This is a genomic window from Tindallia californiensis, assembly GCF_900107405.1.
Taxonomy (GTDB): Bacteria; Bacillota; Clostridia; order Peptostreptococcales; family Tindalliaceae; genus Tindallia; species Tindallia californiensis.
Map to the genome: position 1 here is coordinate 284,157 of NZ_FNPV01000004.1, position 50,423 is coordinate 334,579.

The 50,423-nt window shown below is 39.8% G+C and carries 42 protein-coding genes, 2 tRNA genes and 1 other annotated feature (1 of these 45 only partly in view); of the genes, 33 read left to right on the forward strand and 11 right to left on the reverse strand.

Going from position 1 to position 50,423, the window contains the following annotated elements:
- Nucleotides 1-682 carry the end of a glycoside hydrolase family 13 protein gene (locus tag BLV55_RS07270; RefSeq protein ID WP_093312859.1) on the forward strand. Its footprint begins 1,232 nt before the window's first position, so the window shows 682 of its 1,914 coding nt (coding positions 1,233-1,914); its start codon lies off the left edge, out of view; it ends in the stop codon at nucleotides 680-682.
- Between the two features lie 30 nt (nucleotides 683-712).
- Entirely contained in the window at nucleotides 713-1,003 is a 291-nt protein-coding gene (locus BLV55_RS07275) for a YerC/YecD family TrpR-related protein (protein WP_093312861.1), read from the forward strand.
- Between the two features lie 2 nt (nucleotides 1,004-1,005).
- Here BLV55_RS07275 and dapG read toward each other — a convergent pair whose 3' ends face one another.
- Nucleotides 1,006-2,235 carry an aspartate kinase gene (dapG, locus tag BLV55_RS07280; protein ID WP_093312863.1) on the reverse strand — a complete coding sequence of 410 codons (1,230 nt, stop codon included), beginning with the start codon at nucleotides 2,233-2,235 and terminating at the stop codon, nucleotides 1,006-1,008.
- A 162-nt stretch (nucleotides 2,236-2,397) separates the two neighbouring features.
- On the opposite strand from dapG, the gene BLV55_RS07285 reads away from it, so the two are divergent.
- From BLV55_RS07285 to aroB, 7 genes are all read left to right on the forward strand, one after another.
- Nucleotides 2,398-3,117 carry a phosphatase gene (locus BLV55_RS07285; protein ID WP_093312865.1) on the forward strand — a complete coding sequence of 240 codons (720 nt, stop codon included), beginning with the start codon at nucleotides 2,398-2,400 and terminating at the stop codon, nucleotides 3,115-3,117.
- Nucleotides 3,118-3,520: 403 nt separating this feature from the next.
- Nucleotides 3,521-4,522: a 3-deoxy-7-phosphoheptulonate synthase gene (aroF, locus tag BLV55_RS07290; RefSeq protein ID WP_093312867.1), complete on the forward strand. Its 1,002-nt coding sequence runs from the start codon at nucleotides 3,521-3,523 to the stop codon at nucleotides 4,520-4,522.
- A 15-nt stretch (nucleotides 4,523-4,537) separates the two neighbouring features.
- Entirely contained in the window at nucleotides 4,538-5,662 is a 1,125-nt protein-coding gene (locus BLV55_RS07295; RefSeq protein ID WP_093312869.1) for a prephenate dehydrogenase, read from the forward strand.
- Nucleotides 5,646-6,926 (forward strand): 3-phosphoshikimate 1-carboxyvinyltransferase, encoded by a 1,281-nt coding sequence (gene aroA, locus BLV55_RS07300; protein ID WP_093312871.1) that lies wholly within the window; start codon nucleotides 5,646-5,648, stop codon nucleotides 6,924-6,926. The genes BLV55_RS07295 and aroA overlap by 17 nt, the downstream gene beginning before the upstream one ends.
- A gap of 36 nt (nucleotides 6,927-6,962) precedes the next feature.
- The gene (pheA, locus tag BLV55_RS07305) at nucleotides 6,963-7,787 is read left to right on the forward strand and encodes a prephenate dehydratase (protein WP_093312873.1); all 825 of its coding nucleotides are present in this window, start codon (nucleotides 6,963-6,965) and stop codon (nucleotides 7,785-7,787) included.
- 15 nt (nucleotides 7,788-7,802) lie between these two features.
- Nucleotides 7,803-8,933: a chorismate synthase gene (gene aroC, locus BLV55_RS07310; protein ID WP_093312875.1), complete on the forward strand. Its 1,131-nt coding sequence runs from the start codon at nucleotides 7,803-7,805 to the stop codon at nucleotides 8,931-8,933.
- A complete protein-coding gene (gene aroB / locus BLV55_RS07315; RefSeq protein ID WP_093312877.1) occupies nucleotides 8,921-9,982 on the forward strand; it encodes a 3-dehydroquinate synthase in 1,062 nt (353 codons plus the stop codon). The genes aroC and aroB overlap by 13 nt, the downstream gene beginning before the upstream one ends.
- Nucleotides 9,983-10,050: 68 nt before the next feature.
- Here the strand turns inward: aroB and BLV55_RS07320 are convergent, their stop codons facing one another.
- Genes BLV55_RS07320 through nuoE form a run of 3 tightly spaced genes read right to left on the reverse strand, consistent with a single transcriptional unit; the run spans nucleotide 10,051 to nucleotide 15,952 of the window.
- Nucleotides 10,051-13,638, reverse strand: coding sequence for a molybdopterin-dependent oxidoreductase (locus tag BLV55_RS07320; RefSeq protein WP_093312879.1), 3,588 nt, complete (start codon nucleotides 13,636-13,638; stop codon nucleotides 10,051-10,053).
- Nucleotides 13,639-13,658: 20 nt separating this feature from the next.
- Entirely contained in the window at nucleotides 13,659-15,410 is a 1,752-nt protein-coding gene (locus tag BLV55_RS07325) for an NADH-quinone oxidoreductase subunit NuoF (RefSeq protein WP_093312881.1), read from the reverse strand.
- Between the two features lie 2 nt (nucleotides 15,411-15,412).
- The gene (gene nuoE / locus BLV55_RS07330; protein ID WP_093312883.1) at nucleotides 15,413-15,952 is read right to left on the reverse strand and encodes an NADH-quinone oxidoreductase subunit NuoE; all 540 of its coding nucleotides are present in this window, start codon (nucleotides 15,950-15,952) and stop codon (nucleotides 15,413-15,415) included.
- A 431-nt stretch (nucleotides 15,953-16,383) separates the two neighbouring features.
- Here nuoE and BLV55_RS07335 point away from each other — a divergent pair, with 431 nt between their 5' ends.
- Nucleotides 16,384-17,046: a class D sortase gene (locus BLV55_RS07335; RefSeq protein WP_176968318.1), complete on the forward strand. Its 663-nt coding sequence runs from the start codon at nucleotides 16,384-16,386 to the stop codon at nucleotides 17,044-17,046.
- A 15-nt stretch (nucleotides 17,047-17,061) separates the two neighbouring features.
- On the opposite strand, the gene BLV55_RS07340 is transcribed toward BLV55_RS07335, so the two are convergent.
- Nucleotides 17,062-18,324 carry an AfsR/SARP family transcriptional regulator gene (locus tag BLV55_RS07340; RefSeq protein WP_093312887.1) on the reverse strand — a complete coding sequence of 421 codons (1,263 nt, stop codon included), beginning with the start codon at nucleotides 18,322-18,324 and terminating at the stop codon, nucleotides 17,062-17,064.
- A 337-nt stretch (nucleotides 18,325-18,661) separates the two neighbouring features.
- On the opposite strand from BLV55_RS07340, the gene BLV55_RS07345 reads away from it, so the two are divergent.
- On the forward strand, nucleotides 18,662-19,333 hold the full coding sequence (locus BLV55_RS07345) for a cache domain-containing protein (protein ID WP_207646045.1): 672 nt from the start codon (nucleotides 18,662-18,664) through the stop codon (nucleotides 19,331-19,333).
- 5 nt (nucleotides 19,334-19,338) lie between these two features.
- On the opposite strand, the gene BLV55_RS07350 is transcribed toward BLV55_RS07345, so the two are convergent.
- Nucleotides 19,339-20,931 carry an ABC1 kinase family protein gene (locus BLV55_RS07350; RefSeq protein WP_093312891.1) on the reverse strand — a complete coding sequence of 531 codons (1,593 nt, stop codon included), beginning with the start codon at nucleotides 20,929-20,931 and terminating at the stop codon, nucleotides 19,339-19,341.
- A gap of 40 nt (nucleotides 20,932-20,971) precedes the next feature.
- Nucleotides 20,972-21,319 carry a phasin family protein gene (locus BLV55_RS07355; RefSeq protein WP_093312893.1) on the reverse strand — a complete coding sequence of 116 codons (348 nt, stop codon included), beginning with the start codon at nucleotides 21,317-21,319 and terminating at the stop codon, nucleotides 20,972-20,974.
- A gap of 190 nt (nucleotides 21,320-21,509) precedes the next feature.
- On the opposite strand from BLV55_RS07355, the gene BLV55_RS07360 reads away from it, so the two are divergent.
- The 3 genes from BLV55_RS07360 to BLV55_RS07370 are packed head-to-tail and all read left to right on the forward strand — an operon-like array spanning nucleotide 21,510 to nucleotide 23,945.
- Nucleotides 21,510-22,250 (forward strand): NAD-dependent protein deacylase, encoded by a 741-nt coding sequence (locus BLV55_RS07360; protein WP_207646046.1) that lies wholly within the window; start codon nucleotides 21,510-21,512, stop codon nucleotides 22,248-22,250.
- Nucleotides 22,251-22,292: 42 nt separating this feature from the next.
- Nucleotides 22,293-22,967 (forward strand): TetR/AcrR family transcriptional regulator, encoded by a 675-nt coding sequence (locus BLV55_RS07365; RefSeq protein WP_093312895.1) that lies wholly within the window; start codon nucleotides 22,293-22,295, stop codon nucleotides 22,965-22,967.
- Between the two features lie 33 nt (nucleotides 22,968-23,000).
- Nucleotides 23,001-23,945, forward strand: a complete 945-nt coding sequence (locus BLV55_RS07370) for a cation diffusion facilitator family transporter (protein WP_093312897.1) — start codon at nucleotides 23,001-23,003, stop codon at nucleotides 23,943-23,945.
- Between the two features lie 46 nt (nucleotides 23,946-23,991).
- Here BLV55_RS07370 and BLV55_RS07375 read toward each other — a convergent pair whose 3' ends face one another.
- The 3 genes from BLV55_RS07375 to BLV55_RS07385 form a co-directional block, all read right to left on the reverse strand.
- A complete protein-coding gene (locus BLV55_RS07375) occupies nucleotides 23,992-24,960 on the reverse strand; it encodes a polysaccharide deacetylase family protein (RefSeq protein WP_093312899.1) in 969 nt (322 codons plus the stop codon).
- A 159-nt stretch (nucleotides 24,961-25,119) separates the two neighbouring features.
- Entirely contained in the window at nucleotides 25,120-25,551 is a 432-nt protein-coding gene (locus BLV55_RS07380) for a hypothetical protein (protein WP_143033177.1), read from the reverse strand.
- A gap of 118 nt (nucleotides 25,552-25,669) precedes the next feature.
- Entirely contained in the window at nucleotides 25,670-26,824 is a 1,155-nt protein-coding gene (locus tag BLV55_RS07385) for a baeRF7 domain-containing protein (protein ID WP_093312903.1), read from the reverse strand.
- A gap of 270 nt (nucleotides 26,825-27,094) precedes the next feature.
- Between BLV55_RS07385 and BLV55_RS07390 the strand changes: the two genes are divergently transcribed.
- From BLV55_RS07390 to BLV55_RS07400, 3 genes are all read left to right on the forward strand, one after another.
- Nucleotides 27,095-28,663 carry a diguanylate cyclase gene (locus tag BLV55_RS07390; protein WP_093312905.1) on the forward strand — a complete coding sequence of 523 codons (1,569 nt, stop codon included), beginning with the start codon at nucleotides 27,095-27,097 and terminating at the stop codon, nucleotides 28,661-28,663.
- A 72-nt stretch (nucleotides 28,664-28,735) separates the two neighbouring features.
- Complete coding sequence (locus tag BLV55_RS07395; RefSeq protein ID WP_093312907.1) at nucleotides 28,736-29,308, forward strand: nitroreductase family protein; 573 nt, start codon at nucleotides 28,736-28,738, stop codon at nucleotides 29,306-29,308.
- 29 nt (nucleotides 29,309-29,337) lie between these two features.
- Entirely contained in the window at nucleotides 29,338-30,456 is a 1,119-nt protein-coding gene (locus BLV55_RS07400; protein WP_093312909.1) for an HD-GYP domain-containing protein, read from the forward strand.
- Nucleotides 30,457-30,497: 41 nt separating this feature from the next.
- On the opposite strand, the gene BLV55_RS07405 is transcribed toward BLV55_RS07400, so the two are convergent.
- Nucleotides 30,498-31,727 carry an AI-2E family transporter gene (locus tag BLV55_RS07405; protein ID WP_093312911.1) on the reverse strand — a complete coding sequence of 410 codons (1,230 nt, stop codon included), beginning with the start codon at nucleotides 31,725-31,727 and terminating at the stop codon, nucleotides 30,498-30,500.
- A gap of 396 nt (nucleotides 31,728-32,123) precedes the next feature.
- Here BLV55_RS07405 and BLV55_RS07410 point away from each other — a divergent pair, with 396 nt between their 5' ends.
- The 16 genes from BLV55_RS07410 to BLV55_RS07485 all read left to right on the forward strand — a co-directional run bounded on the left by BLV55_RS07410 (nucleotide 32,124) and on the right by BLV55_RS07485 (nucleotide 50,109).
- Nucleotides 32,124-33,824: a glycosyl hydrolase family 18 protein gene (locus tag BLV55_RS07410; protein WP_242870068.1), complete on the forward strand. Its 1,701-nt coding sequence runs from the start codon at nucleotides 32,124-32,126 to the stop codon at nucleotides 33,822-33,824.
- 32 nt (nucleotides 33,825-33,856) lie between these two features.
- A complete protein-coding gene (ggt, locus tag BLV55_RS07415; protein WP_093312915.1) occupies nucleotides 33,857-35,464 on the forward strand; it encodes a gamma-glutamyltransferase in 1,608 nt (535 codons plus the stop codon).
- 30 nt (nucleotides 35,465-35,494) lie between these two features.
- Nucleotides 35,495-36,157 (forward strand): hypothetical protein, encoded by a 663-nt coding sequence (locus tag BLV55_RS07420; protein WP_093312917.1) that lies wholly within the window; start codon nucleotides 35,495-35,497, stop codon nucleotides 36,155-36,157.
- Nucleotides 36,158-36,250: 93 nt separating this feature from the next.
- On the forward strand, nucleotides 36,251-37,945 hold the full coding sequence (locus BLV55_RS07425; RefSeq protein ID WP_093312919.1) for a glutamine--tRNA ligase/YqeY domain fusion protein: 1,695 nt from the start codon (nucleotides 36,251-36,253) through the stop codon (nucleotides 37,943-37,945).
- 22 nt (nucleotides 37,946-37,967) lie between these two features.
- Nucleotides 37,968-38,447, forward strand: a complete 480-nt coding sequence (locus BLV55_RS07430) for a response regulator (protein WP_207646047.1) — start codon at nucleotides 37,968-37,970, stop codon at nucleotides 38,445-38,447.
- Nucleotides 38,444-38,953, forward strand: a complete 510-nt coding sequence (locus tag BLV55_RS07435) for an NUDIX domain-containing protein (protein WP_093312923.1) — start codon at nucleotides 38,444-38,446, stop codon at nucleotides 38,951-38,953. Before BLV55_RS07430 ends, BLV55_RS07435 begins: the two co-directional genes overlap by 4 nt.
- 109 nt (nucleotides 38,954-39,062) lie before the next feature.
- Complete coding sequence (locus tag BLV55_RS07440; protein WP_093312925.1) at nucleotides 39,063-40,607, forward strand: CYTH and CHAD domain-containing protein; 1,545 nt, start codon at nucleotides 39,063-39,065, stop codon at nucleotides 40,605-40,607.
- A gap of 75 nt (nucleotides 40,608-40,682) precedes the next feature.
- Nucleotides 40,683-41,420, forward strand: a complete 738-nt coding sequence (nfsA, locus tag BLV55_RS07445; protein WP_093312927.1) for an oxygen-insensitive NADPH nitroreductase — start codon at nucleotides 40,683-40,685, stop codon at nucleotides 41,418-41,420.
- A gap of 36 nt (nucleotides 41,421-41,456) precedes the next feature.
- On the forward strand, nucleotides 41,457-43,454 hold the full coding sequence (locus tag BLV55_RS07450; protein ID WP_093312929.1) for a methyl-accepting chemotaxis protein: 1,998 nt from the start codon (nucleotides 41,457-41,459) through the stop codon (nucleotides 43,452-43,454).
- 133 nt (nucleotides 43,455-43,587) lie between these two features.
- Nucleotides 43,588-44,346 (forward strand): ATP-binding protein, encoded by a 759-nt coding sequence (locus tag BLV55_RS07455; RefSeq protein ID WP_093312931.1) that lies wholly within the window; start codon nucleotides 43,588-43,590, stop codon nucleotides 44,344-44,346.
- Nucleotides 44,347-44,410: 64 nt separating this feature from the next.
- Nucleotides 44,411-44,641, forward strand: a binding site (T-box leader).
- Between the two features lie 57 nt (nucleotides 44,642-44,698).
- Nucleotides 44,699-46,279, forward strand: a complete 1,581-nt coding sequence (serA, locus tag BLV55_RS07460) for a phosphoglycerate dehydrogenase (protein WP_093312977.1) — start codon at nucleotides 44,699-44,701, stop codon at nucleotides 46,277-46,279.
- Between the two features lie 22 nt (nucleotides 46,280-46,301).
- A complete protein-coding gene (locus tag BLV55_RS07465) occupies nucleotides 46,302-47,894 on the forward strand; it encodes an FAD-binding oxidoreductase (protein WP_093312933.1) in 1,593 nt (530 codons plus the stop codon).
- Nucleotides 47,891-48,691, forward strand: a complete 801-nt coding sequence (locus tag BLV55_RS07470) for an electron transfer flavoprotein subunit beta/FixA family protein (RefSeq protein WP_093312935.1) — start codon at nucleotides 47,891-47,893, stop codon at nucleotides 48,689-48,691. Before BLV55_RS07465 ends, BLV55_RS07470 begins: the two co-directional genes overlap by 4 nt.
- Nucleotides 48,672-49,862: an electron transfer flavoprotein subunit alpha gene (locus tag BLV55_RS07475; protein ID WP_093312937.1), complete on the forward strand. Its 1,191-nt coding sequence runs from the start codon at nucleotides 48,672-48,674 to the stop codon at nucleotides 49,860-49,862. The genes BLV55_RS07470 and BLV55_RS07475 overlap by 20 nt, the downstream gene beginning before the upstream one ends.
- Before the next feature lie 90 nt (nucleotides 49,863-49,952).
- Nucleotides 49,953-50,029, forward strand: a tRNA-Pro gene (locus BLV55_RS07480).
- A gap of 3 nt (nucleotides 50,030-50,032) precedes the next feature.
- A tRNA-Ile gene (locus BLV55_RS07485) sits at nucleotides 50,033-50,109 on the forward strand.
- The last annotated feature ends 314 nt before the right edge of the window (nucleotides 50,110-50,423 follow it).

Here is a 50,423-nt window from a genome sequence, read left to right on the forward strand (position 1 = left end):
CATTGTTTTAGGCTTTCTCCTAGGAACTCTTACGGGTTATGAAGTTGATGCTCAGCTTATGAGTTTATATGAAAACTATCCACCAAATCATTTTTATAGTTGTATGAACTTGATAGGTAGCCATGATCGAACAAGAGTCCTAACACGGTTAGGGGAAGCTCCGGATCCAAGCACCTTAACAGAAACCCAAAAAATGCAGTATAAGCTTTCTGAAAAGCAGCGAAGGCTAGCGGTAGACAGATATAAATTAGCGAGCTTATTACAAATGACCTTTCCAGGAGTCCCTTCGATTTATTACGGAGATGAAGCTGGAATGGAAGGTTTCTCGGATCCATTGAATAGAAGGACTTACCCCTGGGGAAAAGAAGATGAAGAAATGATACAATGGACAAAGAAAGTCATTGAAACAAGGCGTCAGTTTATGGCATTGCAAGAAGGAGAATGGAGTAAATGGCTGGTGGGAGAAAGACATTATACGTTCCTTAGGAAATATGCTGATGAGGTAATCCTGGTAGCGATTAATGCTGGTAATGAGGATATTGAGCTTATCGGAAAAATGCCGGAGGTAGATAAAGGACAGATGAGAGATCTGTTAGATGACCATCATACGGAAATTCAGGGAAATGAAATAAGGATTCGTTTGCCGGCATTGTCAGGAAAAACTTATTTGCTGCAGGCTTAAAACCATGTTCGTGATAAGGGAGGGGTATTATTGTATGAATCTAAGATAAAAGATTCCTTTGTGGATGATTTGTTTCGGGCAATACTGGCCTTGGAAACAGAAGAGGATTGCTATCGTTTTTTTGAAGACATTTGCACGATTAAGGAAATACAGTCCATTTCCCAAAGACTGGCAGTTGCGAAACTTCTTAAGGAAAAAAAGACATATACTGAAATAGAAAAACAGACAGGAGCAAGCACAGCTACGATAAGCCGTGTTAACCGCTGTCTGATTTATGGAGCTGATGGATATCAGCGTATTCTGAAGCGTCTGGAAGAATAGGCCTACTTTTTATTAGAAAGATTAAAAGCTTTATGCAAACTTTGAACCGCTAAAGCAGCTTCTTTTGTGTGAACGAGGCAAGAAATGGTTGCGTGAGAATCTGCTGTCTGCAAAACCTGTATATTATCTTCTGTTAACGCTTTTAGTACAGTGGCCATGACTCCTGGTATCCCTGTCATACGATTGCCCACAATGGTAACTTTGCTTAAATTGGTGGTTGTTTGGAAAGATACTGGATATGCTTTCATTACTTCATGAAGTGCTGTGCTCTGATCTTCATTGATAATAAACATTTTTTTTTCTGGTGTAAAATTAATCATATCAATACTAATTCCATGAGCAGCTAAAGCGGTAAAAAGATTGCTTTCGATCAGTGGGTTAGGTTCTGCCTGTGAAATAACAACTTGGGAAAAGCGATCCTTTTGCGTTACGGCTGTTAGCAAATGTTGTGGCTTTTTAGTTGAATATTGAAGATCAAAATGTTGCCGCTTTGAGCATATTAAGGTACCAGGGTGATTTGTATGTGTATTTTTAATCTTAAGAGCAAGATTGTTTTGACGAGCGATTTCTACAGCCCGGGGATGGATGACTTTTGCTCCCAAGTCGGCCATTTGAAACACTTCGTCATAATGAATTTCCTTAAGAATGCATGCATCTTCAACCACTCTTGGATCAGCAGTCATAATGCCATCAACATCTGTATAGATTTCTACACAGTCTGCTTTTAATGCAGCTCCGATAGCGGCTGCCGTTGTGTCGGAACCACCTCTTCCTAAGGTAGTAACCTTTTGATTAGTCGTGATTCCCTGAAACCCAGTAACAACAGGAATAACACCTTGGTCGAGGTACGTACATAAGCGCTCTTTTTCGATCGATAGGATATCGGCACTACCAAACTCATCATTAGTAACAATACCTGCCTGCCAGCCAGTTAATGCTTCTGATTCGTAACCAGATTTTTTTAACTTATCCGATAAAAGGACAGAAGAAATGATTTCACCACAGCTTAATAGTAAATCCATATGACGAGAGTCAGGGGAAGTACCTTCGATAAATAAAAGGTTTTTTAATGTATCCGTAGCATAAGGCGATCCATTTCTTCCCATTGCCGATACGACGACAACGGGGGAATAACCATTTTTTGTAGCGGTAATGATTTTATCTATTGCTTTCTTTTGATCCTCAGCGGTTGCAAGAGAAGTACCGCCAAATTTTTGTATAATGATTTTCATCGAATCCCTCTTTCTGCCATCATGTTTCATGATTATTTTATTAAAAGCTATTCTTCTGATATAATCCTACTACAAGATGAGATTTTTTTAAAGATTCTATGTCATGAATGGAATTAAAAAACCTGATGGAATCTAAGAATCCTGTTTATTGGAGGAAGAAAAATGAACCTTATTGCAGATACGCATTGTCACACAATTGCCAGTGGTCATGCTTACAGCACCATTCAAGAAATGGCGTTACAGGCGTCAGAAAAGAAAATTAGCCTGATCGCCATGACTGATCATGGTCCGGCAATGCCTCATGCGGCATCAAAACTACATTTCAGAAACCTAAAAGTACTTCCGTCCCATATGTATGGAGTAGAGGTGCTGAAGGGAGCTGAGGTGAATATTGTTGACCATAACGGACAATTAGACTTATCGGATAGCATCCTACAACCGCTAGAGCTTGTTATTGCCAGTTTTCATTTGCCTTGCATCAAGCCAGGAAGTGAAAAAGAGAATACAGACACATTGATTAAAGTGATGAGAAATCCGCATGTAGATATATTAGGCCATACAGGAAATCCGGCATTTCCTGTTCAAATAGAAAAAATGGTTGAAGCGGCAGGGAAATATGGTAAATTAATTGAGGTGAATAATAGTTCCTTGACACCATATAGCTTTCGAAAAGGAAGCTGGGAAAGATGCATGAAAATCCTGGAAACCTGCCGAGATTATAAAGTGCCTGTAGTTGTCGGTAGCGATGCTCATATATCCTGGGATATAGGTAAATTTGAAAAAGCCAGAGAAATGATAAAGCAACTTAATGTGCCAGAATCCTTGGTGTACAGCACGGATATTCAGAGATTGAAAAAGCATTTGGGAATTGCAGAAAGGTGATTTGGCTTCTGTTGTAATGAAAAAAGAATGAAATAAGAGAAAAAAGTGTTGACAGTGGGGAAGATGCTCGTTATAATAGTTCGTAATTACTGAAAATTTTAATAATCTTAAGGAAAGCTGTGTGAGAAAAATGCTGAACCAAACAGAAAAGAACTTAAAAAACATCTTTGATACTTATGTATTTAGCTATTTCTGGGGCTATTTTTATTTTAGCGCTGGCGCTTTTGCATGGTTAAAATTTCAAAGAAAAAAGTTCTTTCTAAGGAACAGCGAAGCTGAATTATTGCTATAGCCTAAGGCTTATTATTAGTATCAGTGCAATAGTGGTATCGTGTACACAAAAGGTGTCTCTTAGAAAGAGGCACCTTTTTTATTTTGTATAAAAATTTAAGGAGGAAAAGAGATGGTAATTGTTATGAAGCCCAATACGGAAAGAGAAAAAGTGGAAAAAATTAAGAACAAAATGCTTAGTTTAGGTTGTGAAGTCCACGAGTCAAAAGGAACTAACCGAGTGCTGTTAGGCCTAGTAGGAGATACCCGACGAATTAATCCCGGTCAGATTGAAGCAAATGAAAATGTGGAGCAACTGATTCGTGTTATGAATCCATTTAAGCTGGCTTCAAGAGATTTTCATCCGGAAGACACCGTAGTGAAGGTTAATGGAACGAAAATTGGAAACGGTAGTATGGTAGTTATTGCTGGACCTTGCGCGGTTGAAAGTGAAGAGCAACTGATGGAAATAGCGGTTAATGTAAAAGCCAATGGAGCTAATATGATTCGTGGAGGAGCTTTTAAGCCAAGAACTTCACCTTATAGCTTCCAGGGACTTGGAGAAGAAGGGTTAAAATTATTGAGAAAAGCAAAAGAAATAACAGGTCTTTCTATTGTTACAGAAGTAATGGATCAGGAAAATCTGGATATGGTAGCCGAATATGCCGATGTGTTACAGATAGGTGCCCGAAACATGCAAAACTATGCTTTATTAAAACAAGCCGGAATGAGTAGCAAGCCGATCATGTTGAAAAGAGGACTTAGTGCTACTATTGAAGAATGGCTTATGTCAGCGGAATACATCTTATCGAAAGGAAATCCTAATGTTATTCTTTGCGAAAGAGGTATCCGAACCTTTGAGAAATACACCCGAAATACATTAGATTTAAGTGCTGTGCCAGTAGTAAAAGAACTTAGTCATTTGCCAGTAGTGATTGATCCCAGTCATGGAACAGGAAAGTGGAATCTGGTCGAACCAATGGCTAAAGCAGCTGTAGCAGCTGGTGCTGATGGATTAATGGTAGAAGTTCACAATCAACCGGAAGAAGCGGTATCGGATGGCGGACAATCGTTGAAATACGATAACTTCAAAAGCATGATGAATACAGTTCAAAAGATATATGCCGTTCGATAAGCTGGAGGTATAGAAATGCATGATTTTAATAAAATAGCGCTAATAGGCGTAGGTCTGATGGGAGGTTCCTTTGCGCTGGCGCTTAAAGAGAAAGGAATTTCCTGTCAGATTACTGGTTTTGATACTCAAAAAAAGGCATTGGAAAATGCAATTCAGTTGTCCGCTATTGATTTTACAAGTAAGAAAATAAGCGATGCCGTCATAGAGGCTGACCTGGTAGTCCTGGGTACTCCCGTTGGTCATTATGATGAAATAATAAGAGAAATGCTACCAGCACTAAAAAAGGGAGCTATTGTGACAGATCTGGGGAGTGTCAAAGAAGCGGCTGTAAAATCAGCTCAAAATCTTCCATCACATATTCAGTTTATTGGCGGTCATCCCTTAGCAGGGTCGGAAAAGGGAGGGATAGAAGCGGCTAGTCCGTATCTTTTTGAGAACGCCTATTACTTTTTAACGCCAGCGATCCATACCGAATCAAGGGCTGTTGATAAAATGAAATCATTGGTATCTCGGATTGGTGGTTTTCCCATTATCATGACGCCGGAAGAACATGATAGTATTGTAGCGAAAACTAGTCACTTACCTCATTTAATGGCTTCTGTCCTTACGTGTATGATGGAAAATGAAAAAGATGAATCATTAAAAAATTTTGCAGGAAGTGGTTTTCGGGATACGACCAGGATAGCTTCAGGAAATCCGGTGATGTGGGAAGAAATATTTTATTACAATGAAAAAGAACTGCTAAAAAGCTTGGGCCAACTGGATTGTATGCTTAAAAGATTTCAACATGCGATGATTTCTTCAAACAGAGATGAAATCCGAAGGTTATTGGAAATTGGAAAAAATTATCGAGATCAATTGCCACAGACAGGAAAAGATTACATTCCCAAAAGATATGAACTTTTTGTAGATATCAAAGATGAACCGGGTGCCTTGGCACAAATAACAAGCACCATTGGAAGTGCAGGGGTTAATATAAAAGAGATAGAAATCGTACATTCTCGTGAAGGAGAAAAAGGTGCTGTGAGATTAGCGTTTGCCAAAAAAGAAGAAGAGGCTCGTGCAATGCAAGCCTTAGGAAAAAAAGGCGTATCCTTTAGTCGCCAAAAAGGAGAGATTAATGATGTTAACGGTACATAAAGCAAATAAGCTAAAGGGTAAGTGCGTTGTTCCGGGAGATAAATCGATCAGTCATCGGGCTGTTATGCTATCAGGCATTAGCAAAGGTACCACAAAAATAGGAGGATTTTTGAAAGGGGAAGATTGCCTTGCGACGCTCCGATGCTTTCAGCAAATGGGTGTGAAGGTTAGGGAAGAGAAAAACCAATTGTTTATTACAGGAAAGGGACTTCATGGCCTTGAAGAACCGGAAGATGTTTTGGATGCCGGAAATTCGGGAACTACCATGAGGCTTATGGCAGGGATATTGAGCGGGCAAGATTTTTATTCTGTTATCACAGGGGATGCATCTCTTCGAAAAAGACCGATGAAACGAATTGCTTTTCCATTAAGAAAAATGGGTGCCGGGATAGATGGAAGAAAGATGGGTACGCAGGCACCATTGACGATTCGAGGTGGAGGACTTAAAGGAATAGAATATCAACTTCCGGTAGCTAGTGCGCAAATAAAGTCAGCTGTCTTGCTAGCCGGTTTGTTTGCCGATGGTGTTACAAGTGTTATTGAACCGAGAGTTAGCAGAGATCATACAGAAAGAATGCTTCAGTCTTTTGGAGTGACTGTCCGACAAGATGGGCTGAAGTGTACGGTGAAATCAGAAGAGCTACAAGCAACTCACATTGAAGTTCCCGGAGATATTTCTTCAGCGGCATTTATTTTAGTTGCAGCGGCATGCATAAAAGGGTCAGACGTGACTTTGGAAAATATTGGAATCAATCCAACGAGAGCTGGGATTATTGATGCACTTTGTCAAATGGGTGCGGAAATAGGCATTAAGAACAAACGAGAAATAGGTGGCGAACCAATAGCCGATGTGAGAGTAAAAGGTTCAGATTTGAAAGCCGTGGAAATAGGAGAAGAGCAAATTCCCAGCCTAATTGATGAGATACCGGTATTGGCCATAGCGGCTGTGTGTGCTAAAGGTACTACCCGTATAACAGGTGCAGCAGAACTAAGGGTTAAAGAAACGGATCGTATCAGTGCGATGGAAGAAGAGTTAAAAAAAATAGGGGTTGAAATAACAGCTTTAGAGGATGGCATGATGATTGATGGACCACAAATAATTACCGGAGGTTCTACGGATAGTCATGGTGATCATCGTATTGCAATGGCAATGGCTGTTGCAGGTCTGCTTTCAGAGGAACCTATAACAATTGACAATCATCATTGCATGGCAGTTTCCTTTCCAGGCTTTATAGAGACAATTGAAAATTTGCGTGAAGGCTAAGCGATAAAAGATTATATTACCAGAGGAGAGGTCGCAATGAAATGTGGATACTTGGGGCCGGAAGGGTCGTATAGTTATCTGGCTCTAAAGGAGGCATATCCAGAGCTGAAACCAGTGCCAACGACATCCTTTATTGAAATACTGGAAAAACTTGAAAGTGGAGAAGTTGATTTTGGGTTTCTGCCGGTGGAGAATTCTACAGAAGGAGCCGTAACAGTAGTGATGGACAGCCTTTTGGACTTAAAGGATATTGTCATACAGGGAGAAGTGGTTTACAGCATAAAACATCATTTATTTAATACGACAGGAAAGATGGAAGAAGTGAAAATTATTTCATCTCATCCTCAGGCGCTGGAACAGTGCCGTGGATTTTTTAGAAGAAAATATCCTCATGTAAACCTGATATATGCAGAAAGCACATCAGCGGCATGTTGTCAGGCGAAAGAAAAGGGGAGCGAGTACGCAGCTGTAGCTAGTATGTGGGCAGGAGAAAAAAATGGTCTAAAAGTAGCTTGTCAGGATATTCAAGATAACCGATTTAATCAGACACGGTTTGTGAAATTAGGAAAAATACGGAAAAAGCCAACAGGTAAGGATAAAACATCCATTGCTTTTTCTTTTCCATATGATGAACCAGGCAGCTTGCATAAAATATTAAAAGTTTTTTCAGATAACCATATAAATCTGTCACGAATAGAGTCCAGACCAGCCAAACAGGAGTTAGGCCAGTATATCTTTTTTATCGATTTCAATGGACACAAAGAAGAGCCATTGATTGAAGAGATCTTAAAAGAGTTAGAGCGCTACACAAGGAAACTATACTTATTTGGATCTTATCCAAGATCAGAAAAAACCTTATAAGGTAGGAGGCTTAAAATGCTAAGATTACTAACCGCCGGAGAATCCCACGGGCAGGCAGTAACCGGTATTTTGGAAGGAATGCCGGCTGGAGTGCGTTTGTCAAAAGAAAAGATTAATAGCTACTTGTCAAAAAGACAGTCAGGGTATGGTAGAGGTGGCCGGATGAAAATTGAAAAAGATTGTATTCAAATCTTATCCGGAGTGAGAGGCGGTATCACCTTAGGAAGTCCTATCAGTTTTATGGTTGTTAATAAAGATTACGAAAACTGGGTAGAAGGAATGGATCCCTTTGAAGGAAACCTTAATTATAAACAGGTGCACCATCCAAGGCCTGGACATGCCGACTTAGCAGGTGCACTTAAATACGGATTTGATGATATGCGGCATGTGTTAGAACGAAGCAGTGCAAGAGAAACGACGGCCAGAGTTGCAGCTGGAAGTATTGCGGGACATATTTTATCAAATTTCAATATAGAATGGGCCAGTCATGTCAGGCAGATTGGAAGCGTATCCATAAGAGAAAAAGAAGTAGCATTTGATGCGTTGAAAAAGGCGGAACATTCGTCGGTACGTTGTATATGCAAGCAAACGGAAGAGGAAATGATAAAAGAAATTGATACAGCAAAAGCCAAGGGAGATACATTAGGTGGAATTATTGAAGTTCAAATTAGTGGGTTGCCAGTGGGATTGGGAAGCTATACTCACTGGGACCGCAAATTAGATGGGAAATTGGCTAGTAGCCTAATGAGTATTCAAGGGATAAAAGCTGTCGAAATTGGCGATGGATTTGAGGGTGTAGTGCAATCGGGCTCCTTGATTCATGATGAAATATTTTATGAAGAAAAGAAAGGCTTTTATCATAAAACAAATCATGCTGGCGGCATCGAAGGCGGAATGAGCAATGGGGAAGTATTGATTGTAAGATGTGGCATGAAGCCTATTCCTACCTTGATGAAGCCCTTGAAAACTGTAGACTTTCATCAAAAAACGCCACATGATGCAGCGGTAGAACGAAGTGACACCTGTGCGGTACCTGCAGCAGCCATTGTGGCAGAAGCGGCCGCCATCTTTGTTTTAGCGGATGCATTCATGGAAACTTTTGGAGCAGACTCCATGAAGGAGATGAAAGAGAGATGGAAAAAATAATTGCAGAATTTCATCAAAGATCGTATCCTATTATGATTGAACCGGATTTATTATCGCACTTTTCAATACAAGAAAGGTTGGATGGAACCGGGGATCAAAAGTGGGTACTCATTACAGACAATAAAGTATCTCTTGCTCAACAGGAACTGGTCCAAAACTTAAAAGCACAGGCGTACCTTTCGATAGAAATAGAAAACGGAGAGTGGAGTAAATCCTTTCAGCAAATGGAAGAGATATTAGATAAAATGGCGGAAGCCGAAGTGAATCGTTACGATGGATTAATTGCATTAGGTGGTGGGGTAGTAGGCGATCTAACAGGATTTTGTGCTTCGGTTTATATGAGAGGAATTGAGTGGGTGCAAATTCCGACTACCCTACTTTCGCAGGTAGATAGTAGTGTTGGTGGAAAAACAGGTGTAAACTTGAAGGCGGGCAAAAATATGGCAGGTAGTTTTTACCAGCCGTCATCTGTTTGGATCGATCCCTGTATCCTGAGAACATTATCTGAAGAGCAATACTGGGCAGGAATGGCGGAAGTTATCAAGTATGCTGTGATAGAGAAAAATGGTATTGATCAATGGCTTGAAAATCACTGGGAATCCATAGTCCTCAGAGAACCGAAAATCCTGAGCCAATTAATCGGAAAATGTGTTGAATGTAAAAACAGGATTGTCATGAAAGATGAAAGGGAAAAGGGCCTTAGGAAAATTCTTAACTTTGGACATACAGCAGGCCATGCAATGGAAAAACTTTCTGACTTTCAACTGATTCACGGTGAAGCTGTTAGAAGGGGAATGCTGTTTGAACTTGAACTGGCCCATAAATTAGGTAGAATCAATCTTGAACAGTATCAGAGATATAAAAAGTTGGTAGAAAAAATACCTGTAACAAGGAAAGAAGAAAGTTATCAGATGTCTGAGCTAATAAAGAGCATGAGCAGTGATAAGAAAAATCGTGATCAGTTAATTTCTTTTGTGTTGCCTGATCATAACCAGGTAATGGAAGAAATGTTTCTGTCTCCTGAAGAAGTGAATGAAATGATGAAATAAAAAGCAAAACCCTGATAGTGGGTTTTGCTTTTTATGTTGATAGGGTTGAGAGATAAGCGATTATTCTTTTAGTGACGGTCCAACCCTTCGGCTTCCAGTTTTTTCATAAATAGGTTAGTAATATAATGAGTGGATAACTGTTTTTCAAAGATAGATGCGTCAGAAGGAATTTGAAGCCGAGCTTTTCCATCTTCAAACCCAAAGCCTTCTGTATAAAGAACCGGTGATTCATTCAAGGGCCAAAAGGTAGGTTCTTCAGTCAGTGATTGAAGTCCTTGATAACCGGGAGTATTGACTGCTAAGTCGGCTGTAATAGCAGCTGTTGTCCCATAGTCAAAGGGCTTACGAAGAATAGCGGCTATTTTAGTAAGAACTTCCCAGTTTTTCATTGTCTGAGCAGGTTCTAGAACATTGGTCAATGGCTGTAGGCGTCGTTCAAAACTAGTATAGGTGCCTTCTGTTTCTGCATGAATAGCAGCTGGTAGAAACACATCAGCCATTTTAGCTGTTTCTGTTAAATGGGAATCCATTACCATCAAGAAATCAAGGCTCTTTAGTTCTTGTGCAGGTAAATCTTCTCCCAAAAGAAGTAATCCTTTTAGGTGACCGGCTCTGATTGAATCTAAGATAGCCGCCGCATCTTTGTGAATGCCCAGGAGTGGGAGAGCTTGACTATTATTTTGAGGCTGTAATTTAAGCAATCCTTTTCTAGGTGCACCAATCTGACCTGCAAGAACAGCTATGTTCGCTAACATGACCTCTGCTTCGGAAGTAAGGGTTTTGCTGTCGAAAACAATCATAGCCGATTTAGCATCACTATAAATAGCAGCTATTTTAGCAGCTTCCGTACTTGGCTTTACATCCTTCAGATTTTCTTTTAAGGCTTCGAATCCTTCAACAGCTGCTGGGTTACAACCTTTTTCGATCAGAGATGCAGCTATTTCTTTTAAGAAAGACAATTGATTTTCGGGAGTTACGTTGATGGTTGCCCATTCGTCAGCTTTTGTCTTTTCAGGATTAACAGTGATTAATTGAGCACCATTTTCCTGGACAGCTTTTCGGACCTTAACGCCTGCCATTGCGTGATCTCGCATAATCTGAGAGCCAATCAAAAGAATAACCTGAGTCCGGAGAACTTCTTCTAAAGTGTTAGGAGAAGCATCAATTCCTAATACATCCTGAAGGCCTCCATTCTTTCGATTAAGAGAACCTAACCAAGGAGTATGAAGCACTTCATGCGCAAGTCGCTTGGCCGTATATATTTCTTCATTTGTCCAATGGTCAGACACGGTAAGTGCTATGGAATCAGCCCCATTTTGGAACCCAATCCCTTGAGCTTTTTTAGCTACAAGAAGCAAGGCTTCGTCCCAGCTAGCCTCTACCAGTTCTCCGTCTTTCCTGATCATGGGAGTAGTGATTCGCTGATTTTTCTGAGCCATATCAAAACCAAAACGTCCTTTAACACAAAGTAATCCGCCGGAAGAAGGGCTGTCTAGCTTTGGGAGTGATCGAACTAACATATTTCCACAAACTTCTAAGGTTTGCTCACATCCAACACTGCAATATCCACATACGGTATCTACCTGATGGGCTTCAACAGGTACTGACTTTTCAATCAGAAGGCGCTCCTGCAATGCACCTGTGGGGCATACGTCAACACATTGACCGCAGGAAATACAGTCTGTATCTTTGAGAGGACGATCCATGGCCGGTTTCACGATTGTATCGAAACCTCTGTCAACAAGACCAAGAGCTGTAATATCCATCACTTCCTGGCAAACACGGACACAAAGACCGCAAAGAATACATTTATCTGGGTTGCGATCAATGAAAGGATGCGAATTTTCTGCTTGACGTTGATGCATTTCACCCGCTAGGCGGTCTGGTTCTACATGATAGTCATTAGCGTATTCTAGAAGTTTGCATTCAAAGTAATCATGACAACCGCATTCCAAGCAGCGTTTTGCATCTTCGACAGCTTGCTCCGGTGTGAAACCAAGACCAACCTCCTCGAAATTTTGTCTCCGGAATTCAGGCGACAAATGTGCCATCGGCGGCCGATTGGCTGTTTCTCGATGAGCAAATTCTTCTACCTTGATATCTTCTGCTTTACGTGTTACTAAATAAGGCTTTTCATAGCGAACCTGCACTCCGTTGACATACTCATGGATAACTTTGGAAGCGATTTTGCCGTCACCGATAGCTTGGATAGCAATTTTCAAGTTGTCATTAATGGCATCTCCGCCGGCAAAAATTCCGGGAATGCTGGTAGAAAAAGTTTTTTCATCAGAAATAATGGTATCCCATTTGGTTCTTTCTAAAGCTTCGAATCCTTCCACATTGACATATTGGCCAATAGCAACGATAACAGAGTCAAGTTCAAGGATTTCTTCTTCACCTTCAATAGGTACAGGGCGTCGTCTTCCGCTAGCATCCGGCTCTCCTAATTCCATTTTCTGTAGACGGATTTTTTGGACACGACCATTTTCGCCAATGACTTCCAATGGACTAACAAGAAACTTAAAAATAACGCCTTCTTCTTCAGCCTCAACAATTTCGATTTCCTCGGCTGGCATTTCGCCGCGAGTTCTTCTGTAAAGGTTGTATACTTCGTCAGCACCCAGACGGACCGCTGTTCTACAGGCATCCATGGCTGTGTTTCCGCCACCAATAACGGCTACTTTTTTACCTATTTTAATTGGTTTGTTTTCAACAACATCTCGAAGAAAGTGAATACCACCAATAACACCTTCTAAATCCTCGCCTTTACATTTCATTGGAGAACTTTCCCAGCAACCGATAGAAAGATAAACCGCATCATTATTAGTGCGAAGATAATCCAGAGTTAAATCCTGACCAATCCTTACATTATTGATCATTTGAGCACCCATTTTTTCAATAATACCTATTTCCTGATTTAATACATCTTTAGGAAGGCGGTACTGAGGAATACCATATTTGAGCATACCGCCCATTTCAGGCATCATATCATAAATAGTTACTTCATGACCTTCCTGCAACAAGTAATAGGCCGTCGAAAGACCACCTGGACCACCACCGACAATAGCTACTTTTTTTCCGCTAGATTCTTTGATTTCTGGTATAAATACTTCTGGATCCTGTAAATCTATGTCAGCTACAAATCGCTTATGCCAAGCAATAGCAACTGGTTCATCCTTTAACTCTCTACGACAGGCATCTTCGCAGGGATGAGGGCATACACGACCGATGGAAGCCGGAAGTGGCAACTGTTCCTTTATTAATTTAAGAGACTCTTTGTATTCGCCATTAGCGATTAATCCTACATAACCCTGACAATCGGTCTTTCCAGGGCATTCAAGCACGCATGGAGGTCGGCAGTCGCCGGTATGGTCTGTCAGCAATAATTCCAGAGCAATTTTGCGATTGGCTTTGATAGTTTTGGAATTAGTTTTGATGACCATATCTTGACTGATTTCTGTAGCACATGCACGTAGTAGTTTAGGAATTCCCTCCACTTCAACGATGCAAAGACCGCAGGAACCATATATTTCCATTCGTTCATCGTAGCAAAGCGTTGGTATTTCAATTCCATTTGCACGAGCGACCTGAAGAATTGTTTGCCCATGTTGCCCTGTGACTTCTTTTCCGTTGATATTTAACCTGATCACAGACATACTTTATTCACCCCTATTCCTTAGTCTACGTCAATTGCCTTGAAAGGACAGACGGTTTTACATTTTCCGCATTTAATACAAAGATCTTGATGAATCACGTGAAGTTCTTTATTATTACCAGTGATGGCATCCGTTGGACAATTTTTCTTACATATTCCACAACCTACACAGGTTGTTTCAGATACGGTATAAGTCAAAAGCTGAGTGCATTGATGAGAAGGGCACTTTTTATCATAAATATGTGCTTCATATTCGTCTCGGAAATATTGCAAAGTAGTTAATACCGGGTTAGGTGCTGTTCCGCCTAAAGCACATAAGGAGCCTTCTTTAACACGTTCGCATAGTTCTTCTAGTAATTCAATATCGCCTTCTTTTCCTTCACCTTCTGTAATCCGAGTGAGTATTTCTAACATTCGCATGGTACCCATTCGACAGTGAATACATTTTCCACAAGATTCTTTTCTTGTAAAATCAAGAAAGAACTTTGCCATGCCTACCATACAGGTTGTTTCATCCATAACAACCATTCCGCCGGATCCCATGATGGCTCCAGTTTCAGTGATTGATTCATAATCAACAGGTGTATCCAGCAAGTGGGCAGGAATACAGCCACCAGAAGGACCGCCCATCTGAACGGCTTTAAAAGCTTTGTCGTCAAGAATGCCGCCGCCGATGTCGTAAATGACTTCTCGAAGCGTGAGGCCCATAGGAATTTCTACCAGACCACCTTTTTTTGTTTTGCCGGCAAGAGCAAAAACCTTTGTTCCTTTACTTTTCTCAGTTCCCATGGCCGCAAAAGCAGCACCGCCATTACGGAAAATCCAAGGGATATTTGCCAAGGTTTCAACATTATTAATATTAGTAGGCTGTTGCCAGAAGCCCTTTTGAGCTGGGAACGGAGGTTTAAGTCTTGGCATACCTCTTTCGCCTTCCAGAGAAGCGATCAAGGCTGTTTCCTCTCCACAAACGAAAGCGCCAGCACCAGCTTTAATCCAAAGGTCGAAATCAAATCCAGAACCCATAATGTTTTTTCCAAGGATTCCTTTTTCACGGGCCTGGTCAATTGCCTTTTGCAATCGTTCAATAGCCAGCGGATATTCTGCCCGAACATAAAAAATACCTTCGTTGGCTCCGGTGGCATAACCGCCAATCATCATACCTTCAATCACGCCATGAGGGTCACCTTCTAAAATACTTCTATCCATAAAAGCACCAGGATCACCTTCGTCAGCATTACAGACCATGTATTTAGGGGTTGATTGCTGTTGATATGCCGCGTTCCATTTAAACCAGGTAGGAAAGCCGGCTCCTCCACGACCACGCAGTCCGGAAATTTTAATCTCATTGATGACTTCGGCAGGAGTCATTTTCTTAAGGCATTTTTCGATCGCCTGATAACCTTCTTTTTCAATATACTCACTGATATCTTCTGGGTTAATATGACCAGCATTTTGCAATGCCACTTTTTTTTGTTTTTGCTGAGCATCTAGATCTTCTTCGCTGATCAGTTGGCTTTCAACAGGTGTTTTTCCATGCAACTCGCTATCGATGATTTCTCCCACCATTTCAGGAGTGACCATTACATAGGTCTTTTTCGTATTGGCATCATCATAGATATCCACAACCGGTTCAAGGTAACAGGTGCCACAGCATCCGGTAAGCTCCAGTTGAATAGGTGCGTTGCGGGATGCTATTTCTTCTTCAAAAGCTTTACTTACTTTGCTGGCACCTGCTGCAATTCCACAGCTGCCCTGGCCGACAACGATTCTCATAGCTACGCCTCCTTACCTGTTTGTTTTTTGTCATACTTGCGCAATTCACGCAGGATTTTACGTGTACTATCCGGAGTAAGTTTTGCATGCGTTTCTCCATTGATCATCATAACAGGTGACAGACTGCAACATCCCAGACAGGCAACATTATTCAAGGTGAAGAGACCGTCTTCTGTTGTTTCTCCATCAACAATTTTCAACTCATCACAGATTGCATCATAGACAGGGCCGGCGCCATTAACATGACAAGCGGTTCCCATGCAGAGCATAATTAGATATTTGCCGATGGGTTCAAGGCGGAATTGGGTATAAAAGGTAGCAACTCCATAAACATTCGGTGCCTTGATGCCGGTTACTTCAGCAATATGATCTAAAACATCTATGGGTAAATAACCATAGATGTCTTGAGACTTTTGCAAAATAGTAATTAAGCTTCCGGGTTTATCCTTATACTGATCGAGAACAGACTTAATCAGAGATAAATCTGAATTGGAAACCGTTTGTTCCGGAGCCTGTAGGCCATTTCCTCCACAACATTGCATTCGATATCACTCCTTTTGATTATTTTCACACAACTAATAGAATTATAACATAAGAGAATCTTTGAGTCATTTCAATCCACCGAATATGCTGACGAATTAGGCGGACTTATTTGATGAAAGCATTGGCATAATTTACTCTCAGCTATATAAATAAAAATAAAATTTTAACAAAGAATTATTGAACTGATTTAAAAGCGTACACATATTGAAAAAAGGTGATCTGACAAAGGGAGAGATAGAGGAAGGTGGATATAACGAAAAGGATAACCTAAAATGTTTTTTGTTGATAACAATACTGTAAGAGTTGTTAATCGGAAGATACTTTTAATGAAATAGGGTATATAGGTAACTAAGACAGCATAATTCCTAAAAACTCTTTTTCTATAAGGCGGAGCTAAGCAGTGCTGCAAAAAATAAATGAGGAGATGCTGATGAAAAAACTTTCGATTTTTTTGATAATAGCAGGTATATTAATAGCTCTGTATCCTTTGGGGAGCTACCTTTACGGTGGGTTTGGACAAGCCAGACTAATGAGAGAACTAGAACAACAAAGTTCATTAACAGAAGATTTTATTTCTGCGAATGAAAACGTAGCAGAAGAATATGAAGGATTACAGAGTATTTTTGAAACCTATGATGAAGAAGAGGAAGAAATAAAAGAGGAGGTGGAACTGAAAATCCAAGAAGGAGAAGCAGGCAAACTTCTAGGAACACTGGAAATACCAAAAATAAATGCGGAGATGCCAGTAGTATTAGGTGCCAGTCAAGAAAATTTAAGGATTGCGGCTGCGTTGATGGAAGGGACAACGCCTATTGGAGAGATAGGTAATGCTGCAATTGCAGCTCATCGAAGTCATACCTATGGGAGGTTTTTTAATAGGTTAGATGAAATGGAGCTAGGTGATGAAATTATTATTTCTACTCCGCAAGAAAGGTTTACCTATATTGTCTATGAAATTAAAATAGTTGAACCAGATGATTTATCAGTCCTTAATCGGAATCGCAGGGACAGGGTGGTTACGCTAATTACCTGTGACCCTATCTATGAAGCAACACATCGGTTGATAATACATGGTGTTATCAAGGATGCGTAGCTGAGAATAGATCAGCTACGCATCGGATGAGTGTTTTGTCACAGTTGGCGACTTTGAATTCGCAGAGTTTGAAATAATATTCTGAGGAGGCAGTACTTGACGTATTTCAAATGCAACAGATGATGGTGAGGTTTCGGTTATATGGCTATAAGAGGTGAGAATGCGAGAAATAACTTGATTCATTAGATCCTCGGTTAAGCCTGGTAATAAGACTAAAAACTGCGTATTGTTCCATTTAGTTACGACATCTCCCTTGCGCAGGGAACGGATGAGATGACTCCCGAAATCTTTCAGCATGTTTTTATCTAAAGATTCATTAAATACAGAAGCGGCAATTGTCAGAAGGCCAATGACGGTTTGATAGCCATCACGCTCACTTCGTCTCCACTCTAGTTCATAGATAGATCTGAAAACTGTCGGTTCACAGAAAAAAGCAGTTTCAGAAGTAGTGCTCTTTTCTAGTTCTGCATGGAGAGAATCGAGAGAGTTATGAACTTCTTGAGTGGAGAGAATTCTTTTATACATTGATTTCATAGCGCTGGAAGGCTTAATACCCATCTCATGATATAAAAAACCTGTTATCTGTTCATAATGCTGAAGAGCTGTCTTCTTTTCCCCAACATGCATCAATGTATTCATATATAACAAGTGAAAATCCTCTTCATAATAATCTAACTGAATAGCTTTTTCGCAAATTGGTAAAAACGCCTGATAATCTTTCTGAGAACTGGTAAGCTCACCTAAAGCCAAGATAGCCTTTAAAAAAAGCCGGCGATAAAGATTTCTCACAGAAAAAACCCACTGATGCTCAGAACAGTCCGGCAGATATTCCCCATGATAAAGTGATACGGCTTCTCTATAGTGCTGTAAAGCTGTAGAAGGATCTGATTTTTTGAAACTATCGGCCTTTTCAATTGCCTTTTCAAAAAGTTCACAATCTACAGAAGTCAGGGAATCCGAGTTCCACTGATAGTAGCCGTTTTTAAAAATAATCAAAGTACCACATTGATGTTCAGCTCCTGATTCATGGAAAAATTGACGTAGGCGATGCATCTGTCGACGTAATGCGCCTCTTGGATCAGCATAGTCTTCGGTAGGCCACAAAGCTTCAACCAAAGCTTCAGGAGTAAAAGACCGTCCTCTATACGTAAGCATAAACTTAAAAAGCTCCCAGATTTTTTTAGAGCCAGGATGCATGGATATTAATGACTGGCCTCCTTTAAAAACATCAAAACTGCCTAAAGTGGTAATGCTTACTTGATCGCATTTATTTGTCATAAAGCATCCTTCTTCCTTACAAACATTATTAGATACATATATTTAATCGTTACCCTCTAAAAATCAAAAAAATCAGAAATAAGAAGATAAAGATGAAATCTCCCGTTTGAAAGTTGCAAATACATAGTATTATCATTATAGTCAAACAATAACGAATAAGTCAATCTGGGTAGAAAAAACAAGCAACTCCAATAAAGTCTGATTCTAATTGATGGGCTACCTAGCTATGTTGGCGTTAGCTCTAAATAAGTAAAATAATGAACCGTAATTGTTTGAATATTGGAATATCTAGGGTATAATGATCTATACAAAAAGTAGCGAGAGGAGGAAGTTTATGATGAGTGAGAACTGGAAAAAGCAAAGGTGGCTGGTACCTCTCCTAATTCCTATCTTATTATTTATTGTATTTAATACATGGTATTCACTTCCAAAACTTCATAACAGCATGCTTCAAGAAAGGCAAAATCAAATACAGGACCATACTCGTATAGGACGGTCCATCCTTTCTCACTTTTATTCAATGGAACAAGAGGGAATATTAGAGAGGGAAGAAGCTCAATTACAAGCAAAGCAACTGATAAGAAGCCTTCGATTCGGGCCCCATAATAAAGACTATTTTTGGATTAATAACGATGAACCAACACTGGTCGTTCATCCATTTAGCCCACATTTGGAAGGGGTAGATTTATCAAAGGAGGAATGGGACAAACATCAACTCTTTGTGAGCTTTGTGGAATTAGTAGAAAATGAAGGTGGTGGATTTTTAGAGTATAAATGGCAATATTATGACCATTCAAACAGGGTTGAAACGAAAATATCTTATGTTACTGGTTTTGACCCTTGGAACTGGATTATAGGAACTGGTTTGTACCTGGATGATATGGAAACCAAATTGGAAGCCCAGCAAAATATTAACTTTATCTTCATAATAACATCGGCTCAGCTTATGTTGGTTGGGTTAGTGATTTATCGTCTGACGACAAATCGAAAAAACAAAAATAATCCTTAACCTCCTTATTTTTTGCGGTAGGATCTTAAGATTGCAATGATTAACCACGTACCGATCACGGCAGAACCAGCATATCCTAAAAAGCCAATAAGAGAAATGCCTCTCATGGTAGGGCCAGCCTCTGCATTGATCACAATAGAGGAACCGACAATTAAGGCAGCAATTAATATGGATAAAACTAATCGGTTAACCATATCCTGCAAAGCTGAAATGCTTTTTTCCAAATTTCGGTGTTCCATTTGGACGGTTAGCTTACCGGCGAGAGCTTGGTTCATCACTTCTGTCAATTTGACGGGCAGACGAGGTAAATGTCGAGAAACGTAAAACCAAGCCTGCAAATGGTCTTGTAGTTCATCTTTCCACGTATGCTCAGCTAATAAGTGTTTTTTTGAATAAGGTATCGCAATATCCATCAGTTGGATTTTAGGAGCTAAATCAGCTAGAACTCCTTCTAAGGTCATCATTCCTTTGAGCATCATGGTAAACTCAGAAGGCATTGCTAGCTGGTTTTTTCTGGCTGTAAATAGCAATTCATCAAGCAAAGAGGTAAGCTCAATGTCTGAGATTGGCTGATCAATATACCGGTTAAAAAGCCTTTCGAGATCAGAGTGGAGAGCCATACTATTTACTTCGCCACGACGGATACCGATGGAAAGTACAGCTTGAGTAATTTGCTCAATATTTCTTCCCGCAATACCTAGTAGCAGATAATTAAGTTTTTTTTGCATACTAGATGACAAAACGCCTACCTGCCCAAAATCAATATAAACAATTTGATTCTTGCGAATTAAAAAGTTTCCCGGGTGAGGATCACCATGGAAAAAACCATCGGCTAAAACCTGCTTAAAATAGTTATCGGCCAAGGTGGTCGCTAAATGATCGGGGTCATAATGATGTTGGAGCAATGTGTTTCGTGACATAGATGTAATACCATCAATATATTCCATTGTCAGAACTTTTGAAGTAGTGAGAGCATCGTAGACAATGGGGGCGCTAATGGATGGTTCATCGCTATGGTTGTGGCGAAATATTTTCAGATTACTAGCTTCAGACAAAAAATCCAGCTCTTTTTCTGCAGCAGTACGAAGCTCATCCACCACCTCTTGTGGGTTGATCACCTGACTATGCAATAAAGGACGAAGAAAACGCGTTAAACGGCGCAACAATTGGATGTCTCGCAGGAAAATTTCCCGGACACCTTTACGTTGGACTTTTATAGCTACATTTTCGCCAGTTTTAAGCCTCCCCCGATGAACCACGGCTAAAGAAGCACTAGCAAAAGGTTCTGGTTCAAAATAATCAAAGAGTTCTGCTGGTGTTAAACCAAATTCTTGTTGGATTAGAAAATAGGAATTGTCCGAACTTTCTGGTTTAACATGATTTTGAAGTTTTTGAAACTCTATAAGAAAAGGCTCTGAAAGCAAGTCGGGCCTGCTGGATAATATCTGACCAATTTTAACAAAGGTAGGACCAAGCTCTTCCAGAGCCATACGCCATTGAACCGGATCTTGAATGCCTTTAAGACCTTCTTGAATTCCATGTTTAATAAGAACAGCAACAATTTCTCTAAAACGACTGGCTTCACCAGAACCTTTCATGGCATTATGTCACTCCTTTAAGGATTTTTACTTTATTTTATCAATCCTCAGATTGTTGTGATGTGGTTATTTGTTGCTCTAAGAGCGTTAGTCGGGATTCTATAGCATCAATCTCTTTTTTTAATTGGTTGGTTTCTTCCTTCGTAGTAACATGCATTTCCTCTAAGATGCGATTAACAGCATCATCAAACCAATGACGTGTTTTGTTTTTAGCATTGCGGTTAAAGAAAGCTTTAAGCTCTCCGGTTAAATCTTCTCCTTCTTTCATAGTAAGTTCTCCTTTGGCAACCATTTCATCGATTAGTGCTTTTCCTTTTTCATAGGAATAGGAAACAGTTCCAATACCAGCCAATACTATGTTTTTTAAGGTACCTTCCATTGATTTCATGCGTAACAGCCTCCTTTGAACTAATATATCAACGATAGTATATAAGTGTATAACGTTCTGTTACAATCAATACCCGATCTTATTTCTTGCAAACAGCAGCAAAAAGAAGAAAAGTCACAAATGATCAAAGAGATGAGAGTATTCTTTAATAAGGAACTAAAATGTGATACCCTAAAAAGGGGTGTTGTCAATGAATATAAGAATAATGGAAGACGTTAAGAAAAAACTTGAGGCAGCCGAAAATGTTGTTTTTTTTGGTGGAGCAGGAACATCTACCGAAAGTCATATACCTGATTTTCGATCTGCGTCCCAAGGTCTTTATCAGAAGGATGCAAAAGGTTATCCGCCAGAAGAGTTATTAAGTCATCGGATGCTTCGGTATAAACCGGAAGTTTTCTTTGAATATTACTTAAACAATCTTGTTTATCCAGAGGCAAAGCCGAACAAAGCACATAAAGTTTTGGCTGAGTGGGAAAAACAAGGAAAACTAAAGGCTATCATCACCCAGAATATTGATGGGCTGCATCAAATGGCAGGAAGTAAGAAGGTGTTGGAAGTACATGGTTCTGTTCTGAAAAACTATTGTATTGATTGCAGGGAAAAAGAAACCTTGGAAGAGATGATGAACCAGAAAGACAGGGTACCAAGATGTAAAAAATGTAACGGGATCGTCCGCCCGGATGTTGTCCTGTACGGTGAATCTCTCGATTCGGAAGTGTTAGAGACGGCCGTTTGGCATATTTCTCAGGCAGATTTTTTGATTGTTGGTGGAAGTTCTTTAGTAGTTCATCCAGCCGCAGGCCTAATTAATTATTATCGAGGAAAGGATCTTTTGATTATTAACCGCGACAATACCCCCTATGATCATAGGGCAAGATGGACGATAAGAGAGTCGATAGGCCAAATAATGGAAACACTGAACTCCTTTTGAGACAAAGAAACCAACCTTGTAGATAAAGGCAAGGATTATTGGATGATCGGAAAGCTTCGCTTGCTAAGAAAGAAGACTTATGCTATAATAATGACTGAGAGTCAGTCATGGGAAGGATGGTCTATTATAGAAGAAAGAGAAGTGATAAATAGTAAAAAGAATAGGATTAGAGAAGCAGCCATTAAAGTGCTTTCACTAAAAGGTCTGGAAAAAACAAAGGTTTCTGATGTTGTAAAGGAAGCGGGAGTCGCACAAGGAACATTTTACTTATATTACGATTCTAAAAATGCATTGGTACCTGATATTGCTGAGAAAATGTTGTTGCATATGTTAAAAGAAATGAAAGGCCGCATATCAGAGGAAGAACCGTTTCGAAACCAGCTGCAGAATATTATTGAAATTACTTTTGAGATAACCTATCTTTATCGGGATGTGTTAGGTCTATGCTACTCAGGAATGGCAACAACTGGTTTTTTTCAGGAATGGGAACAGATATATATACCATACTATGATTGGTTGGAAGAACGGATCGAGAAAGCACAACAGCGAAAAGATATCCGTCAGGATATGCAACCATCGATGATTGCAAAAATATTGGTTGAATTAATGGAAGGCATTGCTGAACAGGCTTACCTGTTTGAGGGCAAAAAAGATAAGGTGGTCGATTATCAAAAAGATTTGATGAACTTTTCAATAACGGCATTGAAATGTGAGTAAGTTGATGGGAACATAAAAGAAAGGAAGTTATGTATGGAAGCGGATGAAGCAGATGAAGCAGATCATGCGCAATTTATTAAAAAAATGATAAAAATGTCAATGGCAGGAACGATCCTATTTGCGGTTACAGGAATTTTTTGGGGCTACTTAACAAATTCACGGATGATCCTCTTAGATGGGCTCTATTCATTTCTGGCGGTAGGATTATCCGGGATGTCCCTATGGGTTGTTAATTTTATCGAGAGAGAGACAGAAAGCGAAACAAAAAGATTTCCCTTTGGGAAAAACATGGCTGAACCGGCTATTATTTTCTTGAAATCTTTTGTTATGATTGGGCTGGTATTAACAACGGTCACTTTTGCGATCCAAGATCTCTTGGGTGGTGGGCGTGAAGTAAAGATAAACTATACCTTGGTTTACGTAGGGTTTTCAGCTATGTTTTGTTTAATGGTTTTTGTATTTCTGCGTAGAAAAGGTAAAAATATACAGTCGGATATATTAAAGATGGAAGCGTTAGAATGGAAAACGGATGGGCTGATATCCCTAGGAAGTACGTTGGGATTTATGCTGGCAGGAGCACTTGGAAAAACACCTTTGGCTGGAATTGTTCCTTACATGGATCCCATTATGGTGCTGGTAATATCTTTATTTCTAATAAAGGCACCTGTTCAGTCAATGCTTGGTGGATTTAGAGAGCTGATGCGCATGGCGCCGGAAGATAAAATGCAGCAAAAGATGAATAAAATAGTATCAGAAATCAGAAATAAATATCGTTTTCGAGAATCTTTCTGTAGAGTTAGTAAAGTAGGAACAGCACTTTTTATTGAAATTGACTTTATTACCGATGACGGTACTCGTATTACTACCATTAAAGACACAGATGCTGTAAGGGAAGAAATTTACAAAGCATTACAGCCAATCCCTTATGATCCATGGTTAACGGTAAGCTTTACAGAAGATAAAAAATGGGCTATTTAGAATAGTAGCAAAAAACAGCGTGAGGAATTTTCATTCACGCTGTTTTTTAATGGCCATGGACAATGTCTTGAAAACGAGAAAAGGAAATGTGATAAGTAATGCCATAACGACCGATTTGGAAAAGATTATCCCCGGGACGTGCTAATTTTTCTTGGGTAGTAAAGGCCATGCGGTAATCTTTTTTCTTCAATATTTCGATCAGATCATCATCTTTATGTCCATAAGGGTAGGCATAATAAGGACTTTTCAGCAAAGAGAGAGAAGTCCTTAAGTCTTCCTTTTGAGTCTTTTCACAGCTTTCAACTAACAGACTGTTTCCATTTTTTAAGTGATGCATATCATGGGAATGGTGTGCATATTCAAAAACGTCTCTGTTTTCTTGAATTTGATCCCAGGAAAGATAACTTAAAGTGTGAGGGTGAAAGCATTGTGTTGAATCTTCAATCTGAGAGGTAATTAAGAAGCTTGCAGCTCTTAAATGATATTGACGTAAGATGTCTGCTGCATAAACGGCTTCACTTGAATAACCATCATCAAAGGTTATTAAGATGGAATTTTTGGGGATTTCAAGCTCACCCAAAAGAAACATCTCGGTTTCCTTTAATGTTAGTGCCGTAAAACCCTGGTCTGCTAAATAAGCCATTTGAATCTCGAAAATCTCTAGATTCAATACGGCTGCTTCTTCTAAAAAGATGTTTTCCGCTGCCGGTAATAAGTGATGGTACATGAGAACTGGAAGAAAATCAGCACTTCCTTGGCTTGTATCAAAATCACGTATGCTTTCTTCATAAAGTATAGAAGGCTGTGATTTCCTCTCTTCCTGAGTATTGACACTGTTGATTTCATTGGAATTCATCGATTCAGAAGCTATGATTGCATCCTTTGTAGAATGAGGATTTGACTGATTCTCGATAGGTAAAAATCCACCATTGACCTTCAGTGTTACCAGACTTATCAATACAAATAGCGAAGTTGCTAGAGTGATAATTAATTTCCTGCTGCTTTTAAGTAACATTGAGAGACACCTCCTTACACATTATTTTGTGGTTTGTTGGATAAACGTTATTCAGTATTATATTGGAAGATTGTGACAGATTTGTGATGGAATGGAGGACATTTAGTGGAAATGAAAGAAAAAACCAAGGAGATTGCCCTTGATTTTTTGAGTTTTTTACTAGTGTACCAGTGATTCAATAGAATTTTTCACCTTTCCGAATCCCAGCTCATGTTCTACGGTAAAGCTTTGAATTGTTTGAGAAGTATTTGTTATAGGAGCATCAACAATTTCTTCCAGATCTTCCAAGAAAACCCCTTCATTTAAGACCTCTTGAAAAGTTGTATTTCCCTTTATTTCAAAACCGTCACTCTCCTTTTCCAGCTCCAGCTGCTGGCCGATCTTTTCCCAGTCCGGGGCGTCATAAGACCCAGGTTCAATTCGATGCTCACGAATATATACCGATTGTTCTTCTGAAAGAGTGCCTTTTTCTTCCAGTAAGTCTACAGCAGAAGGGAGGAGATAAGTAGGCTCATCCAGTTCATAGGGAACACCGGTGTAAAGGGCTACAAACCATTTTACTGATCTGTTCCCTATTACAGGTCTTCTCAAAATAGTCGGAGTTTGTTTTTGGACGCAAAAAAAAGTAAAGCCCCTCCCTTTTACTGGAAGAGGCCTTGAAATAAGTGGATAATACAGCAGGACTAAAGGTACGGACATAAGCTTAGCATTAGTAACGGAATATTGCAGCTAGGTCGCTGTCTCCAGGCATTTCTTCTGAAGGAAGCACATAAACACTACCGCCATTTAGATACGTTTGCTGAGCCGCCAAATTAAATAAGTCTTTATTTTCTGGTGCAGGCTCTTCATCCAAAAAGACTTTAGTAGCATTGTCATTGACAGTTCCCCAGCACTGAGTCCCTTTTGAAACAAAAATGGTTTCAATTCTTCCATGCAAAGCTGCCAGTACAATGTCTTCTAATTGACGAGAAGCTCTACCAGTTCCTTCGAGTTCTGCAAATTGATGAAGTGCTTTTTCTTGTGATTGTTGATAGAGAGGTAGAATGACTTTTAAGGATTCTTGATGAAGCTTCTTGAGGGTCATATCTTCAGGGTTGCCTGTGATGCCAGCATCTACCAGTTTGGGATAAGTGTTGGCTTCCCGATAGATGGGAAACAAGTATTCGACGCCTGCTAAAACTAACGGCGATTCTGGTTGTGTCATTTTTTCCTGAATTCCTTTATCTACCTTGTGAAAAAATTGCAATAAATCTTTCTTAGTATTCTCCATACCAAATCCTTGACCATGGAAGGAAGCGGCTCGCTTCCCGTCACCTCCCTGTGGTGTGCGAGTGTTAAACTGCAACTGTTTTTCTAAGTCATCGTAACGAAGAGCTTCGCTAAGGCTTTCGGGAATGCCATCCAGATCTAATGGATAGATGCTATGAGGCGATCCTTGAAAAAGACGAATTTGATTTTGGCTCAGCGTTAACAGATAAAACTGATGATCTTGTGTTAAGAGAGGCATTAAAGGTTTTAGATGAAACTGTTGGCCGACCTCTGTAATCATGTTAAAACTTAAGGGTAAACGGTAATATCGAAACTCATTGGGACTGACAAAAATAGCAAGTCCGTCTTGTTGATGGCTCCAAAAAATGCTATCGTTTAAGAGTGTATCAATAGGGCTGAGTAGTTTAGAAAATTCGCTATGTCGGTAACCGCTTTCTTTCAGTTGTTCCTCGGCTTGTCGAGTCAGATTTTTTAAGCGAATTCGATTTTGCTGGGCTTCTGTACCGATGGGATCGGTTGGTAAGAAAAAAGAAATACAGGGACTTTCTTTGATATTCATTAGCTCTTGCAAGTCTTCCTTAGTGAATGATTTCATTTGGCTCCCCCTTTACAAATAAGATTCATTTACTTATTTCTTTATACATTACCCGAATCGTCTGTTTGCTAAACGCTATGATAAGAAGCCAGTCTGGAGATATTATCCAGTAAGCTTTGAAATAATTGAATTTAGAGAGTCAGGAAAACACCTTCTTTCTTTAACGAATTTATTGTATAATGTGAATAATCGCAATAAAACGAGTGGATTCCTGAAAGGTGAATAGGGTATATAAAGGATAGAAACGTAAAAAGAAAAAAGGAGCGTACTATGGACGCAATATCCTTGCTTTTAAAAGCGACTCACGATATAACAGCCCTCATGGACGTTGGAGATGATGGCAAAGTTCGCTACAATCAAATTAATAAAGCATATAGTGACGTAACAGGACTGGCGCCTGAAGAGGTAATGGGAAAAACACCGGAAGAGGTGTATGGAGAAATTCATGGTACGCTATTATCTTCTTATTATGAGCCTTGCATTCAAGAGAAAAAAACGGTTCATTATCAAGCTACGGTCAATGTTCTTGGTGATATTCGACAAGTGGAAACAAGGCTTACCCCCATTATAAAAGGAGAAAAGGTGGTTCAGGTTCTTAGTTGTGCCCAGGATAAAACGGATCAGCGTCGGATGGAAGAACGGTTTAGTCGTTTTTATAGTTTATCGGTTGAAATGATGTGCATTCTGGATAAAAGTGGATTTATTTTAGATATTAATGAAGCTTGGGTAAAAAAATTTCATGTTCAGCATAAAGAACTGTTATCAAAAAACATTATTGACTGGATCCACCCGGAAGATATTAATATGTTTGAATCGGCGATGCAAAAGGTGGTAACCGGCCATAAGAAAGAAAATTTGGAGACTCGAATCAAAATTGGAAAACAGGCCTATCGATGGGTTTCGTGGAGTGTCGTCATATCGATAGAAGAAAATGTTTTGTACGCAACAGCACGAGACATTAATGAACAAAAGAAAGCGAAAGCTCAGGTAGATGAACAAAGAAAATTTATGGAAACACTTTTCAAAAACTCTTCAGATGGGATTGTTTTATTTGATCATCATCATCGGGTCATTGATATTAACGATTCTTTCAAAAATATTTTTGGATACAGCATAGATGAAATTAAGGGGAAAGACGTTGATGATGTTGTCTGTAACAATGAATCAAGGGGAGAAGCTGAAAAAATAACAGAAGCTGTAATGGATGGTGAAAATATAGTCACGGAAGGGATTCGCTACAGTCGGGATCATAAAAAAAAGTACCTAAAGATAAAAGGAATGCTGGTAACGATTGATAATGAAGCCAAAGGTGGTTTTGGCATATATACAGATATAACAAAGCAAAAGGAAGATGAAGAAGAATTACGTTATCTTAGTTTTCACGATAAATTGACAGGTCTGTATAATCGTGCCTATTTTGAAAAGGAAGCCCTGCGGATGGATCAGGGTGAGTACGTACCAATTACAGTTATGATAGGTGATATCGACAATTTGAAACTAGCAAATGACAGATATGGTCATTTTGTAGGAGATGAGCTTCTGATACGGATTAGCCGGATCTTGGAGAAAAGTTGTCGAAAGTCGGATGTTGTTGCTCGCTGGGGCGGGGATGAGTTTGCAATACTTTTGCCAAATACAGATAAAGATCAGGCAAAAATCATTCTTCGTCGAATCAAAGAAAACTGTGAAGAGGATTCCTTTGATCCGGTAAGACTTAGCATATCAATGGGAATGGCTGTTAAGGAAAAGAAAGAAGAGTCTCTAAACAGTTTGATTCAGAAGGCAGAGAAAGCAATGTATCTGGCAAAAGGGAGAAAAATTCAGTCTTTTAAAAGTTAGTTTAGAAGGTAGTAAAACACTTGAAGAATGCGATATAATGAAATGAAGGATGATTGATAAAGGAGGAAAATCATGATTAAGGAATTAGTAATGAAAAACCGCACTTATCGAAGATTTGATCAAAAGGAAGAGATAAAAAAACAGCAGCTGATAGAATGGGTTGATCTAGCGCGGATGACCAGCTCTGGGCAAAACAACCAACCATTGAAATACTATTTGTCTTGTGAAAAGGAATCTAATCAATTGATTTTTCCACACTTGAAGTGGGCAGGTGCATTAAAGGACTGGGATGGACCTTCGGAGGGCGAAAAGCCGTCGGCCTATATCGTAATGCTAGCCGATACGAAAATTAGTAACCATTACTGGTGGGATCATGGGTTGGCAGCACAAACCATCTTATTGGCAGCGACAGAAGCCGGTTATGGTGGCTGTATGTTTGGATCGGTGGATAGAGCAAATCTGGCAAGAGAGATTGATTTGCCACAACAGTATGAAATCATTATGGTAATAGCTATAGGGAAACCTGTGGAAAATGTTGTGATGGTTCCAGTGGAAGAAAACGGCGATATGAAATATTATCGCGACCAGGAAGGAAATCATTACGTGCCTAAGAGATCTCTAGAGGAAATTATCTTAAATAAATAGATATTAAGAAATGTACAGGGGGAAGCGTTATGGGAGAGGTAATATATCCGCAATCCAAGACGGTTATGATCAGTGAACTGGAAGCTGGAATGATGGTGGACCAGGATATTTACAGCAAGCAGGGAATGGTACTTATACCAAAGGGGCAATTAATAGAAGATGTGGAACGGATTATCGAAATGTTGATGCAACATGAGGTGATGATGTTTAATGTTCGCTTGCCTCAGGTGGTACAATCTGACGATCAACAACCAACGGCAATAAGGATGGAAAAAGTAGAAACAAAGCAGGAAAAACAAGTAAAAGAGTTTATTAAAAACTTTGATGAACAGTGCGAAAATCTAAAGGATGAGTTTCAAAAAATATTGCTAAACCAGGAAGTTCCCCAAGAAGCAATAGAAGAACGGTTGAAGGATACTTTGGTAGCCTTTGATGCGGATATAAACGTGATTCAATTAATGCAGAAAGTGAGAAATATGGATGATGCTACCTATACCCATTCACATAATGTAGCCCTGACTAGTCATTTGATTGGACGCTGGCTAGGGATAGGTGATGATGAATTGACAGAACTGACAATGACAGCTTTGCTAATTGATATAGGAAAAATGAAAGTACCGGAAAAAGTCATGAACCTAAAGAGAAATTTGACGGATCCGGAGTACGAAGAAGTAAAAAAGCACGTGGTGTATAGCTATGAAGCAATAAAAAGGTTTGATTTTTTATCCGATAAGGTGTTAAAAGGAATACTTCATCATCATGAAAGAATGGATGGAAGTGGATATCCAAAAGGACTAAAAGGAAATGAAATCCCTTATTTCTCACGTATTATTGCCATTGCTGATGTTTACAATGCGATGACTTCCAGAAGACCTTATCGTGAAAAAATGACACCCTTTGAAGTGATTCAAATTTTAGAAACAGAATATACAGAAAAACTTGATCCATCCATTTTATATCTATTCTTAAATCGGATAGGGACACTGTTTATTGGTCAGCAAGTTTTATTAGAAGATATGCGAAAAGGCGAAATCATTTTTGTTCCTAAAAACCAGATTTATCGACCAATGATACGGTTAGAAGATAATACGGTGCTAGATTTAGCGCAGAAAGAGAATCGTGGAATTAGAATTGAAGAATTTGCTTAGCATCGTAAGCATAAAAGAAGGAGATTGCTATTAGCAATCTCCTAAAATATTTCAGGTAGGCGATGTTTGCTCCAGCGTATAGCGGCTGCAATAAATACCTTTAAGATGGCCGCTAGCGGGACAGCGATGAGCAAGCCGACAAATCCCCATAAGGAACCACCGACAAGCAACGCTAGAATAATCATAGTAGGATGCAGTCCGACTCGCTGCCCTACAATGCGGGGAGACACCACGCTGCTTTCAGTTTGTTGGATGACGACAAAGGCAATCACCACCCACAATGCTTTCATAGGGCTGTCCAAAAAGGCGATAACAGCCGCTGGGACTCCCCCCATGATGGGTCCCAGATAAGGGATCACATTAGTGATGCCGGCGATTATTCCAATTAGTATAGCAAACTCAACCTGCAAAACAATTAAAGAAATACCGCTGGCGACTCCAACGAATAAAGCTACTAATAATTGACCACGGATAAAACCACTTAGCACCTTGTCTACTTGCCTTGAAAGTGGAAAAACCCAGCTTTGAAGACAGATTGGAACAGAACCTTTAATAAAAGCACCAATTTTTTCTTCATCTTTCATAAAATAAAAAGTTAAGACAGGAATGGTGACAATGTAAACAAGGCTTGACAGAAAAGTACCAAATTGAGTAGCAATATTCCCCATAGTTTGGAAAAGGAAGTTGGTAATGGTACTAAGATTCAGGTTGAAAAATTCTAAGATTTCCTGAGGATGTTCAGGAAGAAAATCTACACCCATTAAGGTGTTTTGATACCAAGCTTCAAAGCGATGGTACAGGGCCATGCTAAATTCAGGGAGTCTTTCACCTAAACGTCTTAGTTCTTCAGCAACGTTTGGCAGTAATGTGTAGAAAAGAACAAAGGACAAAAAGATGCCGGATAAAAACAGAACTAAAACAGCCCATGCTCGAGAAAGCTTTGTTATTTTCATAATCCATTTGATAACCGGAGAAAAAGCATAGGCTATAATAGCTGAAACAATAAAAGGTGTTAGCATCGGAAGAATTGCATGACGCCTGAGATAAAGCCAGAACATCAGGGTAAAGCCTAAAGAAAATAAGAGTAAGGCTTTGAAATGATCTGAGGTAAATAACAACCTTTTTCCGGGATCAAGATGGCGATTTCCGATATGGATTAAATAATAAATGGCTGTTAAGATAAAAATCAGAATCGAAATGAGTAGTATTTTGGACAGAAAAGATGCAAATAGTCCAGTATCTAACATATCTAGCAAGGTTTCAATTTCCATAGATGGTGCCTCCCTTTTGCGGATAAAACAGATGAGATATATTTTTTATAACATCCATAGTATAACGTATTTTCCAAGAAAAATCTTTAACAGAATGCAACTTTCTTACGGTGATGACGTATATAAAGAGGATTCTTAAATTCTGTTAGGGTTTTGGTTCTGTCAGTTTGAGTTCAGACCTAAAGAAGCTATGACAATGGCGAAAACAGCAGAAATGCTGTACCAAGCTCCTTCCTATCTAAAATAAGGAGATCAGACTAAGTCGGAATTTATTATCCTCAAAAGGCCAGACAACTGTTATAATAGAGTTGTACTGGCCTTTCCTATGAAACAGATAAGGGATGCTGAATGAGCAAAATGTTTGCGGAGAATAGGAGATGGTAATGCTTGACAAGAATGGAAAAAAGAAAAACAATTGAAGAAAAAAAGAAAAACAAACGAATTAAATGGATACTAGGAATGGTGTTCATAGCTTCTACTATCTTGTTTTACTTTTTTGGACCCTGCTTTTTTAGCAATATTCCAGGGGGAGAAGAGGAAAATGAATTTAATCTTATTTTTGATAATCATTGGCATCGTGTTGATTTTTTAATTGAAGAAGAGATTGTATTTTTGCCGATAGAATGGATTGAAGAGCATATTGTTGAAGAAATCGAAGTCCTTCAAAACCCATTGAGAGCAAGAGTGTTTTTTGAAAAAGAGTCGCTTGTTTTTCAGGAAAAAAACCTGAAAGAATTTATGGGAAGCGGAAAGATATCGATAGATGTTAGTTTATTAGAGAAAGCAGGAGAACCGTACTTTCCCTTATCCGAAATGGATGCTGTTTTTCATACAAATACCTTATACTATCCAAAAACAGAAAAGGTTATGATTGACTTGATGAAGACACCTTATTATCAAGGAACGGCATTCGAAGAAGAAAATCTCAGAGATGGAACAGATTTATGGAGTCGTCGTAAGGCTGTCGTAAAAGAGGGAGAAGAAATTCGAATTCTGGAAACAACGGAGGAACACTACTATGTTTGGACAGAAAAGGGTCAGACAGGGTTTTTGCCTAAAAGCTCATTAATAGAAATTAGAAAACAGCTACCTAATGACGAAGAACTGGTGATGGAGTTTATTAAGCCAGAGCCTTTGAATAAGCCTTTTGGAATGGTGTGGGAATACGTAGGAAACAGTCATCCGGACCGAAGTCAAGATGAAAAAATTCCAGGTTTGTCAGTGGTCTCACCAACCTGGTTTGACTTAGAGAATGAAAACGGTGATGTGACAGGAAGAGCGCAGTTTCGCTACGCATCTTATATGCGAAAGCGTGGTTATCATATTTGGGGACTGGTTACCAATTCTTTTGATCCAGATATGACGGAAGCATTTTTAATGAATCAGGAAGCACAAGATCACTTTATCCAACAACTGTTAATTTATTCATCGCTCTATAAAATGGAAGGCATCAATATCGATTTTGAAAATATCCACTATCGAAATCAACAGCCGTTCACTGAATTTGTTCAGCGATTATCTGAAAAATTAAGAGAACAAGGCCTGGTGGTTTCTATAGACGTAACCATTCCCGGAGGAAGTTTGAATTGGTCACAAGTTTACGACAGAGAACAGATAGCCCCTCTGGTAGATTATGTGTGTGTGATGACTTATGACGAACACTGGGGAAGCAGTCCGGTAGCCGGATCCGTTGCATCCATAGGTTGGGTTGAAAATGGTATAAAAAACACATTGAAGGAAGTGCCAGCTGAAAAGGTGGTGCTGGGACTCCCCTTTTACACTAGACTGTGGGAAGAATCAAAGAAGTCGGACGGGAGCATTGATGTTTCATCCCGGGCACTAGGAATGGAATATGCAAAAAGCATTTTAGAGGAACATCACATTTACGAAAAGGATTGGAAATGGATAGAGGAAACAGGACAATTTTATGCAGAATACGAATCTGAAGGCAATCGATATCGAATTTGGTTAGAGGAGGAGCGTTCGATTGCAAAAAAAGCAGCATTGATAGAAAAGTATGAGCTTGCTGGATTTGCTGGCTGGAGAAAAGGTTTTGAGATTTCATCTATATGGGACGTGCTTAAAGAAGCAATTTAATTGATAATAATGAATGATGAAAGGAGATAACAATGAATTTTTCTTCCTTAGAATACCCCTATCCTTCTAAAAGAAATCTTTTATATGGCCAAAAAGGCATGGTAGCTTCCTCTCAGCCCTTGGCCGCACAAGCTGGTTTGGATATGCTGAAAAAAGGAGGCAATGCTATTGACGCCGCCATTGCTACGGCTGCTTGTCTCACGGTGGTAGAACCTACTTCTAACGGTATAGGAGGAGATGCTTTTGCGCTGGTTTGGGCAGAAAATGATCTACACGGTCTCAATGCTAGCGGTCCTGCTCCGGCAAATCTTTCTTTAGAGTATTTTGAAAAGCAAGGACTTAAAGAGATGCCGGTTTATGGGACAACACCAATTACGGTTCCGGGGGCACCGGCTGCTTGGGCCGAGCTATCAGAAAGATTTGGAAATCTATCCTTGAAAACAGTCATGAAGCCAGCCATCCATTATGCCAGAGAAGGGTTTCCTGTAACACCGGCAACCGCCTATTACTGGAAAAAAGCATATAAAAATGCATTGAAAAATTACCAGGGCGAAGTTTTTAAGCACTGGTTTGATGTTTTTGCGCCACAAGGAAGAGCACCAGAACCGGGAGAAATATGGAAATCAGAAGATCATGCAACAACATTAGAGATAATTGCAGCTACGATGAGCAGGGATTTTTATGAAGGAAATATAGCAAAAGCAATTGATGAATTTCTTTCCAAGCATCATGGTAAATTAAAAAAAGAAGACCTGGAATCATATCAAGTACGCTGGGAAAAGCCAATCTCGGTTCATTACCGAGGCTATGATGTTTGGGAGATACCACCAAACGGTCAAGGGCTCGTTGCTTTACAAGCCTTATCAATACTGGAAGGACTGGAACTTGATACTGAGGAAAATGGACAGGCGGTTCATCGCATCATCGAATCACTGAAACTAGCCTTTACAGATGGAAAAACCTATATAGCAGACCCTGATCATATGCCAACATCAGTGGAATCCTTGCTTTCCAAAGAATATATCGAATCAAGAAGAGCCATGATTAGTGAAAATGCGTTACTTCCGGAACCGGGGATGCCACCAAGAGGTGGAACCGTTTATTTAGCAACGGCGGATGGTGAAGGAAATATGGTATCGATGATCCAAAGTAATTATATGGGATTTGGATCAGGAGTGGTGATTCCGGGTACAGGAATTGCACTTCATAACAGAGGTCACAATTTTTCACTGGATCCTCGACACCCTAATGCGCTAGCCCCTGGGAAAAGACCATACCATACGATTATTCCTGGATTTCTAACGAAAAAGAAAAAACCCTTAGGGCCCTTTGGTGTAATGGGTGGATTTATGCAGCCACAGGGCCATTTGCAAGTAATAACAAAGTTAATCGATTTCCAGTTAAATCCACAGGCAGCCTTAGATGCTCCGAGATGGCAGTGGTTAGGTGGCAAAAAGATTGAAGTGGAACAAAATTACCCCGAGTTATTGATACAGCAACTGGTAGAAAAAGGTCATGAGATAAGCATTCAAAGAGAACGGGGAAACTTCGGAAGAGGGCAAATCATTTTGCGTAATGAAAGTGGTGTGCTGTGCGGCGCTACAGAACCAAGAACCGATGGTTGTGTAGCTGTCTGGTAATAAGGTAATTAGTCAGTAAGGAGAAAAGCAATGAGAAAAAAGAAAAAGGGTGCTGGTAGGTGGGGACGGTTAAAACATAGCTATATAGTGCTAGTGGTATTAGCGTGGACATTATTTGTCTTGTACCCTAATCCTATGAAGCTGGGGCTTAGCATTTACCGGATTTTTCATCCTCCAATCAATGCTGTCGGAGTGGCGCATCTATTAGAGGAAATCCCCTTGGAACCAGCGGAAATAGAGACCTATGTGCTTAGGGAGATTCCCTATCAATATGATTGGGTTACTTATGGAATGCCTTGGTACTTTCCAACATTGGAAGAAGTACTGGATAATAAAACAGGTGACTGTAAGAGTCGGTTTCTAGTGTTGGCTTCTTTATTTGAATCGCAAGAAATACCTTATCAGTTGAGCTTCTCACTTAGTCATTTTTGGGTTGTTTACGAAGGAAAAGCAGAGACTCCCTTGGAACAGGCACAAAATGCGTTTATGTTAAGAGAAGAGGACGGTTCCTTGCAAATACAAGTTCCTCGAGAAGATAGAAATCAAATTTGGAACAATTTTAGGGAAGGGTTTTGGGAATATATGCCATTTCACCGAAAAACCTTATTAATCCTAGGATGGATCACGGCTGTTGTCACAATGATTGTGCGTAGCTGCTGTTTTAAGAAAACGGAGGAAGGTGTAAGGGCTTAAATTTTTTCAATGCCATGACAGCAAATGAATAAATATGGTATAATCAACAAACATGATCAATATGTTTATATGAAATAATGAGGAGGTTTCAGCATGTCTAACGAAAACCATGCTCCTGTAGCATCTAACTTTATCAAAAATATTATCAATGAAGACCTTAAAAATAATAAAAATGACGGACGGGTACATACTCGGTTTCCGCCAGAACCTAACGGATACCTTCATATAGGTCATGCAAAATCAATTTGTTTGAACTTTGGGTTAGCCAGAGATTATAAGGGCTTATGCAATCTGCGCTTTGATGATACCAACCCTTCGAAGGAAGACGTGGAATACGTTGAATCCATTCAGGAAGATGTTCGCTGGTTAGGTTTCGACTGGGAAGAACGCTTGTTCTATGCATCAGACTACTTTGAAAAAATGTACGAATACGCAGTAGATCTTATTAAAGCAGGAAAAGCATATGTATGCGATCTTTCTGGAGATCAGATTCGTGAAACCAGAGGAACATTAAAGCAACCAGGCGTGGAAAGTCCCTATCGGGGCAGGTCTGTTGAAGAAAACTTGGACCTGTTTCACAGGATGAGAGCAGGCGAATTTCCTGACGGAAGTCGTGTGCTGAGAGCGAAAATAGATATGGCTTCTCCAAATATGAATATGAGAGATCCAGTTTTATACCGCATAGCGAAAGTGAAACACCACCGAACAGGGAATGAATGGTGCATTTATCCAATGTATGATTATGCACATCCTTTATCAGACGCCTATGAAGGGATAACTCATTCCATTTGCACACTTGAGTTTGAAGATCATAGACCGCTATATGATTGGGTCTTGAAAGCCTTGGATTTTGATCCACATCCACAACAAATTGAATTTGCCCGTTTGAATTTATCAAATACGGTTATGAGTAAAAGGAAGCTAAGAGAATTAGTTGAAAACGAAGTGGTGGATGGATGGGATGATCCCCGCATGCCAACCATATGTGGTTTGCGCCGGAGAGGCTATACGCCGGAAGCAATAAAAGATTTTTGCGACAGGATAGGCGTTGCTAAAAGCAATAGCATTGTTGATATAGCGCTTTTGGAGCATTGCGTAAGAGAAGACTTGAAGTTAAAAGCTCCCAGAATGATGGGGGTCATTAATCCTCTTAAGGTTGTGATAACAAACTATCCGGAAGGACAGGAAGAAAAGCTGAAAGCTGAGAACAATCCGGAAAATCCAGAAATGGGACACCGGGAGATGATTTTTGAAAAAGAGATCTATATTGAACGCGATGATTTTATGGAAGACCCTCCTAAAAAGTTTTTTAGGCTGGCACCGGGCAAAGAAGTTCGGTTAAAGTATGCCTATATTATTCGTTGTGATGAAGTGGTAAAAGATCCAGATACGGGAGAAGTGATAGAGCTTCGATGCAGTTATGAGCCAACATCAAAAAGCGGTAGCGATACCAGTGGTAAAAAAGTAAAAGGAACCTTGCACTGGGTTTCGAAAACCTATGGCGTGCCGGCAACAGTAAGACTCTATGATCATTTATTTATAGAAAAAGAAAATGGAGATTCTGGAGAACTACAACCAGAGTTAAATCCTGGGTCTGTGAAAAAAATGGAAAAAGCATTGGTTGAACCAGGGTTTAAGGAATACAATGCAGGTCAGCAATTCCAGTTTATGAGACATGGATATTTTGTATTGGACACGGAAGACAACAAAGGATCAAGACCATTGGTATTTAACCGAATTGTTTCACTTCGGGATACATGGGCGAAAATACAAAAATCTCAAAAATAGGGAAATCTGTTTGGAAGGTATGATGAAAATGCCATTAAACAAAGAAACATCAAAAGATCGACAACTTCAGTATGGTTCCTTGGAAGAATTACAAACACAAGTTTCTCAAGAAAATCTTTTGGTACTGGTAGTGGAAGATGATCCTATGAGCCGTATTTTTATGGAAAAAATTCTTTGTAGACTGGGAGTAGAAGTTGCCTTTGCAAAAGATGGACTAGAAGCGCTAAGAATGTACATGAAGCATGAGTATGATTTGATTTTTTTAGATATTCAGATGCCAGTCATGAATGGTTATGAAACAGCAGAACTGATAAGACAGCAGGAGAAAATGACAGGCATTCATATTCCTATTGTTGCCGTAACAGCTTATGCGCTGGAAGAAGATCGGGAAAAGTGTATGAGCGTTGGAATGGATTCTTACCTCTCGAAGCCTGTCTCGATGGAAAATCTCTTGAAAGTATTGGTAGAGTTTTGTCTGGAAAAAGCAGGAGAAATGCAATGAGACGCTGGCAACCACAAATGCTATTCCGGGTACGTTCTTCTGCACTTATTATCAATAAATACGATGAAATATTGCTAGTGTTTCATGATGATTCAATAACAGGAGAAAAATGGTTAATGCCACCTGGTGGTGGTTTAGAAGCAGGAGAAAATGCATTAGAAGCATTAGTGAGAGAAGTAAAGGAAGAATGTGGCATAACCTGTTGTCCGAAGGAACTATTGTATGTAAGGGAATATGTTAGTGATAATGCCAAGTTGCATCATATGGGACTGTTTTTTCGTGCAAACCCTCTTAATGATGAAGAGACCATTCGGATAGGCTATGATCCAGAACTCGAAAATCAAATTATCAAGGATTGCCGCTATTACTCTTACGAAGAGCTTCAAAGGGTGGAAGTTCCTATTTATCCTGAGATTCTTAAAAAACAATTCTGGAATGATTTGGCTAGTGGCTTTATGCAACACCAAATATATCTGGGGCAACAGCGGGACAAAGAAAAAAAGTAAGGATTCAGCTCCTTACTCTTTTTTTTTGCAAAGTGTAGGGCAAGATGTGCCCTTATCTGATTATAAGGTTAAATATGAGGTATTGATTTAAGGAGGAGGTGCGTAGACTTTGGAACAATTTCGGGAAATTGAATTAAAACTCAGTTTGATAAATCGGGATCAAACCCAGTCTTTGCTGAAAGAACTGAAATCATTGACAAATAAAGAAAAAATGGTAAAAGAAATGCTTCACTCTGTTTACTATGATACCAAAGAAAAAGATCTTTTAAGGGCTGGATTGGCTTTTCGTATGCGCCAGGAACAAGGTGGCTGGACCGCAACGGTCAAAGGAATGGGAAGTGTCAAAGCAGGGCTTCATCAGCGGCAAGAATGGAATGTAACCGTTAAGGATGAGGCGCCTTCTATCCAGATATTTTCTGATATCCCTGAATTGAAAAAAGAGATGCAAAAAATAACGAAAGAAGAAAAACTGATACCAATTCTAAGAACATCCTTTACTCGGGAAAAAGGAGTGTGGGAAGATCATGAAGGAAACCAGATAGAAGTGGCCCTAGATATCGGTGAAGTAAAGGCCGGTTTAGAGATTGAAAGTATTCACGAAGTGGAATTGGAGTTGAAAAAAGGAAAAGTGGAATCGCTTTTCAAGCTAGGAAAACACCTTGCTGACCGGTATCCTCTGACACCGGAACCCACCAGTAAATTTCTGAGAGGATTAAACTTACTGGGCTTTTCGGATAAAGAACAATCAAGAAAAGCCCTTCAGACACCAGTGGTGAACATGGAAGAGGTTTCCGCCTGGGAAAGCTTTGAGCTTTTGAGTCGAGTTGCCTTGGAAAAAACCTCGAAGGCATTGGGAAAACTACTAAAAGACCCAAAAGGAATAGAAACATTACATCAGTTACGGGTGAGCATTCGGAATCTAAGATCCTTACTTTTCCTATACAAACCATTGATTGAAGAAAATCAATACAAAAAAATAAATAGTCTACTGCGAGATTGGAGTCGCCAAACCAATGAATTAAGAGAGCTGGATGTAATGCTCTTGAACATTGGAGAATGGACAGATAGCTTAGACAATAAAAAAGACGCTTACCCTATCTGTAAAGAAGTAAAGAAGGTTCTTGAAAATCAAAAGGAAAATTTTACAAACATGCTTTTGCAAGGGAAAATGACACCCTATCTTTTAGAGGTATCAGGAACACTGGAATGTATTCTTGATCAATCGATTGAAAAAAAAGGAAAGAGCAAAGCCACTGCCTTTATAAAAAAAAGAATGTTTCAACAGATTGATGGCTTTATGAAAGAAGCAAAGACAGTGGAAATTAATGAGAAAGAGGCTTTACACAGACTGAGAATAAAAGGAAAAAAACTAAGGTATTCCCTTCAAAATGTGATGCAGGGTATTTCTTTAGAAAATAAAAATGAGTTTAAAAAAGTTCTTAAAATTACGAAACTACTTCAGGATCTTTTAGGAACTATTCATGATAGCCATTGTGAAATGAAGCGAATGAGGGAAGTAACCTTCGGAAAGCTCCATTCATGGACTTTAATGAAAACTTTTGGAAACTACGAAGGCTGGCATTGGAAGCGAATCTTTCAATTAGAAATAGCCTTAGAAGAACAGTGGAAGAAGTTGCGTCAAACCACTATTTAGGAAGATCAATGGGTGTTTCTGATAAAAATGGGTATAAAATACCGTATATGAAAATGTAAGGATAGGAGGAATAAAATGAATGAAGTGGTTGAACTCTTAAAGAGCCATAGATCTATCCGGAGGTTTACAGATCAGGATGTAGATGAAAAAGTGTTGATGGAAATCATTCATGCTGCCAGGCATTCTGCTACCTCCAGCTTTTTGCAGGCTTACTCAGTGATCCGAGTAAGAGATAAAGAAAAAAAAGAAAAGCTTTCTGTTTACTGTGGCGATCAAAAACATATTCGACAAGCTCCTGTATTTCTGGTGTTTTGCGCTGATCTTCATAAGCTGTCCCGTGCTTGCGATATTCAAAATAAAGAAATGAGTAAAGGATATACGGAACAGCTAATTCTTGCCTCTGTTGATACAGCCATATGGGGACAAAGTTTTTTGCTGGCAGCAGAATCCATAGGACTGGGAGGTGTTTATGTAGGGGGCATTAGAAATAACCCGGACAAGGTGACAAAGTTGTTACAATTACCAGAGCAGGTATATCCTGTTTTTGGCATGAGCCTGGGATATCCGGACCAGGATCCACAGGTGAAACCCCGCATGCCTTTGCCATTGGTATATAAAGAAGAGGTATACGGGTCGGAAAATGATGAAGAGCTGCTAGAAGCCTACGACAGAACATTTCAGGAATACTTGCGGAACAGACAACATAATCCCAGAGAAGAAACCTGGACAGCTACGGTGGCCGAGAAACTTAGCAAAGAATCCAGGCCACATATGAAACAATATCTCCAAAATCAAGGATTCAATATAAAGTAATTGAATCAAACAATTTCATTGTTAAGGAGTGGTTCGATGAAGAACATGTCGATTAAAATGAAAATCACACTTTCGTTGGTGACTTTAGGTGCCCTGGCCGCTATTATTGGATTCGTTGGGTTTTTCTCAGCTCAAATGATTGCCAATATGGAAACGGAAGTACAAGAAAATTTGTTGCTAACCAGGAGGATCAGAGAAATTGAAATAGATCATCTGGATTGGCGTCAGGAATTATCAGATACGCTTAATGAGGAAGGTTTGTTCCAGGGACAGTTAGATTATACTGCGTGCAATTTGGGAGAATGGTATTATGATTTTGTTGAAACAGAAGAATTTAGTTCCTTACCTGCTGATATGCAGCAAGCATTACGGGATATGGAAGAACCCCACGCCGCTATACATAGGAGTGCGCATGATATTAACGAAGCGATCCGTGCCGGTGATCTGGAAGAAGCTCAGCGGATCTATCGCAGTACAACCGTACCAAACCTTGAAGAAGTGCGTAGGTTAATGACACAGGTGAATGATGGCTATGGTCAACTATCAGACCAGTTAATTCAGCAAAGTATGCAAACACAGCAGACAGTACTAACGTTAACCGTCGTATTAATTATTGCTGCTCTTGTGATAGCTGTGATTGTAGGCTTGATGCTGAATAAGGGAGCCATTAAACCTATTCAGCGAGTGACAGATATGCTAAAGGATATTGCCGAAGGGGAAGGTGATCTGACCACAAGATTAGAGATAGATACCCGGGATGAAGTGGGAATGATGGCCAAATACTTTAACCAGTTTGTCGAAAAAATCCAACTGACGGTTCAAGATATTGATACCACTACCTCCACATTGAAAAAATCTTCGGATAATTTAGGAGAAGTTGCGGATACAATGGCGGCAAATAGCGAAGAATTGAGTTCGAAAATGGAAACGGTGAGCGCAGCGGTAGAACAGATAACAGCAAGCATTGCAGGCACAGCAGAAGCTTCCGATGAGGCGAAAAACAACTTGAATGTAGTTGTTTCTGCTGTTGAAGAAATGAATGCAACCCTAAGAAATATGGCTTCTGCTTCTGAACAAAGCTCTGCGGGGGCACAATCAGTATCAAAACTGGTTGATGATATATCCAGAAAAATTCAAAATAGTGCAAAATCAACTAATGAAGTGTCTTCGGCCGTCAATAGTGTAGTAACAGCGATCAAAGAAATTAATATTTCGTTGAATGAAGTTAGTGAAAGTTGCGAGCGATCCATGGAAATCACCGCAAGTGCAGAAGCGAAAGCAGAAGAAACCAATGAAATTATTGGAAATTTAGATCAGTTATCTACTCAGATTGGAAAAATCATCGATGTGATTAATGATATAGCTGATCAGACAAATATGCTGGCATTAAACGCAGCCATCGAAGCGGCAGGAGCTGGTGAAGCAGGCAAAGGATTTGCTGTTGTTGCTAACGAAGTGAAAGAACTAGCAAAACAGACTGGAGAAGCAACGGAAGAAATTAGAAGTCAGATAGAAAATATGCAAAAGAGAACCACGGGAGCTGTGGAAGCGGTAAAATCAATCACAGAGGTAATTCAGGAAATTACAGAAATAACGAACTCTATTGCCGCTGCCGTTACAGAACAGTCTGCGACCGCTGGTGACATCTCTGATGCGGCTGTAAACGCGTCGAAAGAAGTGAACGCTGTTAACTTGGAAATTGAAGAAATTGCCAACAATGCGGCCGATGCTTCAAGAGGAGTGGCAGAAATTTCTGAAGGCGTTAATGAACTGGCCAGATCAGCCAGTGAAATTTCTACAGCTTCTAACGAGGTAGCGGGCAATGTAGAGGCAGTATCTCAAAAAGTCGATGAAGTAGCCAGATCTTCTGAAGAAATAGCGAATGGAACTAATGAAATAGCAGAAAATATAGTGGATGTGAACAATGTAGCTGCAGATGCCGCCAGTGGAGCTGCTGAAACCAGCGATGCAGCCAAGGAACTTGCAAATATAACGAACACATTGGAAGATCTTGTTAAACAGTTTAAGGTATAAGCTAAAAAGCTTCTTTCCCAAAGGGAAAGGAGCTTTTTAATAAATAATTATTGACATTGTGGTATCTAAATACTATAATATGGATAAGCAAAGAATAAGTAATAATTAAGAGGCAATTTAAGGAGGAGAAAAAGTGAAAAGAAAAATTATCCAAATAAATGAAGAGCTTTGTAATGGATGTGGAGACTGTATAACGGCATGCCATGAAGGTGCTATTGAAATGATTGATGGGAAAGCCCGTCTCATTAGTGATGAATACTGTGATGGGCTGGGAGACTGTTTACCAGAGTGTCCTACAGGTGCCATCGAGATGATTCAGCGTGAGGCATTACCTTATGATGAAGAATTAGTAATGGCGAAAATAAAAGAACGCGAAAACTTTCAAAAGAATCAACAGGAGGAACCAATGCCATGTGGATGTCCTGGAACAATGGCAAGAGCTATTGACAGAGAAAAAAAGCCAACAGACAATCAAGAACATTTCTTAAGCCAGAATCAAAATAACAGCTCTGATCAGAGACCTTTATCCCGGCTGGCTCAATGGCCAGTTCAAATGAACTTGATCCATCCTGAGGCACCTTACCTGAAAAATGCTGATTTATTAATAGCAGCAGATTGCACAGCCTTTGCCTATGGTTGTTTTCATGACGATTTTATTAAAAATAGAATTACTCTAATAGGGTGTCCTAAATTAGATGATAATGAATATTATCAGAGTAAATTAACAGAAATCTTCAAGAAAAACCAGCCCAGAAGCATTACGGTGACAAGAATGCAGGTTCCTTGTTGTGCAGGTATTGTCAGTGCTGTTAGAAAAGCAATGTTAGAGGCAGAAATGATTGTTCCTTATCGGGAAGTAACTATTACAACAGACGGAAACATAATAGAATAAGCTTGCAGAAAAAAAGTTGTTGACAAAGAACAAAAGTCCCTGTATGATGGAACGAAATTAAATAATAGAGTCAATGAAAGAGAATAGTAAGCAAAGAAGGTTTAAGAGAGCTGACGGTTGGTGAAAGTCAGTACCGCAATCTGCTGAATCCACTCTGGAGATGGTAGCAAAACTACCCGGTGAGATATCGATATTAGCTTTATGAAGATGGTTTTATCTTGTAATCTATAAAAAGGAGATAAAACTCAACCAAGGTGGCACCGTGGGAGTATTTAGAACAGCTTTCGCCCTTGATATTAAATATCAGGGAGCAAAGCTGTTTTTTTATATAAAAATTCGAGGAGGAATCAAAATGAAAATCTTGGTAACAGAAAAGATATCTGAAAAAGGGTTAAAGGTACTTCAGGAATCGGGAGCAAAGGTAGATATAAAGATGAAGCCGCCTCGAGAGGAACTTTTATCGATCATAGCAGAATACGATGCTATGGTAGTGAGAAGCTATACAAAAGTAGACGAAGAACTATTTAGCTATGCCAAAAATCTAAAAGTAGTTGGCCGGGCGGGAAATGGTGTGGATAATATTCATATGCCTTCGGCTACAAAAAAAGGGGTGATTGTTGTTAACACTCCGGATGCAAATAGTGTATCAGCGGCAGAATTAACAGTAGGCCACATGTTGGCTATTAGTCGCAAAATTCCTCAGGCCCATCAAGCTATGAAAAAGCATCATTGGGATAATCATGGTTATATCGGGACAGAGTTATATAAGAAAAAGCTAGGTATTGTTGGGTTGGGAAGAATAGGAGCCCTAGTGGCAACGAGAATGCAGGCTTTTGAAATGGAAGTAAGTGCCTATGATCCTTATATTGCTGATAGTCGGTTTGAAAAATTTGGCGTCGAAAAAAAAGAAACCTTAGAAGAATTGATAAAAGAAGTCGATTTTGTAACTGTTCATACGCCAAAAACAAAAGAAACAGCTGGCATGATTGGTAAAAATGAGCTGATGAAGGCGAAAAAAGGCATTAAAGTCATTAATTGTGCCAGAGGTGGCATTATTAATGAAGAGGATTTAACATGGGCGATTCAGCAAGGAATAGTGGAAGCGGCTGGGATCGATGTTTTGAAAGACGAACCTGATACAACCTCACCTCTATTTGATGTGGAAAATGTTACACTAACGCCTCACATAGGGGCAGGAACCGTTGAGGCTCAAGATAAAGTGGGGGTTGGTGTTGCTCATGAGGTTTTGGGTGCTTTGAGAGGAGAAATGGTTACCAATGCAGTGAATATGCCAACCCTGATGCGGCAGGAATTGGATCAGGTTCAAAGCAGCCTACGGTTAGGAGAGATTTTGGGCAAATTTTATTATCAAATGAGTAAGGAGCCAGTAGATAGGTTAGAAATCATTTATCGTGGTGAAACGGTTCATATGGAAACGCAAATGATTACCTTAGCCATTCTGAAAGGTTTGATGGAACCGGTGGTTCAGGAAAAAGTGAATTACGTCAATGCAAAATTGCTAGCAAAAAGCAGAGGAATAGAGGTAATAGAAAGCCAACAATCAGAAGACGATCGGTATCTGAATTTTATTCAACTTAAAATATATGCAAAAGACAAGTGCTTTACGATAGGCGGAACTGTTTTTGGGAAAAAAGAGCTTCGGATTGCTGAAGTGAATGGCTTTGTTTTCGATGTAGTCCCCACACCATATATGCTGATAGCAAAAAACATTGATCAGCCGGGAATGATTGGTAAAATTGGAACCAATTTAGGTGAACATCATATTAATATTGCAACGATGCAGGTTAGTCGAAACGTACAGGGTGAAAAAGCAATGATGGTATTGACCATTGATTCTGAACCAACGGAAGAGGACTTGAAGATGATTCAGGAAGTTCCGGGGATTTTAAATGTGCAGCTAGTACGCCTATAAGGACAAAGGGGTTGTAGAAGGCATGGATAAGAATCTTATTAGAGCAATGGCAGAGGAATATACTGAGTTTTTACGAGATGAATCAAGAATGGTAGGAAAAGCTGAGAGCATTTCTTTTCCACAGTGTGAAAAAGAAATGGTTCATATCGTAAAAAAAATGGTAGACAGGCAAATACCAATCACTTTGCAAGGTGGAAGAACAGGCCTTGCAGCTGGAGCTGTACCTCTAAAGGGACATGTTATGAATACATCTCGAATGGATAAAATAGTAGGAATGAGAAAAGATGATCAAGGATCTTACTATCTTCGATTGCAGCCAGGTATTACCCTGTCTCAACTGCGTAAAAAAATTGAAATGAAGGCTTTTGATCATCATGATTGGAAGGTGGACGATAAAAAAGCATATATAGAGTTCTGTGAGGAGCCGGAATACTTCTTCAGTCCGGATCCAACAGAAGCTTCTGCAACCTTAGGGGGAATGGTTGCTTGCAATGCATCCGGAGCTAGAAGCTATCATTACGGGTCAATCAGATCCTACGTTACCAGTCTTCGGTTGGTGCTTGCTAATGGCGATACAGTGGAAATAAAAAGAGGAACAATCATTGCAAAAGGTCGAGAAGCAGAGTTGATGACAGAACAAGGAAACTTATTAAAACTGAAACTTCCACAATACCAATCCCCGAGCATAAAGAACGCTTCAGGATATTATGTAGCCGACGATATGGATGTGATTGATCTATTTATAGGTTCTGACGGTACGCTTGCTATTATCAGCGAAATAGAGGTGAAATTACTGAAAATGCCTCCAGTTGTATGGGGGATTAGCTGCTTTTTTACTCAAGAGGCACTGGCAGTCAATTTCGTTAAAGAGATAAGAAAGAAAACGGATAAAGTTGCCTCAATAGAATATTTTGATGGTGATGCATTAGAGATTCTGAGAGTTCAAAAGAAAAAAGGCCTTACTTTTGCTAATTTACCAGATATAAGTCCGGAAATGAAGGCGGCCGTATATGTGGAAATTCATGTAGAGACCACGCAGGAGGCTATTGAGCTTCTGAAGTTGTTGAAAAAAAAGATAAAAAAAGCAGATGGAGATACCAAACATACATGGGTAGCGAGAGTAGATGTGGATAGAGATAGACTTCTGTTTTTCAGACATGCCATTCCTGAAAGCGTGAACATGCTCATTGATGAACGAAAAAAAGACTGTCCGACCATTACCAAACTGGGAACAGATATGGCGGTTCCGGATGAATTTTTGGATTGGGTAATCAATGTATACCGTGAAAAACTAAAAGCTAAAGGGATTCGATCGGCCGTGTGGGGGCATATAGGGGACAATCATTTGCATGTAAATCTATTGCCCAGGAATGAAAAAGAGTATGAACTAGGAAAAGAAATATATGCTGAATGGGCCAGCGAAATATCAAAGGTAGGTGGTGTTGTGTCGGCTGAACATGGAGTCGGAAAACTTAAATACCAGTTTTTAGAAACAATGTATGGTTCGGCGGCCGTTGAACAGATGAGAAGTTTGAAACAGATCTTTGATCCGCTTGAGATACTAGGAAGGGGAAATCTTTTTTCTTTCACAGAAGGCCAGGAGGAGAAAAAATGAAAATTGTAGTGTGTATAAAACAAGTGCCATCCACTAATAAGGTGCAGTTGCATCCTGAAACAAATACGATTATTCGTGATGGTAGGAAATCGGTTACGAACCCTTTCGACACCTACGCTATTGAAGAAGCGATTCGTATCAAAGAAAAAACAGGAGGTAAGACGATTGCAATTAGTATGGGGATTCCAGAAACAGAAAAGCTTTTGAAAGACGCCATGGGTCGAGGGATAGATCAAGCCATATTACTGTCAGATAAAGCCTTTGCTGGTTCAGATACATTGGCGACTTCTTACACGCTGTCTCTGGGGATAAGAGAATTAATGCCGGTAGATCTGATACTATGTGGCAAAATGGCCGTTGATGGCGATACGGCTCAAATAGGACCTGAACTGGCAGAACAGCTAGGAATACCTCATGTAACAGATGTTATAGAAATACTGGAGATGAAGCAATCCTATTTAATATGCAAAAGGGAAATAGATAACGGATATCAACTCTTGAAAGTCAAGCTTCCGGCACTTTTAACAGTCTTAAAAGACATCAACATGCCTAGAATGCCATCAATAGAAGGTGTTTTACAGAGTGAAACAATTGAGGTTATCAGAAAAGATGCTCGAGATCTGGAAGCGAAAACAAGCAAATTAGGATTATCTGGCTCACCAACTCAGGTGGTTAAGACTTTTGTGCCGGAGAGAGACAGTAAAGCCATTGAAATTTCAGGAAACATAGAGGAAAAAGCAGCAAAAGTAAAGAATATTATAGGGGAGGTGTTAGGCAATGGCAGGTCTCAAGATTGATTATTCAACATGTGATGCTTGTGGGAACTGTATAAACACTTGTCCGGTAAAGGCTTTGTATAAGAGAGGCAACAAAGTTGCGCTAGAAGAAAACAATTGCATATTATGTGGAGGTTGTATTGATAGTTGTCCTTACGAAGCGATTTCTATCAACAAAAAAAGAACAAAGACGATAAATAGAGAAAAGACATCTGGTATATGGGTTTATGCAGAACATAAAAAGGGGGTCATGCATCCGGTTGTTTATGAATTATTAGGCAAAGGAAGAGAACTGGCGGATAAAAGCAAGCATAAGCTTACGGCTGTGCTTATTGATGGAGAAAGCAGTCACTTGGCAAAAGAGTTAATAGCATACGGTGCTGACAGAGTCATCCTTTGTAGTCATGTATTATTAGAGAGTCAGCAGGATGAATATCATTTTGATGCAATGACAACTATCTTAGAAGAAGAAATACCTAGCATTTTTCTTTTTGGCGCAACCAGCTTCGGCAGGTCGCTTGCTCCAAGAATGGCGGCAAGATTACAAACTGGCTTAACAGCCGATTGTACCCGGTTAGAAGTGGATGATGTCAGCGGTAACCTCTATCAAACGAGACCGGCTTTTGGTGGGAATTTAATGGCAACGATACTCTGTCCAGACCAAAGACCTCAAATGGCAACCGTTCGATCTGGAATAATGCATGCAAAAGAACCGGACTATTATAGAGAAGGAATGATAAAAAGGGTAAATTACAAAGGGAAAATAAAGCCGAACATAGAAATAATCAATGAGATTATTGGAGAGAAAAAAGAAAGTATCGGAGATGCATCTGTTATTATATCGGCAGGAAGAGGAATTGGGTCGCAGAAAAACATGAAGCTTGTCAGAAAACTGGCAGACGTTCTGGGTGGCCAAGTAGGTGTCAGCAGACCGCTGGTGGATATAGGGTGGAGTGAATACCCTCATCAAATAGGACAAACCGGAGCCGTTGTGAGGCCACAACTCATGATAACCTGTGGTATATCGGGTGCAATTCAGCATCTGGCAGGCATAGCCGATGCAAAAACAATCATCGCAATAAACACTGACCCGGAGGCGCCGATCTTTTCTGTAGCAAATTACAAAATAATTGATGATTGCATAGAAGTATTGAAAATGCTTATTGACAGCATGGAGAAAAAACAAAGTTGAAAATATCGCTTGACACTTAGGGCTGTAGATGGTAATCTATTTCTTGCCAGCAAAAGCCACGCAAAACGGCAGGCAAAGAAGCAAAGGTATCCGGGTGTAGCGCAGTTTGGTAGCGCACATGGTTTGGGACCATGGGGCCGGGAGTTCGAATCTCTCCACCCGGACCATCAGGGCTCATAGCTCAGGTGGTTAGAGCGCACGCCTGATAAGCGTGAGGTCGGTGGTTCGAGTCCACTTGAGCCCACCAGAAAAAAAGAAAAATAAACCATTGACATGAAGCGATAAAGATGGTAAAGTAATAAAGTCGCTAAAACACAGCGACGGCAACAAATGCGAAGCGAAAAACAAGACAAAAAAGGTATTGACATCGAAAGCAGAGCATGGTAAGATAATCAAGTCGCTTAAGAGCGGCAAGAAATAAGCAAAGAGAGTTCTTTGAAAACTGAACAGCAGAGAGAACGAAACCACACGTTAAAACGTGATGGAAAACGCAAGCAAAAGCTTGGGTACAGGAAGAATTTATATAAGAGTTTGATCCTGGCTCAGGATGAACGCTGGCGG

Coding starts and splice junctions, on each gene's coding strand:
- dapG (WP_093312863.1), bottom strand. CDS start 2,235: ATGAAAATCATTATACAAAAATTTGGCGGTACTTCTCTTGCAACCGCT.
- BLV55_RS07285 (WP_093312865.1), top strand. CDS start 2,398: ATGAACCTTATTGCAGATACGCATTGTCACACAATTGCCAGTGGTCAT.
- aroF (WP_093312867.1), top strand. CDS start 3,521: ATGGTAATTGTTATGAAGCCCAATACGGAAAGAGAAAAAGTGGAAAAA.
- BLV55_RS07295 (WP_093312869.1), top strand. CDS start 4,538: ATGCATGATTTTAATAAAATAGCGCTAATAGGCGTAGGTCTGATGGGA.
- aroA (WP_093312871.1), top strand. CDS start 5,646: ATGTTAACGGTACATAAAGCAAATAAGCTAAAGGGTAAGTGCGTTGTT.
- pheA (WP_093312873.1), top strand. CDS start 6,963: ATGAAATGTGGATACTTGGGGCCGGAAGGGTCGTATAGTTATCTGGCT.
- aroC (WP_093312875.1), top strand. CDS start 7,803: ATGCTAAGATTACTAACCGCCGGAGAATCCCACGGGCAGGCAGTAACC.
- aroB (WP_093312877.1), top strand. CDS start 8,921: ATGGAAAAAATAATTGCAGAATTTCATCAAAGATCGTATCCTATTATG.
- BLV55_RS07320 (WP_093312879.1), bottom strand. CDS start 13,638: ATGTCTGTGATCAGGTTAAATATCAACGGAAAAGAAGTCACAGGGCAA.
- BLV55_RS07325 (WP_093312881.1), bottom strand. CDS start 15,410: ATGAGAATCGTTGTCGGCCAGGGCAGCTGTGGAATTGCAGCAGGTGCC.
- nuoE (WP_093312883.1), bottom strand. CDS start 15,952: ATGCAATGTTGTGGAGGAAATGGCCTACAGGCTCCGGAACAAACGGTT.
- BLV55_RS07335 (WP_176968318.1), top strand. CDS start 16,384: ATGAAAAAACTTTCGATTTTTTTGATAATAGCAGGTATATTAATAGCT.
- BLV55_RS07340 (WP_093312887.1), bottom strand. CDS start 18,324: ATGACAAATAAATGCGATCAAGTAAGCATTACCACTTTAGGCAGTTTT.
- BLV55_RS07345 (WP_207646045.1), top strand. CDS start 18,662: ATGAGTGAGAACTGGAAAAAGCAAAGGTGGCTGGTACCTCTCCTAATT.
- BLV55_RS07350 (WP_093312891.1), bottom strand. CDS start 20,931: ATGAAAGGTTCTGGTGAAGCCAGTCGTTTTAGAGAAATTGTTGCTGTT.
- BLV55_RS07355 (WP_093312893.1), bottom strand. CDS start 21,319: ATGAAATCAATGGAAGGTACCTTAAAAAACATAGTATTGGCTGGTATT.
- BLV55_RS07360 (WP_207646046.1), top strand. CDS start 21,510: ATGAATATAAGAATAATGGAAGACGTTAAGAAAAAACTTGAGGCAGCC.
- BLV55_RS07365 (WP_093312895.1), top strand. CDS start 22,293: ATGATCGGAAAGCTTCGCTTGCTAAGAAAGAAGACTTATGCTATAATA.
- BLV55_RS07370 (WP_093312897.1), top strand. CDS start 23,001: ATGGAAGCGGATGAAGCAGATGAAGCAGATCATGCGCAATTTATTAAA.
- BLV55_RS07375 (WP_093312899.1), bottom strand. CDS start 24,960: ATGTTACTTAAAAGCAGCAGGAAATTAATTATCACTCTAGCAACTTCG.
- BLV55_RS07385 (WP_093312903.1), bottom strand. CDS start 26,824: ATGAAATCATTCACTAAGGAAGACTTGCAAGAGCTAATGAATATCAAA.
- BLV55_RS07390 (WP_093312905.1), top strand. CDS start 27,095: ATGGACGCAATATCCTTGCTTTTAAAAGCGACTCACGATATAACAGCC.
- BLV55_RS07395 (WP_093312907.1), top strand. CDS start 28,736: ATGATTAAGGAATTAGTAATGAAAAACCGCACTTATCGAAGATTTGAT.
- BLV55_RS07400 (WP_093312909.1), top strand. CDS start 29,338: ATGGGAGAGGTAATATATCCGCAATCCAAGACGGTTATGATCAGTGAA.
- BLV55_RS07405 (WP_093312911.1), bottom strand. CDS start 31,727: ATGGAAATTGAAACCTTGCTAGATATGTTAGATACTGGACTATTTGCA.
- BLV55_RS07410 (WP_242870068.1), top strand. CDS start 32,124: ATGGAAAAAAGAAAAACAATTGAAGAAAAAAAGAAAAACAAACGAATT.
- ggt (WP_093312915.1), top strand. CDS start 33,857: ATGAATTTTTCTTCCTTAGAATACCCCTATCCTTCTAAAAGAAATCTT.
- BLV55_RS07420 (WP_093312917.1), top strand. CDS start 35,495: ATGAGAAAAAAGAAAAAGGGTGCTGGTAGGTGGGGACGGTTAAAACAT.
- BLV55_RS07425 (WP_093312919.1), top strand. CDS start 36,251: ATGTCTAACGAAAACCATGCTCCTGTAGCATCTAACTTTATCAAAAAT.
- BLV55_RS07430 (WP_207646047.1), top strand. CDS start 37,968: ATGAAAATGCCATTAAACAAAGAAACATCAAAAGATCGACAACTTCAG.
- BLV55_RS07435 (WP_093312923.1), top strand. CDS start 38,444: ATGAGACGCTGGCAACCACAAATGCTATTCCGGGTACGTTCTTCTGCA.
- nfsA (WP_093312927.1), top strand. CDS start 40,683: ATGAATGAAGTGGTTGAACTCTTAAAGAGCCATAGATCTATCCGGAGG.
- BLV55_RS07450 (WP_093312929.1), top strand. CDS start 41,457: ATGAAGAACATGTCGATTAAAATGAAAATCACACTTTCGTTGGTGACT.
- serA (WP_093312977.1), top strand. CDS start 44,699: ATGAAAATCTTGGTAACAGAAAAGATATCTGAAAAAGGGTTAAAGGTA.
- BLV55_RS07465 (WP_093312933.1), top strand. CDS start 46,302: ATGGATAAGAATCTTATTAGAGCAATGGCAGAGGAATATACTGAGTTT.
- BLV55_RS07470 (WP_093312935.1), top strand. CDS start 47,891: ATGAAAATTGTAGTGTGTATAAAACAAGTGCCATCCACTAATAAGGTG.
- BLV55_RS07475 (WP_093312937.1), top strand. CDS start 48,672: ATGGCAGGTCTCAAGATTGATTATTCAACATGTGATGCTTGTGGGAAC.